The sequence below is a fragment of the Actinophytocola sp. genome, from assembly GCF_036378875.1.
Lineage (GTDB): Bacteria > Actinomycetota > Actinomycetes > Mycobacteriales > Pseudonocardiaceae > Actinophytocola.
Genome location: NZ_DASUVO010000075.1, coordinates 115,343 through 162,705 on the forward strand (window position 1 = coordinate 115,343; position 47,363 = coordinate 162,705).

Genomic DNA, 47,363 nt, shown 5'->3' on the forward strand with positions numbered 1-47,363 from the left:
GCCGATCGGGCGCCGGTCCGGTGCTGCGGTGGCGAAGGCGCGGTCGGCGTGGGCCTGCCAGGACGCGGCGGTGGCCAGACCCGTCTTCTGGTCGATGGAGGCCTCGTCCTCGAGCTGCTGGGTGACCGCGGCGCCGTACAGCGTGACGACGACGGGCACGGCGGCGAACACGACGAGCGGTCCGCCGGTGGCGAGCGCGCCGGTGATGCCACCGACGGTCAGCAGCGCAGCCTCGAGGCCGATGTCCGTGGCACGGCCCAACAACGAGCCGGGCTCGCCGTTCAGTAGGCCCGCGATCGCCGCGGCCGCGTGGGTGGCCACCAGGTGCGCGGCTCCGGCCGCGGCGATCGCGAGTACCCCCGCAGTGTTGGCTTGTGGGCTCGGCGTCGCCCATGCTCCGGCCGAGGCGACGAAATGGGCGGCGGTGACCGAACACGCGATCGCGCCGGCCTCACCGAGCAGGTCCTGCTGCCCACGCAGGTGGCGGTACGCGTACAGGGCCAGTACGAGTGCGATGGCCAGCATCAGGTGCACGGTGACCGCGGCCGCCAGCGACCAGACCGACGCCATGGCCGCCCCGATGTGGGGCGCGGACTCGCGGCCGCCGGGGCGCATTCGGCGGGTGATCTCGTCCTGGACGAGCGCCGCCGCGAGGATCACGCCGGCCAGTGCCCAGTCCTTCGCCGCGGTCGGCGCGGCCGCGGCGGCGTTGGCCGCGAACAGCACCGCACCAGCCAGGAGTCCGATGCGAAGCGGGTGATGCATCGGATTTCCTTTCCCTCGTCAGGTGTTTCAGGCAGCGGCGGCGAGCAGCGGGCCGCAGACGCGGTTGCGGCCACGTTCCTTGGCCTGGTACAGCCAGCGGTCGGCGTTCACCAGCAGGTCGTCCACGCTGGTGTCGGCACGATGTGTCGCGGCGACGCCGATGGAGGCGGTGATGCCGTTGATCACCGTCGGGTGGCCGTGCAGGTTGGTGGTGGTCACGGTCAGCGCGGCGATCTGGTCACGGATGCGTTCGGCCGCCTGGCATGCCTCCTGCTCGGTGACGCCGGGGAGCAGGATGCTGAACTCCTCTCCGCCGATGCGGGCCACGATGTCGTTGCGGCGCGTGGTGTTCTGCAGCACGTGCGCGACGCTGCCGAGGACGTCGTCTCCGGCGCGGTGACCGTAGGTGTCGTTGAGCCGCTTGAAGTGGTCCAGATCGACCATGAGCACGGCCGAACGAGCGCGGGTGCGGTGACTCGCGAGCGCGGCGCTGCTGAGCGTCTGCCACGCCGCGTGGTTCCACAGCTGTGTCTTCGGGTCGTGGGCCGCGGCGTGCCGCAGCGCACGACCGTGCGCCGACCGACGCAGGTACGAGACGGGAAGCAGGACGAAAAGGATGGCGAGTGGGGAGAAGTGCATGGACAGCCCCAACATCACGCCGAGAGCCACGAGGGTCACGCCGTCGCCGGCCGCGCCGCGCCTACCCACCACGGGATGCGCGCCGGCGACGAGCCGCCACGCCCCGCGCAGGAGCGCCGGACCGTCGGTCGCGGCAAGGTAGAGCAGGCCGGCGAGTACCCCCGTGCGCGCGTCACCCGATGACACCAGCGACGCGAGTGTCGCGGCGAAAGTGCTGACCAGGGCGCTACCAAGTTGCCGAGGCGGCCCGCGAAACAGCTCGTGCGCGTGCAGAACGGCCGCCACGGCGAGAACCGCGGCCGGCGGCAGGGTCAGCGCGGCCCCCATGATCCACACGGCCACGGTGGACACCCAGGGCGTGTCCACCGGCCGTACCGCGCGCCGTGCCTGGTAACGGGCGAACTCCGCCTGCGCGAGTCCGCACAACAGAAGTGCCAGTGCTGTCTGGCCTGCCCCCCATGCGACAGGTGTGAAAATTCCCCCCGTGTCCATGTGTCCAGGATCTTGAAGAGCACGGACAGTTCACGGACACACGACGGACAGCAACCTGTCGTGTGTCACAGATGGGGTCACGACGCCGAATCGCCGGGCGTGGTTCGAGGCGTCACGGTAATCGCCCCGGGCCGATTTGCCCATACCCACGCCACGGAGAGAGAAATCACCATGACGGTGCCGACCGCGCCGGAGGCCGCGATCACGGTGGCCGACGTCGCGCGCTCGGCGACGAGCCCGAAGATCAGGATGGCGACGCCCTGGGTGACCTTCATCATCGTGGTGAGCAGTCCGACGGCCTGCCCGCGCATGGCGTCGGGAACCGTCTGCGTGAACTCGGCGGCGAGCGGGATCCAGTAGTACAGCGCGATTCCGGAGACCACGATCAGCGCGACCGAGAGCGCCACGCCCGGCACGGGCATGAACAGCATCAGCGGCGCGCAGCTGACGATCGACAGGACCACCACGTGCCCTGCGCGTTGGTCCGGGACGAGCATCGGCAGGAGCCACAGGCCGACGACGATGCCGGCGGGACCGGCGCCCATCAGCAGTCCCGCGACGACCGCACTGTGACCGAGCTGCGCCGCGTATGGCGCGGCGAGTGTCTGGCACGAGAGTGTGGTGGCGATGGCGAACGGGAACAGCATGATCACCCGCAGCCGTGGGTGGCCCGCGATGTGGCGGATCGCGGCGCGGGTGGCCCCCAGCAAGGACCGTGAGGCGTCGGCGGTCGCCTGGCGGGCGAGCACCCCCGCCAGGATTATGAAGCCGGACAACGCGAAGGTGGCGGCGTTGAACACCAGGACCATGGACAGTCCGGTGAGCGCGACGATGACGCCGCCGAACGCGTAGCCGACCGTGTAGGAGACGTGGTTGACCAGCTGTGTGACCGCGGACCCCTTCACGAGCCGCTTTCCCGGCAGCACCACGGACATGGTGGAGATGTAGGCGCTGTTGAAAGGGGAGTCCACCAGCCGGATCACGAAGAACAACGCCCAGAGCGCCAACAACGGTATTCCGGGAATTGCCATGACCAGAATTAGGAGAGCACGGGAGAAATCCGCGGCGACCATGACGGCGCGTCGAGGGAACCGGTCCGCAAGACCCGCGAGCAGCGGGCCGCCGATGAGGTCCGGCAACGTGCCCAGGGCGAAGGTGATGCCCATGAGAGCCTCGGACTCCGTCTCGGTGAACACGGCGATGACCAGCGCCGCACGCGCGACGTAGTCGCCAACCGTGGACAGCGCACGGCTGATGAAGAGCGCGCGGAACTCGCGTACGGCGAAGATGTCCGCGTAGGTGACGCGGTCGTGACTCCTGCCCTCCCCCAGCAACGCTACGCCTTTCCGTGGCTACTCTCCGTGTCCAATTGCGGACGTGTCGGTAGGCATGCCAATCACTGAACAGCCCATCACCAATTCGTGGGCAGAGTCAATCCCCAGGAATTCCTCCAGTTTCTCGTCCCGGATCGCCGCGGTGAAGGTCATCCCGAGCCCGAGTGCGGCGGCCAGCAGGTAAAAAGTCTGACTGAGGTGGCCGACGTCGAGGTGGAGCATGCGATACGTGCGCGGAGTGGAGTACTTCCACATGCTGCGCGCGAGCACGGAGGTGAAGAACACCAGGCAACCGCTTTCCGCTACCCAGCCCTGGTCCCCCAGCAACCTCACGAGGGTGTCCGGGTCCCGCGGCGGCCCGATGAGCTCGAGCTCGTGGTGCCTCGTGTTCAGGTGGTACATCCCGGATTCGAGCCCGGTGACCCGGTGCGCGTGGACGTAGATCTCGGTGGGGTGCCGGCCTCCCCCGGAAGCGGAGGTCTTGAACGCGGTCTGGGTGGGCTCGTCAAGCTCGGTGATCCCACCACCCCACCGCAGCAGTGCGCTGATCTTCTCGAAGGACACGGGATCACCCGAGAACTTGCGGGTACTGCGACGGTGGGACAGCACGTCGAGGAAACCGGCGCGGGACAACGGAGGCGCGTCGGTGGCCGCCAGGGGGACCCGCCGCGTCGTCGGGAACTCCCGGCTCGCGGGCGGCGGTGGTCGGAGGTCCAGACGTTCCCGCAGCCGCTCCTGATCGCCCTCGGCCGTGATGAAGGTCTGGTCACGAAGGTTCCGGGTCTCGCCGTGGAACAGCGCGACGAGCCGACCCCAGGGATGCCACGCGGCCTCGTTGACGTCCTCGACACGATGCCGTTCCGACTCCCAGGTGATGAGGATGTTGGCCGCCCGCATCCGTTCGGCGATCGCCACCAGGGACTGGAAATGGTCGTCGTCACGAGCGTGCTCGCGCAACAGGCTCAGTGGTTGCCAGGCGATAAAACAGCGCAGCACGATATCGGCGCCTTCGCCGATCGCGAAGCGCCGGTGAGTAAGGGTGTCGTGCCAGACGAGCTGACCGGCGTGCCACAACAACGCACCACAGGACGAGATGCGCAGTCTTGGATCGTCCACGTGCTGGTCAGCCGGGCCCGAAATGCTGGTCAGTCACCGTCCGATGATCGCTCGACCCACGCCCACAGTACGTCCGCGGGCTTCTGCTCCTCGGCTAACTCGACAATGACGTTGTCCACGGTCGACGTGTTCATCGCGTGCTCCTCATCCGGGCCAAGCTCGCGTTAAAGGTTACCTCACAGGGGTTGCCAAGCCATTTCGAGCGAATAGCGGATCGTATTGCCGACACGGACTACGCCGACCGGGCGAGGGTCGCGTCAGGAGAGTTTGCCGGACCCTTACCGCGACACCGACGGCGAGCATTATCCTCCGGGGAACCGGCAGCATCGGCTCATGTGCGCTGGGTAGCCACGGACGTCGACGGACACTGGGGGAAGGCGGTGAGGTGTCTGTGATGAAGTTCCGCGTCCTGGGGCCGATCGCCGTGCTGCGCGCCGGTGAACCCGTGCACGTGCCGGCAGGTAGCCAGCAGGTGGTCCTGGCCAGTCTGCTGTTGCGCGCGAACCAGGTCGTGCCGATCAGCGAGCTGGTCGAGTGGCTGTGGGAGGACGAGCCGCCAAGCGACGCCTGGGAGAGCGCGAAGGCCTACGTCCGCCGGTTGCGCCGAACGCTGGAGGCGCCGGACCTGATCGAGGCCTTGCCGGACGGGTTCCGCCTCACCGCCTCCGACGTCGCGGTTGACCTGCTGCGGTTCCGGTGTCTGCTGCGTGAAGCCGAGACCCTGCGCGGCGGGGAGCAACTCGCCAGGCTCGATCGCGCACTCATGCTGTGGGACGACGAACCGCTGGCCGGATTGTCGCCAAGCAGGGCGAAGTCGCGTGCGGTGCACGCCTTGGTCGAGGAGTACTGCCAGACAGTCGAGAAGCGCGCCGACGCGTACCTCGGCCTTGGCCGGCACGCCGAGCTCGTCACCGATCTGATCATGACGACCGCACGCTATCCCCACCGGGAACGGGTCTGGTCGCAGCTGATGGTGGCGCTCTACCGCTCCGGCAAGCGTGTGGAGGCGCTCGCGGCCTACCGACGGGCACGCGCCTACCTGGCCGACGAGTTCGGTATCACGCCAGGGGCCGAGCTCGAGCGAACCCACCACGGCGTGCTCACCGACACCCTCGACGCCGCCCAGAGCGTTGCCAACGCCGACGCGGCAGGCCCGACGCTCGTGCGCCTCACACCCGCTCAGCTACCCGCCGACATCGGCGACTTCGTCGGGCGCGCCAGTGAGCTGGCCACGGCACGCACGGCGTTGACCACACCGTCCGGCGTGAGCGCACCCGTGCTCGTCATCAGCGGGATGCCGGGTGTCGGCAAGAGCGCGTTCGCCGTCAAGCTCGCACACGAGGTACGCACGCGGTTTCCCGACGGGCAACTGTTCATCGACCTGCACGGCTATTCCGAGCACACGCCGCTGAGTCCAGCGCGGGTGCTCAGCCGCATCCTGCCCGCACTGGGGCTGCCGTCCACCCAGCTCCCGACCGACCTCGAGGACCTCACCAACACCTACCGCAGCCTGGTCGCCGATCGCCGGATCCTGCTCGTCCTCGACAACGCGGCGAACGCCCAACAGGTGCACGACCTCATCCCCGCCGCCCCGGAATCCGCGCTGCTGATCACCAGTCGTTCGCAGATGCCCAGCCTGGCCGCCCTGACCGGAGCACGCCTGCTGCAACTGGCGCCGCTGAAGCCAAGGGAGGCCGAACAACTCATCCGCATCATCCTGGCCACCGTGCCGACGTTGGCCGACAGCGACGTCGGGCAGATCATCGAGCTGTGCGGGCACCTGCCGCTCGCCATGCGCGTGGCGGCGACGGCCTATCTACACAGCTCGCGTCCGCTGCCCGAGTTCATCGCCGAGCTGGAACAACGCGACCGCCTCGCCGCGCTGACGATCGCCGACGACCCGCGCGCCACGGTACGTGCGGTCTTCGACCTGTCGTACCGAACGCTCACCGCCGACGCGGCACGCCTGTTCCGACTGCTGAGTCTGGTTCCGGGTCCTGACTTCTGCCGCGGCTGCGCGCAACACGTCGCCGACATCGCTCCCGAGCAGGCCGAGCAGCTGCTCGGTGAGCTCACCGCGGCGAGCCTCATCCATCCCAGCCGTGCCCGGCACTACCGGTTCCACCACCTCGTGCGGCTCTACGCCCACGACCGGTGCGTCACCGAGGACGACCCCGGCGACCTGCACGCCGCGCTCGCCCGGCTGTACAGCTACTTCGTCACCACCGCCGACCAGGCCGCGGACGCCTTGTACCCCACCTGGATCCGCCTGCCACGCGCACATCCCACGATCGTGACCGCCGAGCACCCCGCGGACGTCCCCAACGCCGCACGATGGATGAGCGACGAGGTCCTCAACCTGATCGCGACCATTCGCTACACCGCCCAGCACGGCCCCGCCGAGATCGCCTGGTACCTGTCCGAGTCGCTGCGGGCGTACGTCGTGACCCATGGCGAGTACCGGATCGAGGCCCTCGGCGCCTTCGAGATCGCGTTGAACGCGGCACGCGACGCCGAGAACCTCCGCGCGATGGCCGTCGTGCACAACGCGTTCTCCTCGGTCTACCTACGCATCCGCGACGTCCAACGAGCGCTCCCCCACATCAGGGCCGAGTTGGACCACTATCTGGAGCTGGGGCTCGCGGAGGGGGAAGCCCGCGCTCGCGGCGCACTCGGCGAGGCTCTGGCAACGCAGGGGTACCTGCCGGACGCGGCCAACCAGCTCGGCGAGACCCTGCGCATCGCCGAGCAACACGACTTCAAAGCACTCCAGCTGGCGGCGTTGCTGAACCTCAGCGTCCTCGAGGAATGGCGCGACCAGCTCGACATCGCCAAGAAGTACGCGCTGTCCGCGTTCGACCTGATCGACGCCACGTCCAGCAGCTCGACCAAAGGCCTGGTGCACTCCACCCTCGGTGTGATCATGATCCGCCGAGGCGAGTTCGACGCCGCCATCGAACAGCATCTGCTGGCACTCGAGTGCTACCGCCAGGGCCGCGACCAGCACTACGAGTCGGAGGCGCTGCGCGGGTTGGCCCACGGCTACTCGAAAACGGGCAACAGCAAGGCATCCATCGCCTACGCGACCGAGGCTCTCGCGGTAGCCGAGGATCTCGGCGACGAGTACGACATCACCGACTCACTGATCTCCCTGGCGAGCATCTACCAGGAGGTCGAGCGAACCGCACAGGCACGCACGCACGCGGAGTCCGCGCTCAGGATGTCCCACGAGCTCGACTACACCAAGGCACACGTCGAGGCCATGCTCCAACTGGCGTCCATCGACAAGACCGAAGGTCGCCTCGACCACGCCCAGGACCACGCTCACCGCGCCATCGAGTTGGCCCGCAAAGGCGAACTACTCCGATTACGCGGCGACGCCGAGATCCTCCTCGCCTGGATCACCCACGAGAACGGCGACCACCCCCAGGCCGTCGCCCACGCGAGCAACGCGTTCGCGATTCACCAGGAGGTGAACTCGCCCTACGGCCAGACCCGCGCGTTACACGTCAAAGGCCTCGCCCTGCTCGCGCAGGGGAAACGCGAACAGGCGAAGCGCGAATGGTCGACGTCACTGGAGATCTTCCACGGCCCCGCCACCCCCGAAATAGAAGCGATCAGAAGAGAACTGACCGAAATCTCCTGAGACGAGACCCTCGGGGCCGGCCATGGGCAATGTCCCGAAAGACGCGCTCGGGTCGTTGAACGTCCCCATCGCGTCTTTCAGGACACCGACCATGTCCCGCTCACTCGTTGCGTAGTGCCTCCGCGATCGTCGTGCGGGCCGCTGACCTGGCCGGGATGAACGCCCCGAGCACCGCGATCGCGACCCCCGCCAGTGCGAGCGGGACGAACATCGGCGCCCGGTAGACGTCCACCACGACGTCGAGCACGTCCGCATGACCGGCACGCATCATCGCGGGAGCCAGCAGCTGATGCGCGGCGACCCCGAGCGGCAGGCCGATCAACCCGCCGACCACGCCCAGCGCGCCCATGGACGTGACCATCATCGTCACGACCTGCCCCGGGGTCATGCCGATCGACTTGAGCATGCCCAGGTCGCGGCGGCGTTCCCGGGCATTGAGGACGACCGTGTTGAACACGCCCAGCGCCGCGACGATGCCCAGCACGAGCGTCAGCACCGCGGCGGCGCTGATCAGCACTGTGGCCTGGTCGGAACCATGCTTGAGCGCTGGCAGGACGTTCAGTCCGGGATCGCCTGCCTGGACGGCGTTCAGGTAGGCCTGCTGGTCGGTGCCGGGTGCTAGATCGACGACGTACTGGTCGGCACGCTGGTCCGGTGCCAGGCGCTCCAGGGTGGCCCAGTCGGCGTACATGATCCCGTCGCTGTTGATCAGGAGCATGCCGACGATGCGTACCGGCACACGCTGGTCGTCGAGCTCGATGGTGAGGGTGTCGCCCATGGCCAGTCCGCGCTGGTTGAGGAACCGTGAGCTGACCGCGATCTCGCCGGCGCGGCTCGGCCAGTGACCGGACAGCACCTGGGGCCCGGTCGCGGCGCCGTCGCCGCGGACGAACTGGGCCTCGACGCGCTGGTTCCCACCCGTCAGGTTGACCGTCCGGTTCGCGATCGCCGCGACGTGGACCGTGCCCGGCAGCGACCGCAGCAGCGCCTCGTCCTCGCTGTCGCTGAGCTTCGGCGGGGTCTGTGCTGGTTCGCTCTCGCCGGGCGGCCCCATTCGCGGGCCCTCGCCGGTCATCGCCCCCAGCTCGACCCGGTCGGGATGGGACGGGTTGACCGCGCTCTGGTAGGTGTTGATCGACATCGTCACGCCGATCGCGAGCGTCACCGTCATGACCCCGAGCACGACCGCGGCCAGGGTCAACCCGCTGCGTGCCGGACGGGCGAACGGCACACCGAGACCGAGGCTGACCGAACGCGGCAGACGAACGCCGGACAGCCACCGCTGGACGCGCAGTGCCCGTCCACCCCTCGGCGCACTGCCCGCGCTGATCGCCCTGGCGGCGGGCAGCCACCGCGCCCGCAGTGCGGAGAGCAACGCGGCCAGCACGACCACGACCGGCATGCCGACCAACGCGAGGGCGTCCACCCACAGGTCGACACCGATGCCGCTCCCGCCGTAGGCCGCGAACACGTCCGACAGCAGCGGCTGCGCGCCGACGTTGCCTCCGATCGTGCCGAGCACGCTCCCGACGACGGACGGGACGGTGACCATCACCAGGTAGACGACCATGACCTGGTTCGGGCTGAACCCCAGCGCCTTCAGCATCCCGATGTCGCGGTATCCGGCCACGACCGCGCCGCTGATCACGTTGGCCACGATCAGGACCGCCACGACCAGCCCGAGCACCCCGAAGAGCATCAGGAACGGCACGTAGACCGCGGTCTCGGAGGCGACCTCCTTCTTCGCACTGAGGTAGGACTGCGCGCCGAGCACCGCGTTCTTCGGGAGCCCGACGGTCACCGCGGCCTCGCCGGCGCGCACGTCCGCGTCGGTCGCGGCGCTGGTGAAGCGGTACAGCATCTGTGTGGCGGTCGGCTTCAGCTCGGTCATCTGGCCGGGGGTGACCCACGCGTCGGCGGAGCCGGTCACGGAGTACGCGAAACCGACGACGGTCATCGCGGAATGCCCCGTGAACGAGAGCCGCGTGCCCAGCGGCAGGTTCTCATCGCCGGGCCGCATCGCCATCACGATCTCGCCGGGCTTGCTGGCCCACCGGCCCTGCCACAGGTTGAGCCGATCCACCGCGCCGTCGGGGTTCGCGCGGCCGACGACCGTGAGGGTGGGGAAGAACAGATGGTCCCCGTTGTCCTCCATCTCCAGCGTCACCTGGCTGTACGGGCCGGCGTACGACTCGACGTCCGCCGCCTTCGCGGCGCTGGTCAGCTGGGCGTTCGACACCGCGGCGGCGTCGAACGCCGCGACCAGGTGCGCGCCGTGCTGCTGCGCGTGCGCCCGGTCGTACGGGGCTGACGCGGTCGACAACAGAGCGAGCGCCACCACGATCGTCGCGGTCGACACCGCCACCACGACACCGATCACGGCGGTCTGCATGCGCCGCCGGCGAATCGCGGCACGCGACACCCGCCAGACCGCGCTCACAACTGTTCCGCCTCTCCGGAATTCAATGTGTTGGTTGCGTTGGGGACGAATGGCTCTGTTTGGTCACGTACTTGTGGCTGGTTTGCGTCACGTTCCCCTGAGGTGCGGTTGCGAGCCGCGAGACGCCGGAACGCTCCGCTCACAGCCGCTCCAATTGGGTCTCGTGGGCCACCCTGCCGTCGACGATCTCGACGCGGCGGCTCGCGCAGCGGGTGGCGAGCCGTTCGTCGTGGGTGACCAGCAGCAGGGTCTGACCGATCTGGTTGAGGTCGAGCAGCAGGTCCATCACCTGCTCGCCGGACCGGCTGTCCAGGGCACCCGTCGGCTCGTCGGCGAGCAGCAGGGCGGGCCGGTTCATCAGCGCCCTCGCGACCGCGACCCGCTGCCGCTCCCCGCCGCTGAGCTGGGCGGGATAGATGTTCTTGCGGTCGGCGATGCCGAGCTCGCCGAACAGGTCCAGTGCACGCTTGCGGGCCTGCGCGGCCTTGGTGCCGGTCAGCTGTGCGGCGAGCGCGACGTTGTCCAGCGCGGGGAGGTCGTCGAGCAGGTTGAAGAACTGGAAGATCATGCCGATCCGGCGACGGCGGTACCGGGCGAGGCCGGTCTCGTTCAGCTTCCCGAGGTCCTCGCCGTTCACCACCACCGAGCCGGACGTCGGCCGGTCGAGGCCCGCGACCATGTTCAGCAGCGTCGACTTGCCACTGCCGGAAGGACCCATCACCGCGACGGCTTCGCCGGCGTGGATCCGCAGGGAGATCCCGTCGAGCGCGACCGAGTCGCTGTACTCCTTGCGCACGGCGGTCAGTTCCACGACCGGCGCGTTGTCTTCGTAGCTCACGGTGAACCATCCTCTGGCAGCGGAGTGGGCGGCTGCATCAGTCCACAGAGGTAACCCCTCAGGCGGGTCATCCCGTGGATGTACACACTGGATCCGGAGGTTGATGCGGCGGCCGCGACGTGCTGGGACAGTGGTGTCCGTGTGGGATCTCGAGGCGGGCTGGCTGGTGGCGGCGGTGGCCGGGGTGGCGGTCGCGGTGCTCGCGACGCGGCTCGCCCGTGCGCGACGGGACTTCGCCCGGGCGCTGGCGGAGCGCGGCTGGCTGCTGGAACGGGAGCGCGAGACGGCGGCGCAGAACGCGGTCGGCGCCGAGCGGGCACGGATCGCCAGGGAGCTGCATGACATCGTCAGCCACAACGTGAGCGTCATGGTGGTCCAGGCCGGCGCGGCCCGCCGGGTGCTCGCCATCCAACAACCCGAGCAGGCCGAGGCCGCGCTCCACGCCGTCGAGGACGCGGGACGTGAGGCGATGACCGAGCTGCGGCACCTACTGGGCCTGCTGGCCCCACCCGCCGACGGCCGCGACGAGATCGACGATCACGACGACCTGTCGCCGCAGCCGGGACTGAACCGTCTCGGCCCGCTGGTCGACCGTGTCGCGTTCGCAGGACTGCCCGTGGATGTCCGCGTCTCCGGAGAACCGCGTCCGCTACCGTCCAGTGTGGACCTGACGGCGTACCGCATCATCCAGGAGGCGCTGACCAACGCGCTCAAGCACGGCGACGGGCAGAAGGCGGAGGTGACGGTCCGCTACGCCGACCACGCCCTGCGGGTCGAGGTACTCAACAGTGGGCCGAGCGTCCTGTCCGGCGGGCACCCGCCGCCGCCCGACGGCCCGGGCCGCGGGCTGCTCGGGTTGCGGGAGCGCGTGGCCGTCCTCGGCGGCGACCTCGACGCGCGCCGGCGATTAGGCGGCGGGTTCCGGGTCCGGGCCAGGATCCCGTTGGAGCGGCCATGACGGCCACCGAACCACGGGTGCTCATCGCCGACGACCAGGCACTCGTGCGCACGGGGTTCCGCATGATCCTCGCGTCGGGCGGCATCACGGTCGTCGGCGAGGCGGCCGACGGCGTCGAGGCGGTCGCGGCGGCACGCGACCTACGCCCCGACGTCGTGTTGATGGACGTGCGCATGCCCACGATGGACGGCCTGGAAGCCACCCGCCGTGTGCTGGCGGACGTGCCGGACTGCCGGGTCGTCATGCTGACCACGTTCGACCTCGACCACTACGTCTACGCCGCGCTGGCCGCCGGCGCGAGCGGCTTCCTGCTCAAGGACGTGACGCCGGAACACCTCGTCGCCGCGGTACGCCTGATCGACACCGGCAACGCCCTGCTCGCCCCGTCGATCACCCGCCGGCTGGTCAAACGCTTCGCGACGGGTGAGCACGGCACGAAAGCCCCGGCCATCCACCGCGACCTCACCGCACTGACACCCCGTGAACGGGAGGTCCTGACGCTCATGGGCCAGGGCCGCTCGAACGCCGAACTGGCCGAAACCCTCACCTTGAGCGAGGCGACGGTCAAGACCCACGTGGCGCGCATCTTCGCGAAGCTGAACCTCCGCGACCGCGCACAGGCAGTCGTCCTGGCCTACGAGACGGGCCTCGTCACACCAGGCGACCCTGGTTAGTGACTGCGAGGGTCGAACGTGTCGGGGTTGGGCACCTCCGGCAGAGCGTTGGTGACATCCTGGGCCGCACCGGTGGCGGTCTCGGTGGCGCCGTCGACATAGCCCTGCGCGCTCTCGCCGACGCCCTGCGCCTCCTCGGCGAGCGCGTCGGTGTTCGGCACCTCTGTCCCGGTCAGCTCACTGACCTTCTCCTCGGCCCCGCCCAACAGCTCGGCGGCCTTTTCACGGATGGCGTCGAACAAACCCATGTTTTCGGACCTCTCGTCAACTAAATGTGCAATAAGGTACAAAACGGACGCTACGCGTAGTGTCGCCTCTCGGCAAACGGACTGGTGAAAGCCGTGGCGCACGGTCAGGGAGACTGCCGGCATGGAGTTTTTCTGCTACCACCGCGACCGGCCCGGTTCCATGGCACTGCGCGGCGAGCTGCGGGAGGACCATTGGTCCTATATGGACCGATACGCGACGGAGCTGATCGCCCGCGGCCCGACCCTCGTCGGCGACACCGCCACCGGCAGCGTGCACATCGTCGACGTGCCAGATCCCGCCGCTGCCCGTGCGTTCGCCTTTGACGAGCCCAACTACCAGGCCGGCGTGTACCGGGACGTGCTGCTGCGCCGGTGGCGCAACTCGCTGGGGCGCACCATGTGGGAGTTCCCCGGCGGTCGGACAGGCGGCAACCGGTACCTGGTGCTTGGCTTCGGCACGGGCCAGCCCGCCGACCTCACCGTGCCAACCGATCGGGACTCGTTGATCGCGTGGGGGCCGCTCCTGTCCGACGACGGCACCAACTGGCTGGGCACAGCGGCGTTGCTCCGCGCACCGGATCCGGACACGGCACGCACGGTCCTCACCGCGGACCGGTACGCCGACATCGAGGTCCACGACTGGCAGTTCGGCGGCCGCCCGTCCTGAGCCGGTTCGGTCAGCCGGCCAGGACCGCGGATTCCGGCACCCTCTCGGCGTCGACGGTGAACGTGGTGAGGAAGTAGGCGGGCGCGTCGCAGTTGGTGTTCTCCGCGCCCACGAGCGCCGCCGTGATGCGGTCCTGGTCGAGCAGGAGCACGGCGCTTGTCTCGGCGCAACCGGTGAGTACGAAGCCGAAAGACCGGTGCGCGGGCTCGGGCTGGCGCGCCAGTGCCGTCGCCGCCTCGCTGGGCGCCCCCGCGTTCGCCAGCATGTCGCGCATCGCCGTCGCCGCCGGTGTGCCCAGCTCGACCGGAGCCGGCGGGTCCAGCCTGGCCGAGCCGAGTTCCACGAAGTCCAGCAACTCCCCCGGACCTTCCGGGGCGACCGGGGCCACGCCGTTCACCGTCTTCACCCCGGCGGCCATATCGCTCGGCACCGCCAGATATGCCGCCGGTTCCACGGCCCGCAGACACGTCTGATGGTCCTCGCCGCCGACGAACTCGACCGTCAGGTCGGCACCGCGCCGCGACACCACCACGTCGGTCGGCTCCCGGCAGCCGGTGCTGGCGGTGGCGGCGAGGTAGGTCGGGTCCGCCGGCAGCGAGGAGGCCTCCGACGGCTCATCGAACAGCTCCTCGCTCCGTCCGTACCAGCTCGCGAACGCCCCCAGGTGAATGGGAACCGGGCTCAGCGCGGCATAAGGCCCGCCCGCCGCGAAGCCGTCGGCGTCCAACCCCAGCAACGACAACGAGATCTCGTCGCCCGGTTCGGGCGAGAACCCCGGACCGGAACCAGAATCAGTGCCGCAGCCCGCCAACACCACACCCAGTCCACATGCGACCGCCGCCAACCTGATCCCCGCCATACCTTTGGGACGACGTTCGACCGGATCCGGTTGCATCCCCGACACGCCCGCCTCATCACCGCCTGTACACAACTCGGCTGCGTCATCGCCTGGCCCCGATGACGCTGCTCAGCCGATCGGTCGCGGTACGTGCCGGATCGCTTCAAACACCGTCTGAGCTGCGACGATAGGCGCAGGGGGAGGAACAGCTTCAGCCAATCGGCTCAAGGAGGAGTCGTGAGACCAACAAGGTCCATCCTCGCCGCCGGGCTTGCCGCCGCCACCGCGTTAGCGACCGCGCTGCCGTCCGCCGCCGCTGTGCCAACCGATTCCAGTCAGCTCCGCGAAGCGGTGTCCGCCGCCGGGATCATGGAGCACCTGGAGGCGTTCCAGGCCATCGCCGACGCCAACGGAGGCACCCGGCTGGCCGGCACCCCCGGATACGACGAGTCCGCGGACTACGTGGCTGGCCTGCTCACCGCGGCCGGCTACCAGGTCACCCGCCAGCAGTTCACCTTCGATTACTTCCAGGAGATCGAGCCCCCGCTTTTCGAGCGCGTCAGCCCCACCCCTCGCACCTACGTCGAGACGACCGACTTCCTCACCATGACCTACTCGGGCAGCGGTGACGTCACCGCGCCGATCTTCGCCGTGGACCTCGTGCTGCCGCCGGGCCCGGTGGCCGGCTCGTCCACCAGCGGCTGTGAGACGTCCGACTTCGTGGGGTTCCCGGCCGGCAGCGTCGCACTGCTCCAACGCGGCACCTGTGACTTCGTCGTCAAGGCGACCAACGCCGAGGCCGCCGGCGCGAGCGCTGTGATCATCTTCAACGAGGGACAGGAAGGCCGCACGGACGTGTTCGGCGGCACGCTGGGCGGTCTTGGCGTCACCATCCCGGTGCTGGGCACCAGCTTCGCCGTGGGCGCCGAGCTCGCCGGGATGCCCGGTGCGGTGGTGCACATCCGCACCGTGACGTTGTCGGAGACCCGGCTGACCGAGAACATCCTGGCCGACACCCCGACCGGGCGGGTGGACCGCACCGTCGTCGTCGGCGCCCACCTGGACTCCGTCGCCGCCGGCCCCGGCATCAACGACAACGGCAGCGGCGCGGGAGCCCTCCTGGAGATCGCACTCCAGATGGCCGAGCTGAACATCGAGCCGCGCAACCGTGTGCGCTTCGCCTTCTGGGGCGCCGAGGAAGAGGGTCTGCTCGGCTCCGAGTACTACGTGAGCCAACTGTCCACACGGGACATCAAGAACACCGCCCTCAACCTGAACTTCGACATGATCGCCTCGCCGAACTACGTCAGGTTCGTCTACGACGGCGACGGCTCGGACACCGAGACCGCCGGCCCGAACGGATCGGGCCAGATCGAGGACGTCTTCACGAAGTACTTCGCCTCACAGGGACTGCCGACCGAGCCAACCGCGTTCGACGGCCGTTCGGACTACGGCCCGTTCATCGCCGTCGGCATCCCGGCCGGTGGCCTGTTCACCGGCGCCGAGGGCATCAAGACGCCCGAGGAGGCCGTGGTCTACGGCGGAGTCGCCGGCGCGCCGTACGACCCGTGCTACCACGAGGTCTGCGACAGCCTGACCCCAACGCACACACCGGAGGACGCGGCGCTGTTCGCCCAACTCGCCCTCGACTACGACCTCGTCGGCAACGTCAACCTCGACGCACTCGAAGAGATGGCCGACGCCACCGCCCACGCGACACTCACCTACGCCATGACCACCTCAGCGGTGCAGGGCACGTCCCAGTCCTCGACGAGCGCCTCCGCCGCACTGGAACACCAAGGCAGCCAACTGAAGCGGTGACCTTCCCCGGGTGACGGGACCCGCTCCCGTCACCCGACCAACCAACCGCGTGGCGCTTCCCCGGCCGGGTTGGCCGGGGTTGCGTTACTGGCGGTCGCGCTGACCGTGGTGACCGGCTGGGTGGACTGGGCGTCGATCGGCCGGTGGGCACGGCCCCGGGCCTTGCTGCTCGGGCTGTGGTTGCTACGCCGTCTAACTGGTGCGGAACGTGCTCATCATCGCCATGTCCTCGTGTTCCAGGTTGTGGCAGTGGAGCAGGAACAAGCCCGTGTAGTCGGTGAAGCGGACCGCGAGGTCGACGTACTCGTTGGGGCGGACGTCGACCGTGTCCTTCCAGCCGGTGTCGGTTGGGGCGGGTGGGCGGCCACCTCGGGTGAGGACCTGGAACGGGTCCAGGTGTATGTGTACCGGGTGGTGCAGGTCGCTCATCACGCGCCAGATCTCCACGTCGCCGAGGGACACGTCCGCGTCGATGCGGGACGGGTCGAACGCGGTGTCGTTGATCAGCCAGCCGTGGTGGTCGCCGATGTCGCCTCGGGTGAAGCGCCACTCTCTGGTGCGTGCCGCGGCGGCCGGATCGAGACGTGGGATCTTGCTCAGCCGGGTGGGCACGTGGCTGTCGTCCCGCACGCGGCGGGTGACGCGGAACCGCATGACCTGGGCGGTGGTTCCGCTGCCCAGCTGGTTGAGCATGGTGAGTTCGGCGCCGGGCCGCTGGTCGGCGAAGTCGACCACCACGTCGAACCGCTCGCCGGGGGCGATGGTGAGGGCGTCGTGGGTCACCGGTTCGGCGAGCAGTCCGCCGTCCGATCCTGTTTGGACGAACTGGATCCCGGGCAGGGCAAGGCGATAGCGGCGCGCGTTGGATCCGTTCAGCAGGCGCAGCCGGTACCGCGCCGCCTCGACCTCGAGTACCGGCCATGGTGCGCCGTTGACGAGGATCACGTCGCCGAGCACGCCTTCCATGAAATCGTCCTCGACGCCCGGCAGCACGCGTGTGCTCGGATCCAAAGCTGGGTAGCGGAAGGCACCGTCCTCTTCGAACGCTCGGTCGGCGATCATCAACGGGATGTCCCGCTCCTCCTTGGGCAGCGGCAGGGCGTCGTCCTCGTCGTCGCGGATCAGGTGGAAGCCCGCGAGGCCGCGGTACACCTGCGGGCCCGTGAAGTCCATGCGGTGGTCGTGGTACCAGAGCGTCGCGGCCCGTTGCCGGCACGGGTAGACGTAGTCGCGTCGTCCAATGGAGACAGTCCCGTGTGCCGCGTGTCCGGAGTGGTCCTGCCAGCCCGGCGGCACGACGAGGTCGGTCGGGTAGCCGTCGCTCTCCGCCGGGGTGTGGCCGCCGTGGAGGTGCACGGCGGTGGGCACCGGCAGCTCGTTGCGGTGGGTCACGACCGTGCGGCGGCCGCTGCGGCTGACAAGGGTCGGACCGGGGAACATCCCGTCGTAGCCGAGGATCCGGGTCCGCAGGCCCGGCAGGATCTCCACCTCCGCCTCCCGCTGGGTGATCACGTAGTGGTCGCCGTCCGGCCCCGTGCGCACCGGGCTGGCGACGGGTGGGATCGGCAGCGGCACCGTGAACGGCTCGGGCAGGCGCGCCCGACTCCGCAGCAACTCCGCGGTCTGACCGGACGCCCCGGGCAGCACGAGGGAGCCGAAGCTGGCGGCGCCGAGCGTCACACCGCCCAGCACACCGAGGAAACCCCGTCGCGACAGGCTCATGACGCTCTCCTGGAACGACGCGCGCTCGCCCGGAACAGCCACACCGTCAGCAGGATCTGCATCGCGATGATCGAGACCCCGAGCGGTATGTGGATCGCCACGATGCGCTCGTAGCCGAGTCCGACCTGCACCTGCTCGGCGAGCACGAGGCCGAGCGACGCGTACAGCGGCCACGCCCTCCCCCGGCCTGCCCAGACGTAGACGATCGCGGCCACGAGCTGGCACACACCCAGCCCGGACACGACGGTCGCGTTGATCTCGTGGACGGCGAGCGCGTCCACGTCGCCGTCGAGATAGATGCCGGCGAGCAGCGGTTGCGCGATGGCGCTGAGCGCATGCAGCACGGCGAGTACCCGTAGCGTCCAGAGCGTGGCCCGCGGACCAGGCGCGGCAGCCGTGATCTCCGGCGCGGGAGCGATCTTCGTGCTCACTGTCCCTCCTTCAAGGCAAGCACCAGCGGCCACACCGGGAAGCCCAGCCAGCCGAACAAGCCGACGACGACCCCGGCCCCACACACCACATAGAGCGCGACCGAGTCCGGCGGCAGCAACAGGGCCCCGGCGGCGAACACCGCGGCACCGGCGAGGAAGCTCACGCCGACCGCGGTGCCGAGCCGGACGACCGCGCGTGGCAGGGCAGTCCGTCCGGCACGGCTCGCCACGAGCACCCAGCCGAACGTGATCGCGAAGCACGCCATCACGGCCCAGACCTGGACGTCGAACGTGAGCACGCCGACCAGCAGGGCCACCTGCAGCACCGCGACCGCGCCCATGGCGCCGACCGCCGTCGCGGTGACGGCGCGGGCGAGCCCGACACGGCCGCGGACCGCGAGCGCCACCGGCACGAGCGCCGCGAACTGCACGACGACGGTCGCGTCGTTCGCCGGCCCGAGCCAGTCGAGGTCACCGCCGGACGTCCACGGCCGCGACACGGCGAAGAACAGGATCAACAGCACGTTGGCCACCAGCCCGGCCACCCCGGACAGCACGGCCCACCGCGGGGAGACGCTCATCGTCCTCACCTCCAGCGGGAACGGTAGGTAGCCGGAAGGAGTGCCGGAACGTGGTCAGCACACAGATCATGGTGGGGTTAACCCCGGGGTGAAGCTGGAGGCCAGCCACGTGGACGCACCGGACGCGGCGGATCACAATGCCGGAGTGGCCCCTTGGCATCGGTTCGCCCGCCTCGCCGGCATCGTGCTCGGCGGCGCCGGGCTGCTGGTCGCCTTCTGGCACGCGTTCGCGATACCGGGCGAGGACGGGGTGCTCGGCGGGCTCAGCTGGCTCGGGATCGGCGTCGCCCCGCTGTACGTGGTCAGCGTGTGGGTGATCAGCCGCCGGCCGGAACACCCACAGGCACGCCGCCTGCTGCTGATGGGCAGCTCCCTGGCCGTGAGCGTCGCCGTGGAAGGGCTGGTCCAGGACGCGGTCCGACGCTCGGGTGCCGGCACGTGGCTGTGGTGGCCCAACCTGATCTACCAGTACTCCGGCGTGCTCAGCCTCATCTCGGGTGTCCTGCTGCTGGGGTGCTATCCGGACGGTGTGGTGGAGCGGGCGTGGCAGCGGCGAGCACTGCGCCTCGTGTGGCTGTACCTTCTGGTCCCGCCACTGCTCCTGCTGTCCCGGCCGACGCTGCTGCTCGACCGGTACCTGTTCGAGCTGCCGCCCCCGGTGGCGAGCCCGTTCACGGTGTCATGGCTGGGGTTTCTCGACGGCCCGCTGACATCCCTGTACGTGTACTACTACGGCGCACTCGTCCTTGCCGCCGTGCTGTTCGTCCGCTTCGTGCAGGCGGACCACGAGCTGCGCGCCAAGATGCGGCTGCTGGTGTACGTCACCGCCCTGCTCATCGCGATGACCGCGCTCACCCTGGCGCTGGAGGCCTCGTACGGCGCGGACCGGCCGCTGTGGGTGCGGCTGCTCAACGGGCTGTACATCATGATGCTGCTGATGGTGCCGGTGACCATCGTGATCGGCATCGTGCGGCACCGCCTGTTCGAGATGGAGCCGGTGGTGCGCCGCTCGACGGTGTTCACCGTGCTGTCCCTGCTCATCGCCGGGGCGTACCTCGGTGTGGCCGCCGCGCCAGGACTGACCCTGGGTCGGGAGATCCCGGTCGAGCTCGCGGTCGCGATCACGATCGTGGCGGCGGTCGCGTTCCAGCCATTGCGGCGCAGACTCGAACGGCTGGCCGACCGGCTGGTGTTCGGCGAGCGGGTGAACCGCTACCACCTGCTGACCACGTTCGGTGCCCGGCTTGAGCAGACCGTCGAGCTCGGCGACCTGCTCCCCCAGCTCGCCGCCACCATCCACGAAGGACTCGGTGCCCGGTGGGTGCGGGTGACGCTGCCGGAGGCGAGCGCGGTGGTCGGCGAGCCGGCAGGTGAACCCGCGCTGCGGGTGCCGCTGGAGCGTGGCCACATCGAGTGCGGCCCCAGGGACGGCGGCTACGCGCCGGAGGACCGGGAGCTGCTGCGCACACTCGCCACCCAGGCCGCCACCGCGATCGCCAACGTCCAGCTGACCGCGCGGCTCGCCGAGCAGGTCGACGAGCTGGCCCGCTCCCGCGCCCGCATCGTCGCCGCGCAGGACAGCGAGCGCCGGCGGATCGAACGCGACATCCACGACGGCGCGCAGCAGCACCTCGTCGCCCTGATCATGAAACTGCGGCTGGCCCGCAACCAGATCGGCCGAGGTGAGCGGTCCGCCGACGACGTGCTCGACGAGCTGCAGGGCGAGGCCCGCGACCTGCTCGCCGACCTGCGCGAGCTCGCACACGGCATCCACCCGCCCGTGCTGTCCGACCAGGGCCTTGTCGTGGCCGTGCAGGCCCGCGCCGACCGGCTGCCGCTCGACATCCGAGTGCACGCGGACGCCGCCCTGCGTGCCGAACGACTGCACGCCGACGTCGAGGGTGCCGCCTACTTCGTGATCTGCGAGGCACTCACCAACGTCGTCAAGCACTCGGCCGCACGCAGCGCCGGCATCGAGCTGTCCATGAACGAGGGCCTGGTCACGGTGCGGGTGCACGACGACGGCGTTGGGTTGGCGGACGGCCAGCGCGGCGGGGTCGGGCTGACGAACCTGCGAGACCGCGTCGAGGCGCTCGGAGGCCGACTGACCGTCCACAGTGAACCAGGCGCCGGTACGAGCGTGCGGGCCGAGCTGCCGGTGGGGGCGAGCCATGGCTGACCGACTTCGCGTGGTGATCGCCGAGGACAACTTCCTCGTCCGTGAGGGCACCCGCCGCCTGCTGGAGGACTCGGGCGACGTCGAGGTGCTCGCCGCGGTCGGCGACGGTGAGGAGCTGCGGAAAGCGGTGCGCCAGCTGTCTCCCGACGCGGTGCTCACCGACATCCGCATGCCGCCGGGTCACCACATGGAGGGCATCGAGGCCGCGCACGCGATCCGCGCCGAGCACCCCGGGATCGGGGTCGCCGTGCTGTCCCAGCACACCGACGAGAGCTACGCGTTCGCCTTGCTGCGCAACGGCACCGCGGGTCTCGCCTATCTGATCAAGGACCGCCTCGGTGATCTCGAGGACCTCATCAGGGCACTGCGCGAGGTGGCCCGCGGCGGCTCGGTGATCGACCCGCTGGTCGTCGACGCGCTGGTCGCCAGGCGAACCAGGTTCGCCAGCTCTCCGCTGGCCGTCCTCACCACGCGCGAGATGGACGTGCTGCGCGAGATGGCACAGGGCAAGACCAACGCCGGTGTCGAACAGGCGCTGAACCTGTCATCGTCCACTGTGGAGAAACACGTCAACTCCATCTTCGGCAAGCTCGGGCTCGTCGACGGACCGGTGCACCGCCGGGTCGCCGCCGTGCTCGCCTTCCTACGGGAGCGCCCGGGCGACGACTGAGTGATCCCCGGCACAAGACGCCCCTGGCTGTCACGAAAAGCGGCGCTGTCCTGTCTGACTGTTGTCGAGAGAAACAGAGGGCGCCATGAAGAAGATCCTCATCGTCGGTGGCGGATACGCCGGTTTCTACGCGGCCTGGAGGCTGGAGCGCAAGCTCCGGCGGGGCGAGGCCGAGGTCACCATCGTGGACCCCCGCCCGTACATGACCTACCAGCCGTTCCTGCCGGAGGTGTTGGCCGGCTCGGTCGAGGCGCGGCACGCGGCGGTGTCGCTGCGGCGGCACCTGCGTCGCACGCACGTCGTCGCCGGCACGGTGACCGCCATCGACCACACGCACCACGTGGTCACGGTCCAGCCAGCCGACGGGGGCATGGTCGAGCTCGACTACGACATGATCGTCGTGACCGCGGGGGCGGTCACCAGGAAGTCCCCGGTGCCGGGCGTCGCCGACCAGGCGATCGGGCTCAAGCACGTCGAGGAGGCCGTCGCGGTCCGGGACCGGCTGCTGACCGCGTTCGACCGGGCCGCCGCGCTCCCGCCCGGCCCGCTGCGCACCAAGCTGCTCACGGTCACGTTCGTCGGCGGCGGGTTCTCCGGGGTCGAGGGCTTCGGCGAGTTGCTGTCGCTGGCGACCGCGTTGCTGAAGCGCTACCCGGAGCTGACCCGCGACGAGCTGCGGTTCCACCTCGTCGAGGCGACCGGCCGCATCCTGCCCGAGGTCACCGACCGGCCGGGCCGCTGGGTGGTGCGCTCGCTGACGAAACGCGGCGCACGGGTCCACCTGAACACCACGGTCACCTCGGCGGTCGACGGGCACGTGGTGCTCTCGACGGGCGAGGAGTTCGACTCGGAGCTGATCGTCTGGACCGCCGGGAACGGCGCCAACCCGGTCATCGGCAAGCACACCGACCTGCCCCTCGACGAGCGCGGCCACCTCGTCGTGCGACCCGACCTGCGGGTCGGCACCGACGCCGAGCCCGTACCCGACGCATGGGCCGCCGGTGACGACGCCGCGGTGCCCGACCTCACGTCGGCCGTGCCGGGCACCCGCACCGTCCCGAACGCCCAGCACGCCTACCGCCAGGGCAAGCTGCTGGCCCGCAACATCGCCGCCACCCTGCACGGCAGGAAGCCGAAGAAGTACGTCCACCACAGCCTGGGCACCATCGCCACCCTCGGCATGGGCCGCGGCATCTTCCAGTACAAGGGCATCGTCATCACCGGCCTGCCGGCCTGGCTGATGCACCGCGGCTACCACGTGCTGGCCGTGCCCAGCTGGGAACGCAAGGTCCGGGTCCTCGCGGTGTGGCTGACCGCGGCCCTGTTCGGCCGCGACATCCTCTCACTCGCCGAGGTGCAGCACCCCCGCGAAGCCTTCGTCACCGGCGGCGAACCGGTTGTCCGGCAAGGAAAAACCGAGCGGACCCTCCCGAAGTGACCTCACACCCCCAGGAACCTCCTGCGACGTTCGGCCCACTGGGAGCTTCGCCACTCGGCGGGCAACTCCTCCAGCGACTGAGCCATCAGCTCGCGCGCACGCTCCCGCTCACCGAGCTTGTCCAACACGAACGCGTGGGTGCCCCGGAAGAAGGCCGGTACGTACCAGTAGGTGTGTTCAGTCAGCGCTGCCGGGTCGATCCTGTCCACCATGGCCTCGGCCTCGGCCAGCAGCCGGTACGCGGCCGGTTTGTCGTCGCCCGCCAGGATCTCGGCTGCCTGGTACGTGACGTAGGTCCGCCACCCGGGATGCAGGTTCGTGTCGCGGCGAGCGGCTTCGGACAGCGCAGCCGCTCGACGGATGTTGCCCTGCCGCATAGCCGTGTAGGCGGCGAAGGACAGCGCCGTGGTGGTGCGTTGCGGGTCGCCCGCTTCCATGCCGAGAACAGTGGCGCGGTCCAGTAGGCGTTCGGCGGCTGACCAGCGCCGCATCGGTACGTGAAGCCATCCGGCGTACTGGGTCAGCTCACTGGTCAACCCCACGGCGGTCGGCCGAACAGCCGCACGGGCTTCTTCGGCGAACCGGCCGACCATCGCCAGGTACTCGCGAACGGTGGGGAGCACGGTGGCCGCGCTGGTCACGTCCTCCAGCCGCCTGGTACTCGCCAACAGGCTCGCCACGCTGTCCAGCGCCGCCGTGTCCACGCGCCGCGGGGTGCGATCGGCCTGCGCCAACCTGGCGTCCACCAGGGCCACCAGGGCACCGTCAGCCGACAACTCGTCATCCAGCCTGCGTGCCAGTTCGAGGCTGGCCGGTTTCGTGCCGTTCAGCACGCGAGACAGGTGACCGGGATCGACCGGCACACGGGCGGCAAGCGCACGCAGGCCGGACACGCCCTGCGCCGCCATCAGCTCGCGCACCTTGTCACCGAAGGTCACCCGCGTTGCCTCTCGCCAGGGGCAGGTCACCAGTGTTCCATGCGAAAGACCTGGACGTCGTAGGGCGCGAGGGTGATCGCGGTGACCGGGTTGCCGTCGAGGGTGTGCAGTGTTGCTCCGGGCAGTGTCGGGGTGACCGTGACCTCGTTGGGGTGTTGGCTGACGAGCCACGCGAAGCGGCGGCCGTCGGTGTGTGTCATGGTGTCGGCGAGGACGCGTGGGTCCTCGACGCGCACGGGTCGTTGCACGCCCGCCACGGTCGCGAGCGCGTCGTAGAGACGGTACGTCGGCTCGGGGTTGACGTGGCCGTTCGTGGCGGCCATGTGTTCCAGCGGGTACGTGCAGAGCACCCTGTTTCCCTTACGCAGCAACGCCGGGCGGTCTCGGCCGTCGACGGCGAGGATCTCGGCTTCTCTGGGCCGGACCGGTAGGTAGGCCCGGCTGTGTTCGTTGCCGCCGGCCCGGAAGCGCAGTACCTCGCCTTCCGGGATGCTGCCGAACGCCGTCACGAAGGTGAGCTCCACGACCTCGTCCTCGATCGGGTTGTTGAGACCGTACGCGAGCTGGTGCTCGACCCCGAACATCTCGTTCAGCATGGGAAACCAGGGACCCCGATGCCGGTCGTGCGTGCCGGAGCAGTAGGACAGGTAGACAGTGGCGAACTCGCCGAGGCGGCGCAACGTCGGCGCGAGCACCTGACGGCAGGACGGCAACAGATACAGCGACGCGTCGTCGGCGAGGCCGTCCTCCTCGCGGGCGAACGCGACCGGAAGGTCGGCTTCCCTGGCCGCCACATACGCCTGCCGTAGCGCACCGAAGATCAGTTCGCGATCGTCCTGGGCGCCGTACGGGTAGCCGCGTTCCAAATAGGACGGTACGACGAGTGCGGTCTGGCTGTCCTCGCGGCGCAGACCCGGAAAGTCGAGTTTGGACAGTAGCGAACCGAACCGCCACATCTCCAGCAGCTGCGGTTTGGGCTTGCCGGCATGGGTGGTGACACCGAAGTGCAGCTCGAACGGATGATGCCGGTACGGGTCCTGGTCTTCCAGGTCGTAGTCGGTGTTGTTCCAGGCCAACCAACCGGACGCACCGGCCAGCAACGTGTTGTGCAGTGTCTGCCGGTAGTAGTGCGCGGCGTTGTCGTCGGACGCCCAGTCGCTGGACGTGCCGAACTCCTCCAGCACCACGGGCTTTCCCGTCACCGCCGACAGCTCGCAGATGAACGCCGCGTTCAGGTGCTGCCGGATCGGGTCGGAGTCCATCCGGTACACGTGTGGGCCGACGAAGTCGACGAGCGGACCGGTCTCGCGCAACGAGAACCCATTGTCCACACCGGTCACCTCGATCCCCCAAGCGCCGTCGCCGAGTGACACCGGCTGGGTCGCGCCACCCGCCCGGACTGCCTGCGTCACGATCGTCGCCCAGCTGGTCACGTCCTCGATCGGGGCGGGCTCCTCGCCGCGTCGCCGCCCGTAGATCGGCATCTCGTTGCTGATCAGCCAACCCGCCACCGCCGGGTGCCGGTGCAACCGCCGGACCATCTGCTCGATGAACCAGGCCTGGCGGCTCACCAGCCACACGTCCGCGTAGAGGTCGCGTCCGTCGCGCCAGGACGGATCCCAGTTCTCCCCGGACATGTGGCCGACGATGAATGTCGGGATCGAGGACATGCCCTTTCCCGAGTGCGCGTCGAGAAAATCCAGGAAGTGCGCCACCTTGCCGTCGTCGATGACGTCCGGCGCGGGATGGAAGTCCGGCCAGTAGAAGAACGACCGGGTCACCGTGACATGGTGTTGGCGCAACACTTCCAGCTCGTCACGCACGACGGCGGGGTCGTAGTTCCGCCACATGAGCGGCCCGCCCGTCCTGGACCAGAAGTTCGCGCCGAGCCATCCCGGCAGCTTCGGGCCGTCACGTCGCATTTCGGCTCCTGAGGTGGTGCAGCAACGCGTCGAGCACGACGACGTCCTCGCCTGGTTCGAGAGTCTGCGGGTTGAGGGCGAGCGAGTCCGTGCCGACGACGCCCACCGCGATCCGCGGCTCGTCTGCCCACAACGCCGCGACCAGCTCGTCGCGCGTCCAGCCGCTCGCCGGGCTCAGGGTGACGATCGCCCGGCCGTGGGGTTGCCCCGCCTCACTGGGATAGCCCCGCTCGACGTGCACGCCCGGCAGGTCGACAAGTCCCCTGAGCCAGTTGGCTACCCTCGCCTCGTACGCCTTGAGCAGCGCCGGCTCGTCCCGGGCCAGTGACCACTCCACCGCCGCCAGCAGACCCGCCAGCTCCTCCTTGCCGACCTTCATGCCCCGCCCGATCGCGTGGTTGGGTGAGCCGTGGGCGCGGCAGCCGTCGATGATCGCCCGCCGGCCGAGCACCAGTCCGCTGGACTGCGGCCCGCGTAACCCCTTGCCACCGCTGAAGATCGCGGCGTCGGCGCCGACCTCCCGGGTGAAGTGCCACAGCGACGAGATCGGTGGGATCTGTGCCGCGGCGTCCACCAGCACCGGCACACCAGCCGCCCGCGCGACCGGCACGACCTCCTCGATCGGCGGGGCACCCTCCGCGTAGTGCGTTCCGGCGAACCACAGCACGCAGGCAGTGCGCGGGCTCAGTGAGTCCAATGTGGCCCCCGCTTCGACGACACGAGCGCCGGTCTGCCGGACCGCGTAGTCGTAGCCGTTGCGCTGGCTGCGAAAAAGCACGACCTCGTTTCGAGCTATACCGTCCAACGCGGGAAAGGCCTCGATCCGCTCGGGGCCCGCCAGGCACGCCGCGACAGCGAGGGTGATCCCGGCCGCCGCGCCGGAGGAGACGTACGCCGCCTCATTGCCGGTAAGGGTGGCGATCCGCTCGCCGACCCGCGTCTGCAGCTCGGGCAGGTCGACGAAGTGGCCGGCTGCCTCGGCCATTGCCACGACAGCGGGTGGGGCGAGCAGTGAGCCACCGAGCGTGGTCAGCGTCGCCGACGCGTTGACCACGGGCCGAACGCCCAGCGGAGGGCTCATGACGCCACCTCGTCCTGAATATCGATGAATCGCTCCGCAGGCTCCGCTCATCGGAACCGTGTCATGGGTTCGACGCCCAGCTGACCGGCGAGCCAGGCGTCCAACGTGTTGTTGTCCGCGGCGTCCTCGTGGGTCAGCGGGTAGATCGCGGCGTCGGGCAGCGCACCGGCCAGCGGCTCGTACCAGGAGGCGTCATCGGCCGCGAGCAGCGTGGTGGCGGCGACGTCGGGCGCGTGCCGGACCGGATCGAAATAGGACAGTGTGTCCGCCACCGCGCCCGCCGCGTCCGGATGCACACGCAGGTGGTCGGCAAGCTCCTCCGGCTGGCTTTCGAGGATTCGGTAGAACAGCGGGCCATCGACCCGCAGTGCCGTGAAGCCCGGCCGCCTGGCCGCCGTGAACAGGGCCAGCTCGTCGTCGCCGGAGACCGCCACCCGGTCCCGGTCCACGTCGTCGCGGGAGAGCAGGAACTCCGCCCCACGCAGGCAGTCCGCGACGATCCCCCGGTACACATAGGACACGGGGGCCTCGATGCCGCGGGTGAACAACCCCGGGTAGGCGGCCGCGAACGGCGTGTCGGCACGGCGCTGCCCCCGGTGCGCCACGGTGAACACCAGGTACCGCAGCCGGTCGTTGTGGTGCGGTACCTGGTTGACGCTGCCGTACCGCGGCGTCTCCAGCACGGCAGGGAAGGGGCCCGGCCCGGTGGGGACGCTCAGGTAGCCGAAGATCCGGTACGGGCCAGCGCTGGTCAGCCACACGTCGTAGAAGGTGTAGTCGTCCGTGGTCCGTGCCGGCACCTTCTCCAGCACGGGCCGTGCCGGCAACCGCCGCAGCTCGTCGTCCACGGTCTCCCAGTAGCGGTCGAAGTCCGTCATCGCCCCTCCGGCTTGAGGTGCCCGGCAAGGAACTCCTCGATCACCGGCATGACCCAGGGCAGCCCGGCGTGATGTCCGCAGCTTGGGTAGGTGTGCAGCGGGTGCTCCCCCGGCAGCGCCCGGTGAAGGGCGAAGCCGGTTTCCGGCGGGCACACGTCGTCCTCCATCCCGAGATAGATCAGGACCGGTGCGCGCACCCGAGGCGCGAAGTTCAGTCCGTCGTAGTAGGACACGGTCTCGGTGACCAGCGGCTCGTGGTCCGGGTGGACCCGCAGGTACTCGGTGATCTCCTCGTAGGGATAGGAACGGGTGAGCCGGGTCGCCGCCATGATGCCGCACAGATAGGGCGCGCCCGCACTCACGCAAACGATTGCGTCGGGACGCAACGCCGCCGTGCTGATGCCCAACCCGCCGCCCTGGCTCGACCCCTGCAGGCCGATCCGGTCGGCATCCACTTCGGACCTTTCGAGCAGCAGGTCGACCGCGCGCACGACGTCGAGATAGAAGCCCCGGTAGCCGTAGGTGTGGTGGTCGGCGATGTTGTCGGTGAGCAGGCCGGGATAGCCGGGGTTGAACTCGGCGTTCGACCGCAGCTTCCCGCGTGGCGCCACCGCGAGTGCGGCATACCCCAGCTCCGACCAGCGCCGGGGCACGTCCGGTTCGGAGATGTACCCGGGAATCGTCACCAACGCCGGGTAGGGTGGCGCACCATGGCGTGGCGTGGTGTACCAGGCCGCGACCCGCAGGCCCTGATAGCTGGTGTACCGGACGTCGTAGACCGCGACCGTGTCCGTCGACAGTGCGGGCGCGTACTCGAACGAGGGCTCCAGCGCCGGGCACGCGGCCAGGCTCTCGGCCCAGAACTCGTCGAAGTCGACCGGCCGCGACACCTCGATCGTGGCCGCCTCGGGAACCCTCAATTCGCGTCCCCCTCGATGGCCCGTCCGTCGTCGACCGAGAAGTAGTGCATCTTGGCCCGGTCGAATCCGATGTGGATGGTGTTGTCAGGCCCGATCCGGAACGGCGCGGCGACCCTGGCCTTGATCAGGTCGCCGTCGAGGTCCACGGTCACCAGCACGTCCGCACCCAGCGGTTCGGTGATGAAGACCTTGCCGGCCCGGTATCCCTCCCTCGGCTCCGGGGACAGTGACACGTCCTCCGGGCGGATACCGAGCACGGCTCGGTCCTTCTCCATGAAGTTCATCGGCGGACTGCCCATGAACGAGGCCACGAACCTGTTGGCGGGGTGGTCGTAGATCTCCTGCGGGGTCGCGCACTGCTGCACGACCCCGTCCTTCATCACCACGATCCGGTCGGACATGGTCATCGCCTCGACCTGGTCGTGGGTCACGTAGATGAAGGTGCGTGCCAGGTCGACGTGCAGGCGTTTGATCTCGGCGCGCATCAGCACCCGAAGCTGCGCGTCCAGGTTGGACAGTGGCTCGTCGAGCAGGTAGGCACCCGCCTCCCGGACGATGGCCCGGCCAAGCGCCACCCGCTGCCGCTGCCCGCCGGACAGCTCCCTCGGCCTGCGGTCGAGCAGGTCGGCGATGCCGAGCGTGTCGGCGGCCTCGCGGACCTGCCGCGCGATCTCGTCCTTGGGAACCCGCATCATCTTCAGCGCGAACCCGATGTTCTGCTCGACGGTCTTGTGTGGATAGAGCGCGTAGCTCTGGAACACCATGGCCACGTCCCGCTTGTTCGCCGGCAGGTACTCGACGGGCTGTTCGTCGAAGTAGATCTGGCCTGCGCTCACGCGTTCCAGTCCGCAGATCATGCGCAGTGTGGTCGACTTCCCGCAGCCGGACGGGCCGACCAGGGTCAGGAACTCCTTGTCGCGAACGGTCAGGGAAAGGTCGTCGACGACGGTGTTGCCGCCGAACGACTTGGTGACGCCTTCGAGCCGTACCTCAGCCATGCCTAGCCTTTCACCGAACCGGCCGCCATGCCAGCCACCAGCTTTCGTTGGAAGATCAGCGCCAGCACCAGTGGCGGGATCACCGCGAGCACCCCGGCCGCGGCCATCACGGTGTACTGGGTGTTGAAGTCGGTGGCGAAGTTCGCCGCCACCACCGGGATGGTCTTCGCCGCCTTGGTACTGGTCAGGAACAGCGCGAACATGAACTCGTTCCACGCCGTCATGAACGAGAAGACCGCCGCCGCGACCAGGCCGGGCGCGGCGACCGGTAGGAAGACCGACCACATCGTCCTGAACCAGCCGCATCGGTCCACCCGCGCGGCGTCCTCCAGTTCCCGTGGCACCGAACGGAAGAAGTCCTTGAGGATCCAGATCGTGATCGGCAGCGCGAAGGTCGTGTAGGACAGGATCAGCGCCAGGTAGGTGTCCAGCAGGCGGAACTCACGCATCAGCAGGTAGTACGGGATGATGATGGCGATGCCGGGCACCATCCTCGTGATCAGGTAGAGGATCAGCAGCAGCTGGCTGCCGCGGAACTTGATCCGCGAGAACGAGTACGCCGCGAAGATCGCCAGCACCAGGTTCAGCAACGCGGTCGAACCGGCCACCACGAAGCTGTTGAGGAGTGAGTACGGCGTCTCCTCGACGGCCCGTGAGCCGACGAGCGCCTGGGCATCGCTCGGGTTGACGAAGCCCAGGTAGTTGTCCAGCGTCGGGTGTTCGGGGATCCACTGTGGTGGGACGGCGGTGGCGTCGGCTTCCGGCATGAAGCTCATCGCCACGATCCAGTAGAACGGCAGCACCAGGTACAGCGCGAACAGCACCGCGAGCGTGTAGACGACGATCTTCTTCCACGGGATCCGGTACCGCAGGGGAACGGTTGTCATACCTCGAAGTTCCCCCTTCGGTAGAGCAGTCCGATGTAGCCGATCGAGATCAGCAGGGTGATCGCGGTGATCACCCACGCGTAGGCGCTGCCCAGCCCGAAGTCGGTGTAGGTCAGCACCGTCTGCACGTCCAGCAACGCGATGGTGGTCGTCGCCGTGCCGGGACCGCCGCCGGTCAGCACGTAGATCGTGTCGAAGGCCCGGAACGCGTTCATCGTCTCGAGGATCAGCACGATCAGCAGCGGATGTGTCAGCCACGGCAGGGTGACCTGCCGAAACCGTTGCAGCACACCGGCACGGTCGACCTTCGCCGCGTCGTAGAGCTCCGAAGGAATGGTCGCGAGCCCGGCCAGCAGGATGATCACCGAGAACGGCAACGTGTTCCACACCTGCGCCATGGCGGTGAAGAAGAACGCGCCGGAACCGGTGGTCAGCCAGGCGTGGTAGCTGTCGATGAGGCCCAACTCGGTGAGCAACCCGTTCAGCGCACCCGTCTTGGCATCGAAGATCGTCCGCCACATGAGACCGTTGACCACGCCCGGCATCGCCCACGGCAGCAGCGCGAGGGACAGCAGCAGGCCCCGGCCGCGGAAGGTCTCGTTGAGCACCAGCGCGAGGATCATCGCCAGCACTACGGTGAACCCGAGGACGACCAGCACGAACAGCGCGGAGACCCGGAGCGCGGTGAGGAAGGCGTCGTCGTGGAACAGGGAGAAGTAGTTGTCCAGGCCGATGAACCTCTTCGCCAGCGGCTGCTTGAGGTTGTCCCGGTGCAGGCTCACCCAGAACGAGTAGCCGATGGGATAGGCGACGAGCAGCGCGATGACGGTGATCGCGGGAGCGTTGAGGACATAGGCCCGAACGTTGTCGCTGAACGGCTTCCGTGCCATGCCTCAGGAGTACTTCTTCTTGAGGTCGCCGACGGTCTTGTCCAGGCTCGCGACGGCCGCGTCCGGGGTCACCTGGTTGCTCATCACCTGTTGGACGACCTTGTGCATTTCCGTCTCGAACTCGGTGTACCACGGCACGCCCAGCACGTTGCGGGAATGCGCGCTCTCGGCGAGCTGCTGGTAGATGGCGGGGTCGGCGAACTTCGCCAGCTCCTGCTTGACCTCCGAGTCGTCGGCCAGTTCCTCGAACGTGAAGCCGAGACCACGCTGCATGAACCAGAACTTGGCGGTGTAGGGGACCTTGTCGGTGTAGCCGCCGAGGTAGGTCAGCAGCGTGAACGCCTTGTCCTTGACCTCGGTGTTGGCCGACAGGCTGTACATTCGGGTGTTGCTGACCGTGCCCTTCGACTCGGCCTCGAGGCCGGGCATGAGCGCCATCTTCATCTTGCCGGCGGCCTTCGACTGCGCTGGGTCGTTGTAGTTCCGCAGTGCGTAGCGCGGGACGATGCTGAACGCGTACTGGCTGGACATCATCGCGTTGTCCAACGGGATCGGCAGCAGCTGCAGCGAGGCGGGGTCGAGGATCTTCGTGGTATTGGTGGCGCTTTGCAGCCAGGCGAAGACGTTCTTGGTCGTGGGGTCCTTCGACTTCATCACGGGCGTGGCGTCCTTGTCGAACATGTCGCCGCCACTGGAGAAGATCAGCGCCCACACCCACGACCACCAGGTGTCCGACAGCTGGGCACAGACTCCCATCGGGTACTGCAACAGCCCGTCACTCTTGATCTTCAGCGCCTGCTGTTCGAGCTCGTCGAGGCTGGCCGGCGGTGCGGTGAAGCCCGCTTTGCCCAGGATCTCGGCGTTGTAGACCAGGCACTGCGAGTCCGTGTAGTACGGCAGGCCGTACCGCTTTCCCTTGTAGGTCATGGCTTCCGCGTTCGACGGGAAGATCGCGTCGTACACCTCGTCGACCCCGTCGAGCCCGTCGAGCGGCTGCAGGTAACCGGCCTCGACCCAGCCCACCAGCGAGTCGTCGTAGACGTACAGCGCGTCCGGCCCCGCGTTGCCGGTGAACTCCGCCACGACCTTCTGTACGTACTGTGCGCTGGTGATCGGCGTGTAGGCGACCTTGATGTCGGCGTTCAGCTTGGTGAACCGGTCGATGTTCTGCTGAACCAGCTTGGCCTCGTAGTCCCAGCCCTCGAACCGGACCGTGCCGTCACCACTGCTGCCACTGTCGTTGCCGCAAGCGGCGAGTAAGGAGGTCGAGATGCCGAGCCCGGCCAGCTTGAGGGCCTCGCGGCGAGTGAAGTTCATGTCGTTCCCTTCAGTGTTGGATTGTCTCGCTCCGCTCGACGGTTCGCGGGCCTGTACCCGGCGTCTTCCCTCCCGCGCGCGGAGGCCCCGGGCTCGTTCCTCGCGGGGGCCTCCGTGCTCGTCAGTCCAGACGTCGGCGGCCCGCTCAGGGATTCGTCGATGTGCAGGCGGTAGAGCCGCGACGGGCGGCCCCTGGCGTGGTTCTGCGCGCTGCCTTCCGCGGTGACCAGGCCGCACGCACTGAGCTTCCGGATGAGCCGGCGTCCACTTGGGTCGGTGATGCCCAGCGACTCCGCGAGGTCGCCGGGAGAGATGGCCCTGCCGTCGAGGCTGACCTCCAGGGCCGCGAGCCGGGACAGCGTGGTCGCGCTCAGCCCGACGTTGGCCGCGAGCGCCTCCACGCCCTCGCGGTGGCCCCGGTAGGAGAACGCCAGCGTGGGGCGTGCCGGGGTCATCGGGCCGATGATCAGCCCGTTGTCCTCGATCAGGTAGCCGGCCGGCGTGCCTTCCCGCTCGGCACGCGCGGCGGCCCGTTCGGCCAGCAGGACGCAGTTACGTGCGGACGCCCCGACCCCGAACCCGGCGGCGACCCTGATCCCGAGGGCGTTCTCGGCCTCGTCGAGCGTCGGCACGCTGACCCAGTTGTTGGTGACACGTTCGAACAACGCCTTGTGGGCGAACACGAAAACGCCGCGCCTGTCCCGGTTCTCGACCCAGGCCTCGGCGAACTCGGGCGTGTTGACCAGGAGGTTCATCAACCCGACCCGCGCCCGCTCCAGGTTGGTCGCACCCTCCTGTTCGGACACCGAGAAGATCCCGGCGGCGAACCGCATCGCGCTGGCCCGGGTGGACTCGATACGCAGAGCCAACTCGTGCAACTCGGCACGGATCGTCGACGGCACGGGCATCCCGTTGAGCAGCGGCACCGTCCCTTGTAGCCGCCGCACCACCGCGCTCCGCGCGCTGATGACATAGCTGTTGCCCGCCGACTTCCGATGGTACCTGCGATGGAACCCGGCGATCTCCTCGCTGCGCTGTTCCCGGCAGTAGGGCAGGCAGTCGATCCGGTCGCGGTCCAGGCCGAGCGCCCTGGCGACCTCGTCGACGGTGTCGTTGTCGAAAGTGTCGATGCTGACCGGGTTCTGGCCCCAGCCCTTGGCCATCGCCCGGTAGAGCGTCATGGCCAGGTCGAGCGCCGAGGACCTGGTCACCGCCACCCGCAGGTCCACCGGAAGCAGGTCGCGGCAGGCGGCATACGGGACGGGACCGAGGAGGAGCCCGTCGATGTGGGTGTCGGACAGGAGATCGGCCGCCTGGCGGCGGATGTCGTCCTCGTGCTCGTAACTGACCCACCTCAGGCTCACGCCCGAGAGCGTGCGCGCCGCCTCCTCGAACAGCGCACGGCGACTGCTGTGCACCACGACCGCGATCACAAGGGACATGAAGCCCACCATTACGATCCAGGTTCGAAAATAGTTCGCTTCTACATTGTCCTCACCGTACTGCGAATGGCCGATTGGTCAAGACTTTCTTCCGCGATCACGGCGCAGTTGGTTGCGGGATGTCTCAAAGTTGCTCTTCCAGACGGTGAGCCCAGATCCACCGATGGTCTTGATGGCTCGAGGTGCGGCCCGGTGGACTCGCCTGACGTCACGCCGCGGGCGATGTCTCGAAAGACGCGCTCGGGTCGTTGAACGTCCCGAGCGCGTCTTTCAGGACACCGGCCACGTCCCGAAGGGCACCTTCAGGACACCGGCCTGATCTGCGGGGTCTACCAGGACACTCCGAACTCGGTGAAGAACCACAGGGCGGAGGTCAGCCACAGGCCGGTCAAGCCGGTGAACACGGCGGCGCCCACGACGGGGAGCAGCCAGCCGGGGCGGTGGTCCCGGGACAGGGCCAGCATCTTGAACACGAAGACGCCGTAGAAGAAGCAGCCGAGCAGCGAGTGGATCAGGACCCGGACGTCGAAGCCCTGGAAGCCGAGGGCATACAGGCAGTGCGCGGCGACCGGTAGCGACACCACCACCGCGGCGCGGCCCGACCAGCGATGCACGGCCGACACGCCTCGTCCGCCCGCACGGACGCCGGGCAGCCGGCCCCACATCGCCGACGCCGTCAGCACCTGGACGATCGCCAGCAAGAACGCCGTGGAGCTCAGCCAGGCCTTGGCGTGCAGCCCACTGGAGAATCCGGCGATGTTCAGCGCTTCGCCGGTCGGCTCGTGCACTCGGCCGTAAACGCCGAGAGCGACCGCGACCAGCGCGCCGAGCGCTAACCAGATCAGCACCCGGCGGGTGTTGCCGTCGGATGTCGCCGCCGTTTCGGCCCATACCGCCGAACTCACCGACGCGGGCTCGGCACGCCATGGCTCGGACGGCAGACCGATGGACACCGGTTGGGTCGTGTCCGGCTGCCGGTAAGGCACGTGCGGCTCGCCCCGCGGAGTCACCCGCTGGGTGTCGCCCGGTAGCGCGAGCTGCTGGGTGTTGTCGTCGGGCACCTCACCAGTCGGCCCGAACTCGTACGGTGGACCCGGTGGTGTGGTCATGTCGCCCTCTGCGGTTCGACTGTGCCGTCCCACAAGATTGTCGCCAACGAGCGCGGCGGTCAACACCCTTGGCGACAGCGAAGATCAGGAGCGGGCCGCGAGGCTGTGCCAGTAACCCGCGCCGATGGCGGTGACCCCGGTCAGCGGCCTGGAGCCGTCAGGGCTGACCACCTGCGCGGGGCTCTGCCGTTCGGTGGCGGTGTGGTCGCCGAGCATGCCGTCGAAGTTGGCGCCCCACGCGAACATGGTGCCCGCCGCGGTCCGGGACAGGGTGAACTGGCTGCCGGCCGCGAGGGCCGTGATGCCGGTGAGTGGTTGGGTGTCCTTCAGGGACTTGCCTTCGGCGTCCACGGCGAGGAACCGGGCGACCAGACCGCGGCGATCATCACCGCCGCGCCGAGCAGGTAGCCGAGGACCGCGTGCTCGCGGTCGCCGATGTGCGAACCGTAGATAACCGGCCCCAGCGCGCCGAAAGCACTGCGCGATGGCGAAGAAGAAGATGACGCACCACGCGATCGTCCGCGTGATCGCGTTGAGTACCCCCACGCTCCACAAGTGAAACTCCGGCACGGTGCGCGTATCCGATATGTCCGGATATGCGGCAGCCCACGCAGCGTTGACATCCGAACCGACAGCCACTCGGACGAATGAATTCAGCCAGCAGTTCGTGGGCGAGGAATCGCCATGCCAGGTCAGGTCCGCTAGCTTCAGGAGAATCCCTTGACGGAAAAGGGGTTCACCATGTTCCGAAGAATCCTCGTCGTGGCCGCCACGGCCCTGGCCGCGACCGTTCTCACCACCCCGCCGGTAGTCGCACTGCCCTCCCCCGGCTCCGGCGTCCTCCCGGACAGTTGCGCGGAGATTCACGCCAAACGACCGTCATGGGGCGACGGCGAGTATCTCCTCGGCGTGAACTTCCGGCTCGTTCCGGTCTACTGCCACGACATGACCGGCACGCCGCGTGAATACGTCTCGCTGGGCTCGCTCAACTTCTCGCAGTACACCGCAGGCGGCGCTTCTCCTGGCGTGAGCGTGGTCACCACGTTCACGAAGGTGCGGATCCATCCGTACTCGCTCACCGTCGACATCAACGATCTCACCTTCGCCACGTCCGAAGGACGGGTCATCCACGGTTTCGTCGCCGTTACCACCATGCCCTACGCCGTGGCCATGTCCTGTGACGCCACCCCGAGCGGGCTGGGCCGGGTCGACCTCACCGGCACCCCGTTCGTGCTCGCCGACATGTTCATGCTCGGCGGGTTCTTCCCGCAGGGCGAGGCGAGCGTCAGCACCGACAACCGAACCGCCGACCTGATCGGCGGTGGCTACTGCGGCTGGATCGCCCCGGCCCCGTTCATCTACAACCCGATCAACCCGTACCTACGCGACTTCCGCCTCGAGCTCGCGTGCGCTCCCTTCACCACCCTTGACGTGCTGTTGCACCGAGCGTGCGTCAACCTCACCTGACCGCCGAGACATTCACTCGGCTGACCGCTGCGCCGGCAGTCCCACGGCGGCGTCACCGTCGCGGCCCAGCCGACGTGCCATGGCGACACGCGACCGAACCGCGAGCTTCGGGAAGATCCTGGACAGGTGCGACTCGACGGTTCGGCGGGAAAGGAACAGCCGGTCGGCGATCTGCTGGTTGGTGAGCCCGCCCGCGACCAGGTCGGCGATCTGGCGTTCCCGAACGGTCAACATGGTCGTGGCGTCCACCGCGCTGCGGCGCCGGATGTTCCTCGCGGCGATCCGCCGCTGGTCGCGCGTGGCCTCCGACAGCGGCCAGTCCGCGCCGCACGCCGCGTACCCGGCCTTGGCCAGCCCGAGCTCGGCATGGGCGCGAGCCGGGTGACCGGTCTCGGCGCACAACGCGGCGAGGTGACGGGCACGGGCCTCCTCGAGCGCGGCCCCGCACGCCGCGAACCTCGACGCGGACTGGGCGGCCAACTCACCGGCGTGTCCCGACCGGCCGGCTCGCGCGGCGACCTGGGCCTGCGCGTACCAGGCCAGGCCGATCTCGTAGTCGAGATCCGAGGCGAGCGCGACGAGTTCGGCGTCGTCCGCGGCACGGGCCGCCGCGTCGAGATCGCCGGCCAGCGCCCGCGCCTGTGCCAGCCCACCGAGGCGAAGCACACGCGTCAGCGGATCGGCTGGCCACGTCTCGTCCGGGCCGGCCAACAGTGCCAGTGCCGGGTCTGGGTCCTCAGCGGCGACGTAGGCGATCGCGAGGTCGAGCCGGGCGATCCAGTGCGACGCCAGTGTCTGTGGGCGTCCCGACTCGTCCAGTCCACGGGCGAGGTCGACGGCGGCCGCCGGGCCCCTCGCCCACAGGAGCGGTCGCACCCGAACGGCCTCGGCCAGCGCGCTCAGTTCGGGACTGCCCATGCGCTCGGCTGCCGACGCCGCCTGCTCGGTCAGGTCGAGCGCACCGGGTAGGCGGCCCAGCCGTGTCTGCAGGGCGGCGTCCACGACCAGGATGTGCGGCAGGGCGCTGCGCTGTCCGGTCTGGTCGATCACCTCGTAGGCGCGAGCCAGGTGCTTGGCGGCCGTCGCGGTGCTGCCGAGCCGCGTCTCCACCTCGGCGAGTAGGCCGATCAGCTCGACGTGCGACACGAGCGTGATGGTGCTGAGCCCGTCGACCAGGTGGGCCGCGGCGACGGCGTGAGCGCGGGCGTCGGCCACCTGGCCGGCACGGAGCGCGGCCCACGCGCGCAGTGCCTCGGCACCGGCGACGAGCACGGGTCGCTGCCCGTCACGCTGGCGCAGCGCCTGTCGCGCGTGCTCCGCCGTGGCGACGACGTCATCCCGCAGCGCGGCCAGCGCGGCACGCTGGAGAAGTGCCGCTGGCTGTGACGGTGCACCGAGCAGCGCCGTCGCCGTGTCCAGATCTCCCTTCAGGCGGGCGATCTCCACGCCAACGGCCGCCGCCTCGGCACGCAGCGGATGACCGTCCCGCAGCAACTCCTGGAGCACGTCCCAACCGCGGTCGAGCTCACCGGCCAACACGAGGGACCGCGCGTACCGCAGTGCGCCTGCCGGCTCCAGGTTGTGCGGCAGGATGCGCGATGCCTTGCCCAGCAAGCGAACCGCTGTCGCGGGTGCCCGGCACACCAGCGATTCGCCTGCGTGGAGCAGGATCTCCGCCGCGCTCTCGTCGCCGTACTGCGCGGAACGTTCGAGGTGATGAGCCAGGAGCCGCGGCGGACCGTCGTGCGCGGTGAGGTACTCCGCGGCACGCGCGTGGGCACGTGTCCGCCATGCCGGACCGGCCGTCGCGCGCGCGGCCGCGCACAGCAGCGGATGCTGGAAGGTGAACCACGCACCGTCCATTGTGCCCAGACCGGTACCGCACAGCTCGTCCATCGCCGCCACCACCTGTGCCACCGGCAGCTGCGCGACCCGCGCGACGAGGTCGAGCGCGGCGTGGTCACCGCTGATCGCGATCGCCTGCGCGACACGCCGTACCGTGGCGGGCAGCATCGCGAGTTCCGCGGTCAGCTGGTGGACGACGGCATGGGCCTGTTCGTCGTGACGGTCCGGGTCGAAATCGCCGCCATGGCGGACCATTTCGCCGAGTGTGGCGTCCGGTAGTTCGGCGAGCATGCGCAGATATCGCGGGTTGCCTTTGCTGGCACGCATGAGAAGGCCGCGCCGCCGGTCCGCGCAGTTCGGCGCCAGCGACGGCAGGTCCTGCTCGCGCAACGGGCCGAGCCGGATCCGCCACGCGGCCTCCCCGGCACGACTGATCGCGTCCACGACTCCGGCGGGCGGACGGGCATCCCGGAACCCGACGACCATCAGTACGGCGCCCTCCGGCGGATGGCGGATCAGGTACTCGATGAGCTCGAGCGAGAAGCGGTCCGCCCAGTGCACGTCGTCGAGCAGCAGCGCGAGAGGGGTGCCGGAGTCGGTGAGGTGCCGCCGCACGGTCGAACAGCGGTCCACGCGTTCCGCCAGGTCTCCGAGCGGGCCGGTCGCGTCGCCGAGCACATCGCCGAACAGTGCCAGCGGAACCCCTTGTTCGAGCCGGCTCCCCTGTCCGGAACGAACCCCGAGTCCGGCGTCGCGCGCGATCCTGCCGGCCTCGGCCAGCACCTGGCTCTTTCCCATCCCCGGCTCGCCACTCACCTCGACCACGGCGAACCGTCCCGCCTTCGCCCGCGCCGTCGCCCTCGTGAGCGCATCGACGTCCGCATCTCGGCAGGTCAGCAGTGGTTTCTTTGGTGGCGCACCCATGGTTCCTGGCACGCTACCGACACTGTTTGGACAAATTCTGGACGGAGTTTGACAGCTCGGGCAGGGCCCTCGCCAAAGACTGGCGACCTCAGCACACTCCCCAAACGTTCTCTAGCCCGTGGGGTCTGCACACCATTCGTCGGGGAAGGTGTCCAGGTACTCCTGGAGCGGTCCCAATCCGACCGACGCGCGTCGTTCGTCGACGTGTTCTGGATCGACGAGCGGGGCCGGTGCGAAGGCGCCGTCCACGCAGCGGACCTGGGTGCCGTAGATCTGCAGGCGTCCGGTGTTCACGGCCACCCGGTCGGTGAGGTATGCCAGCTCGATCGGGTCGGCCTGGCCGGCCCTGGCCGCGGCGCGCATCAGCTTCAGTGCCTTCTGTTGGAAGGCGGGATCGTGGTCGGAGTGCTGCGCGATCACCCAGGCCGCGGTGGCGCCGTCGGTGCCCACCAGGCGGAAGGTGGGCCAGCCGTACTCCGCGATGATCTCGCGCAGCCGATCGGTGCGTTCCGGGCCGTGCCACGGGCCGGTGTACTCCGGGGACTGCTCGTACTGGTCCTGCGCCATCATGTCCAGCAGTTCAGCGCGCAGTGCCGGCTCGCACACCTGGTCGGCGGGCGACGCCGTGGCGACGGAGAAGCCCGAGCACATCAGGACTACGGACACCATCAGGGCGAGCACCGTCCGGACCATCGTCACAGTATCGGCGCGGGCTTCTTCGGCCGGTGCGCTCGTCACCCGCCCGGAGCAGTGCCACATGGCACCGGGGAAGTTGTCGGCGCGGAACCCGCTCGGGCACCGTGAAACCACTGGGGCTCGATCACGCTCCCTCACGGCCGAGGAGTGTCATGTCTTTACGCAGGAAGATCTCCGTGGGTGCGATCGTCGCGACCGCTGTCGCCGGCCTCACCGCGACCAGCGCCGCACCAGCCGCCGCGGACACCGTCAGGGGCGTCTACAACTGCGTGCCGCTGGGTGTCGTGATGTACCAGGACACGTTCGACATCACGATCACGGCTCCCGCCACGGCCACTCCGGGGCAGACCGTGACCGTCCAGGTCACCGTGGCCCAAACAGAGCCGACGACCGTGGCCATCGCCGCCGGCCGCTACCAGGCCGTCGCGGGGGTCGAGATCAGCGGTGCCGGCGCGGCGTCGACAAGCGTGACCCTGACCCACACGGACATCCCGATCGGGACACCGCCATGGACGTCCGGCAGCACACAGGTCACGTTGCCGACCGAGGGCACCGCGACGTACAAGTTGGGCCGGTACAACACGACCAGCCCGCACCGCATCTACTGCGTGCCGGCCAACCAGTCCTCGGTGCCGGTCGCGGCCACCACACGGGTTTCCTGACCTCGGACGGCACTCGCCACCGCACTGTCCGAGTACCCCTGAGGCGGAGAGAGTGGGCTCCCGACTACCCCTCGCCACCGCTGTTGCCTGCCCTGATCCGACCGGCCTAGCGTCGGCGGACGGGGCGGGCACCAGGGACGGGAAAGTCAGATGCGTACACCCAGGGTTGCCGCGGCAGTCACCGGAGCAGTGCTGCTCATGCTGACCACGGCCGCACCGGCGACGGCCATCATCGACGGGACCACCGACACCACCAACAGGTTCCCCAACGTGGGCGGGCTGCAGGTGCTGGTCGGCGGCGAATGGTTCGACTTCTGCACCGGCACGTTGGTCGCGCCGGACGTCGTGCTCACCGCCGCGCACTGCACGGACTTCTTCACCGGCGCGGTCGGCGACCCGAACGCACTCGGCCCGGACGACTGGCGAATCTCGTTCGACGCCGATCCCGACGAGAACTCGACGTACTACGGGGCCGACCACTTCGTCATCCACCCGGACTGGCTGGCCAACGAGGTCGGCCCGGGCGGCGGCAACTCGAAGAAGTCGTTCCTCAAGGAAGGTCTGGAGGACATCGCACTCGTCTTCCTGACCGAGACCGTCGCCAACCTGACCCCGGCGACCGTGGCCGACGCCGGCTACCTGGACGGTCTGGACCTGACCGCCGAGACCTTCACGGTGGTCGGGTACGGCACCGACGCGTTCATCACCGGCAGCGCCGCGTCCCCCACTGCCATCACCGTGTACGACGGGGCACGCAGTTACAAGGACGTCACGGTGATCACCGAGCACGACCTGTTCCCCGACCGGTTCGTGAAGATCACGAAGAGCGTCTGCTTCGGCGACTCGGGCGGCCCGATGTTCCACGAGGGCACACTCGTCGCGCTCAACTCGTGGGGCTACAGCCTCCGCTGCGCGGGCCCGAACCTGGAGTACCGCGTCGACTCCGCACCGGCACAGTCCTTCCTGGACGCCAATCTGTAGGCGTCTCACGGGGGCGTCCAGGGGCAGGTGTTGATTATCTTGGCGGATCTTCACTACCGTGTATAGCGATCAGTGAATTTCTGACCAAGGGGTCATGATGCCACTACGTCGCCGGATCACTGTTGCCAACCTCGCCGCCGGCGCACTGGTCGCCGGGCTGCTGCTTGTCCCCACGCCCGCCTCGGCGGCTGCCGGGCCGACGACACTGCCCGCCGGCCAGTACACGCTCAGCGCGAACTACAACCAGTTCGACGCCGTCAACAGCGCACTGGTCTCGACGCTGGGGACAGCGCCGGTCCACACGGTGATGGACAACGCGAACCACGACCGGACCGCGCTGCCGTCGTCGTTCTCGGTCAACGGTCTGGTCAGCGGGTTCCGTTTCGACGACGGGGACAACTCCGACTGTCGAAGCTACCCGCAGGGCATCACGACCAGCCGTGACGCGGTCGGCACGGCCAACAGCGGCAACTACGACGGCCACCAGCTGGTCCTGGTCAGCTGGTACACCAACGACGCCTGCGGCGGCAGCGGGGAACGCAGCCGGATCACGCTCGTCGACTGGGACGCCACGTACCCCAACAAGTACCGCAAGATCCTCCTCGTCGAACCGACCGGCACGGCGGCCGTCCCGAACTTCAAGGACATCCCCGTCCACGCGGGCGGGGTTTCCTGGTACGGCGACTACCTCTACGTCGCCGACACCGGCCGCGGCATGCGGGTGTTCGACATGCGCAAGATCCTCAAGACGAACACCGGCGGCACCGCGGACCAGATCGGCCGTCAGTCGAGCGGTGTCTACTACGCCCACAACTACGCGTACGTCCTGCCGCAGGTCGGCACGGTCACCGCGAGCACGACCTCGGGCACCGCGCTGCGCTGGTCGACGATCTCCCTCGACCGGGTGAGCCGCTCGATCGTGATGACCGAGTACACCTGCCAGTCCGGCTGCACCGCCTACCCCAACCGCGCGCCACGGGCGATCCGCTACCCGTTCGCCGCGGGCGTGCCGACGTTCGCCGCCTCGACGACGGCCAGCCAGGCCCTGCAGTTGCCGTGGTACAAGCTCAACGGCGTGGCCTCCCACAACGGGCGGTGGTGGTTCTACTCCTCAGGGGCACACCAGCTCTACTACTGGACCCCGACCGCGGGCCCGACGACCTACTCGTTCGTCAGCTCCGGCGAGAGCATCTCCTACTGGGAGGACGAGACGAACCCGGATCTACTGTGGACACTGCAGGAAGGCGTCGGCAACCGCAACGTGTTCGCCGTCGAGCAGGCGGCCTACGACGGCTGAGGCAGGCCGTCAACCGTGCGCCGGGTGGCGGCCGGGGCTCTCGGCTTCGGCGGCGTCGGCCACCGCTTCGGCCGCCGCGTCCGTTGCCCGGGCCACCTCGGCCGCCGCCTCCGCGGTCAGGTCGTCGGTGGGCTGGCGGGTGGCCGGCGACTTCGGCAGTGCCTCGGCGAACGCCCTCGACACCCCGCTGAGCGCGGCGGTCACCTCGCTGGGGATCACGAAGAACGTGTTGTTGGGCCCCTGCGCGAGCTGCGGCAGGGTCTGGAGGTACTGGTAGGCCAGCAGTTTGGGGTCCGGGTCGTTGCGGTGCACGGCCTGGAACACCGCCTCGATGGCCTTCGCCTCGCCTTCCGCCTTGAGGATCCGCGCGGTGCGGTTACCCTCGGCACGCAGCACGGCGGCCTGCTTGTCGCCCTCGGCGGTGAGGATCTGGGACTGGCGCTGGCCTTCTGCGCCGAGGATCACGGCGCGCTTGTCCCGTTCCGCGCGCATCTGCTTCTCCATGGCGTCCTTGATGGTCCTCGGCGGGTCGATCGCCTTGATCTCCACCCGGTTGACCCGGATCCCCCACTTGCCGGTGGCCTCGTCCAGCACGCCACGCAGCTGGCTGTTGATGGTGTCGCGGGAGGTCAGCGTCTGCTCAAGGTCCATCGACCCGACCACGTTCCGCAGTGTCGTGACCGTGAGCTGCTCGACGCCCTGGATGTAGCTGGCGATCTCGTAGGCGGCGGCGCGGGGATCGGTGACCTGGAAGTACAGCACCGTGTCGATCTCCACCACCAGGTTGTCCTCGGTGATCACCGGCTGCGGCTGGAACGACACCACCTGCTCACGCAGGTCGATCGCCGGGTACACCCGGTCGATGAACGGGATGACGAAGTTCAGGCCCGGTTGCAGCGTCCTGCTGTACCGGCCGAGCCGCTCCACGTTGCGGGCACGGGCCTGCGGCACGATCCGGACCGTCCGGAACACGACGAACACGACCAGCAGCGCGATGAGCAGGGTGGCGACGAGCAGCGCGGAGATCTCCATGTCTCACTCCTCAGGGTAGACGTAGGCCGTCGTGCCGCTGATACGCATGACGTTGACCGCGGCGCCCTCCGGGATGACCGCGTCCTCGTCGAAGGAGCGCGCGGTCCAGTCCTCGCCGTCGATGCGCACCAGGCCGTCCCGATCGCTCACCTCCCGGACCACGAACGCGCGTTTCCCGACGAGGCGGTCGACGCCGAACCGCTCCAGCTGCGGGTGGCGCATGTGCTCGAGCGCGACCGGGCGTACCAGCGCAACACCGGCCACGGCCGCGACCGCGAAGGCGACGAGTTGGAAAGGCAACGGCAGCCCGAGGGCAGCGAGCCCGGCAGGCACGAGAGCGGCCACGCCGAGCACTCCGAGCGCAGCGGTCAGTGTGAAGACCTCCGCCACACCGAGCACAACGGCGGCCACCAACCAGAGCAACCACATCGCCATGCGGTCTCCTGCGGCGCTGTCGACGGCAATTTCCTTGCCGACCAGACTTCCCGGCACGCCCTGTCACCACGTTACCCCGAAAACGCGCTCATCGACGGTTCACGAACGCAGCAGTTGCCGCACCCGCGCCGCCTCCCGCGTGAGGTGGTCCCGCTCAGGCACACTCATCGCGGCACGCGAGGCCTCGGCATACAGCTCGGCGGCCTGCTCGAGGTGACCCGCGCGTTCGTGCAGGTATGCCGCCGCCGCGGCGTAACGGGGCAGATCGGGCTTCAGCTCGGCCAGCGCGGCCAGACCGGCCCTCGGTCCGTCGGCCTCGCCGACCGCCACCGCGCGGTTGAGCCGGACCACCGGGCTGTCGGTGAGGAGCAGCAGTTCGTCGTACCACTCCACGATCTGTACCCAGTCCGTCTCGGCGGTGCTCCGGGCGTCGGCGTGCAGGGCGGCGATCGCGGCCTGCGCCTGGTACTCGCCCAGCCGGTCGCGGGCCAGTGCGGCCTGCAGGATCGTCACCCCCTCGGCGATCAGGCCGGTGTCCCAGCGCGATCGGTCCTGCTCGGCGAGCGGCACGAGGCGACCTCCCGGGCCGGTGCGCGACGCGCGACGCGCGTGGTGCAGCAGCATGAGCGCGAGCAGACCCGCGACCTCGGGCTCGTCGGTCAGTGCGACGAGGTGGCGGGTGAGGCGGATCGCCTCGGCCGCCAGGTCGACGTCCCCGCCGTAGCCCTCGTTGAACACGAGGTAGAGCACCCGCAGCACCGTCCCCAGGTCGCCGGGCTGGTCGAGCGGCAGCCCCGCGATCCGCCGCTTGGCCCGGCTGATCCGCTGCGCCATGGTGGCCTCGGGGACGAGGTAGGCCGCCGCGATCTGCCGGGTGGTCAAGCCGCCGACCGCGCGCAACGTCAGTGCGACGGCCGACCCCGGGGGAAGGGTGGGGTGCGCACACAGGAAGTAGAGGCGCAGCGTGTCGTCCGTGGCGGGCACCGGACCGGCCGGAGGCTCCACCTCCACGGCGAGCTCCCGGCCCCGCCGCGACGCCTCGGCACGGGTGGCGTCGAGGAACCTGCGCCACGCGACCGTGACCAGCCACCCCTTCGGATCACGTGGCGGCTCGTCCGACCAGGTCTCCAGCGCCCGGATCATGGCCTCCTGCACGGCGTCCTCGGCCGACGCGAAGTCCGCTCCACGCCGGACGAGGACACCGATCACCGCGGGCACCAGCTCCCGCAGCAACGACTCGTTCATGCCACCTCCTCGTCCGGCCGGCGCTCCACAAGCTCCGCTCAGTCGGTCACCGTGGGCAGCTCGGTGAGGAACGGTCGCACCTCCAGCCACTCGTGTATCGGCGCGCCGCCGGCCCCCGGAGCGGCGGACAGCTCGCCGGCCAGCTCGACCGCCCGGTCCCACGACTCCACGTCGATGATCATCCAGCCGGCGATGAGGTCCTTGGTCTCGGCGAACGGACCATCGGTCACCGGTGGGCGCCCCTCGCCGTCATACCGCACGAACGCACCCTCGGGCGCCAGCGCCTGACCGTCGACGAACTCCCCCGACTCTTCCAACCGGGCGGCGAAGTCCCGCATGTACCGCATGTGCGCGTCGACCTCCGCCGGCGTCCACCGGTCCATCGGCACCCAGTCGCCAACGGGTGCCGGGCCACCTCGGTAGTGCTTCAGCAGCAGGTACTTCATGGTGGTCCTCCTTCGTCACGCGACCCGTCGTGGCCGCTCATGTCCCTGGGACGGAGCCGGCGGCACGTTCTCGACACCCCTGGCGTCATACCCGGCGTGAGCTTTGCGCCTGCCCCTGAGTGTCGAGGACGGTGACGAGCGCCGGCCGTGTGCCGAGCACGCCGATGACGACCAGTCCGGGTGGGTGGTGCACGGGGTGTTCGTACTCGTCGCCCTCCGGTGTTCGGATCCGCAGGCGGTGCACGTCCCCGGCCGCCTCCCCCAACAACATTCGCATCGTGGTGGTCTCGTCGGAGTCGTCCTCGGCGTAGAACTCGGTCGAACTCTCGTTGATCCACTCGATCGTGCCAGCACGCACCGGCGGCGGAGGCGGATCGTCAGGAGGCCCGGACAGCAGGCTCCCTCCGTAGACGGAGGACTCCCACTCACCGCTGGCGTCGCGCCAGGACGGCAC

At 69.2% G+C, this 47,363-nt stretch carries 42 protein-coding genes (1 of these 42 cut by a window edge); 12 read left to right on the plus strand and 30 right to left on the minus strand.

Translation table 11 applies throughout. From position 1 onward, the window contains the following. The 4 genes from VF106_RS21805 to VF106_RS21820 all read right to left on the minus strand — a co-directional run. On the minus strand, window positions 1-765 hold the 5' portion of the coding sequence (locus VF106_RS21805; RefSeq protein ID WP_330841628.1) for a sensor domain-containing diguanylate cyclase. Its footprint begins 408 nt before the window's first position; the window shows 765 of its 1,173 coding nt (coding positions 1-765); its start codon is at window positions 763-765; the stop codon falls past the left edge of the window. A gap of 27 nt (window positions 766-792) precedes the next feature. Further along, window positions 793-1,896, minus strand: a complete 1,104-nt coding sequence (locus tag VF106_RS21810; RefSeq protein WP_330841629.1) for a GGDEF domain-containing protein — start codon at window positions 1,894-1,896, stop codon at window positions 793-795. Between the two features lie 77 nt (window positions 1,897-1,973). Further along, complete coding sequence (locus VF106_RS21815) at window positions 1,974-3,230, minus strand: MFS transporter (protein ID WP_330841630.1); 1,257 nt, start codon at window positions 3,228-3,230, stop codon at window positions 1,974-1,976. An 18-nt stretch (window positions 3,231-3,248) separates the two neighbouring features. Beyond that, entirely contained in the window at window positions 3,249-4,346 is a 1,098-nt protein-coding gene (locus tag VF106_RS21820; RefSeq protein WP_330841631.1) for a SagB family peptide dehydrogenase, read from the minus strand. A gap of 394 nt (window positions 4,347-4,740) precedes the next feature. Between VF106_RS21820 and VF106_RS21825 the strand changes: the two genes are divergently transcribed. Further along, window positions 4,741-7,992: an AfsR/SARP family transcriptional regulator gene (locus VF106_RS21825; protein WP_330841632.1), complete on the plus strand. Its 3,252-nt coding sequence runs from the start codon at window positions 4,741-4,743 to the stop codon at window positions 7,990-7,992. 100 nt (window positions 7,993-8,092) lie between these two features. Here the strand turns inward: VF106_RS21825 and VF106_RS21830 are convergent, their stop codons facing one another. Both VF106_RS21830 and VF106_RS21835 read right to left on the minus strand, forming a co-directional pair. Then, complete coding sequence (locus VF106_RS21830) at window positions 8,093-10,432, minus strand: ABC transporter permease (RefSeq protein ID WP_330841633.1); 2,340 nt, start codon at window positions 10,430-10,432, stop codon at window positions 8,093-8,095. 139 nt (window positions 10,433-10,571) lie between these two features. After that, window positions 10,572-11,270 (minus strand): ABC transporter ATP-binding protein, encoded by a 699-nt coding sequence (locus VF106_RS21835; RefSeq protein ID WP_330841634.1) that lies wholly within the window; start codon window positions 11,268-11,270, stop codon window positions 10,572-10,574. Window positions 11,271-11,409: 139 nt separating this feature from the next. Here VF106_RS21835 and VF106_RS21840 point away from each other — a divergent pair, with 139 nt between their 5' ends. Together VF106_RS21840 and VF106_RS21845 are read left to right on the plus strand one after the other, a co-directional pair. Beyond that, window positions 11,410-12,228, plus strand: a complete 819-nt coding sequence (locus VF106_RS21840; RefSeq protein WP_330841635.1) for a sensor histidine kinase — start codon at window positions 11,410-11,412, stop codon at window positions 12,226-12,228. Further along, entirely contained in the window at window positions 12,225-12,902 is a 678-nt protein-coding gene (locus VF106_RS21845) for a response regulator (protein WP_330841636.1), read from the plus strand. The genes VF106_RS21840 and VF106_RS21845 overlap by 4 nt, the downstream gene beginning before the upstream one ends. Here VF106_RS21845 and VF106_RS21850 read toward each other — a convergent pair. Beyond that, a complete protein-coding gene (locus tag VF106_RS21850; RefSeq protein ID WP_330841637.1) occupies window positions 12,899-13,150 on the minus strand; it encodes a hypothetical protein in 252 nt (83 codons plus the stop codon). The genes VF106_RS21845 and VF106_RS21850 overlap by 4 nt on opposite strands. A gap of 121 nt (window positions 13,151-13,271) precedes the next feature. Here VF106_RS21850 and VF106_RS21855 point away from each other — a divergent pair, with 121 nt between their 5' ends. Beyond that, window positions 13,272-13,817 (plus strand): YciI family protein, encoded by a 546-nt coding sequence (locus VF106_RS21855; RefSeq protein WP_330841638.1) that lies wholly within the window; start codon window positions 13,272-13,274, stop codon window positions 13,815-13,817. A gap of 10 nt (window positions 13,818-13,827) precedes the next feature. Here VF106_RS21855 and VF106_RS21860 read toward each other — a convergent pair whose 3' ends face one another. Then, a complete protein-coding gene (locus VF106_RS21860) occupies window positions 13,828-14,676 on the minus strand; it encodes a hypothetical protein (protein ID WP_330841639.1) in 849 nt (282 codons plus the stop codon). Window positions 14,677-14,892: 216 nt separating this feature from the next. Between VF106_RS21860 and VF106_RS21865 the strand changes: the two genes are divergently transcribed. Further along, complete coding sequence (locus VF106_RS21865) at window positions 14,893-16,476, plus strand: M20/M25/M40 family metallo-hydrolase (RefSeq protein WP_330841640.1); 1,584 nt, start codon at window positions 14,893-14,895, stop codon at window positions 16,474-16,476. Between the two features lie 192 nt (window positions 16,477-16,668). Here VF106_RS21865 and VF106_RS21870 read toward each other — a convergent pair whose 3' ends face one another. The 3 genes from VF106_RS21870 to VF106_RS21880 are packed head-to-tail and all read right to left on the minus strand — an operon-like array spanning window position 16,669 to window position 19,210. Beyond that, a complete protein-coding gene (locus tag VF106_RS21870) occupies window positions 16,669-18,198 on the minus strand; it encodes a multicopper oxidase family protein (RefSeq protein WP_330841641.1) in 1,530 nt (509 codons plus the stop codon). Next, complete coding sequence (locus tag VF106_RS21875) at window positions 18,195-18,629, minus strand: hypothetical protein (RefSeq protein ID WP_330841642.1); 435 nt, start codon at window positions 18,627-18,629, stop codon at window positions 18,195-18,197. Before VF106_RS21875 ends, VF106_RS21870 begins: the two co-directional genes overlap by 4 nt. After that, entirely contained in the window at window positions 18,626-19,210 is a 585-nt protein-coding gene (locus tag VF106_RS21880; protein WP_330841643.1) for a hypothetical protein, read from the minus strand. The genes VF106_RS21875 and VF106_RS21880 overlap by 4 nt, the downstream gene beginning before the upstream one ends. A 145-nt stretch (window positions 19,211-19,355) precedes the next feature. On the opposite strand from VF106_RS21880, the gene VF106_RS21885 reads away from it, so the two are divergent. The 3 genes from VF106_RS21885 to VF106_RS21895 all read left to right on the plus strand — a co-directional run bounded on the left by VF106_RS21885 (window position 19,356) and on the right by VF106_RS21895 (window position 23,497). Further along, window positions 19,356-21,389 (plus strand): sensor histidine kinase, encoded by a 2,034-nt coding sequence (locus VF106_RS21885; protein WP_330841644.1) that lies wholly within the window; start codon window positions 19,356-19,358, stop codon window positions 21,387-21,389. After that, complete coding sequence (locus tag VF106_RS21890; protein WP_330841645.1) at window positions 21,382-22,059, plus strand: response regulator transcription factor; 678 nt, start codon at window positions 21,382-21,384, stop codon at window positions 22,057-22,059. The genes VF106_RS21885 and VF106_RS21890 overlap by 8 nt, the downstream gene beginning before the upstream one ends. A gap of 85 nt (window positions 22,060-22,144) precedes the next feature. Beyond that, complete coding sequence (locus VF106_RS21895) at window positions 22,145-23,497, plus strand: NAD(P)/FAD-dependent oxidoreductase (RefSeq protein ID WP_330841646.1); 1,353 nt, start codon at window positions 22,145-22,147, stop codon at window positions 23,495-23,497. A gap of 2 nt (window positions 23,498-23,499) precedes the next feature. On the opposite strand, the gene VF106_RS21900 is transcribed toward VF106_RS21895, so the two are convergent. From VF106_RS21900 to VF106_RS21955, 12 genes are all read right to left on the minus strand, one after another. Continuing rightward, on the minus strand, window positions 23,500-24,435 hold the full coding sequence (locus VF106_RS21900; protein ID WP_330841647.1) for a helix-turn-helix domain-containing protein: 936 nt from the start codon (window positions 24,433-24,435) through the stop codon (window positions 23,500-23,502). A gap of 26 nt (window positions 24,436-24,461) precedes the next feature. Then, complete coding sequence (locus tag VF106_RS21905; protein WP_330841648.1) at window positions 24,462-26,357, minus strand: glycoside hydrolase 5 family protein; 1,896 nt, start codon at window positions 26,355-26,357, stop codon at window positions 24,462-24,464. Further along, window positions 26,347-27,438 carry an aminotransferase class V-fold PLP-dependent enzyme gene (locus tag VF106_RS21910; RefSeq protein WP_330841649.1) on the minus strand — a complete coding sequence of 364 codons (1,092 nt, stop codon included), beginning with the start codon at window positions 27,436-27,438 and terminating at the stop codon, window positions 26,347-26,349. The genes VF106_RS21905 and VF106_RS21910 overlap by 11 nt, the downstream gene beginning before the upstream one ends. 47 nt (window positions 27,439-27,485) lie before the next feature. Next, on the minus strand, window positions 27,486-28,316 hold the full coding sequence (locus VF106_RS21915; RefSeq protein WP_330841650.1) for an acetylxylan esterase: 831 nt from the start codon (window positions 28,314-28,316) through the stop codon (window positions 27,486-27,488). After that, window positions 28,313-29,236, minus strand: a complete 924-nt coding sequence (locus VF106_RS21920; protein WP_330841651.1) for an acetylxylan esterase — start codon at window positions 29,234-29,236, stop codon at window positions 28,313-28,315. The genes VF106_RS21915 and VF106_RS21920 overlap by 4 nt, the downstream gene beginning before the upstream one ends. Next, window positions 29,233-30,234, minus strand: a complete 1,002-nt coding sequence (locus tag VF106_RS21925) for an ABC transporter ATP-binding protein (protein WP_330841652.1) — start codon at window positions 30,232-30,234, stop codon at window positions 29,233-29,235. Before VF106_RS21925 ends, VF106_RS21920 begins: the two co-directional genes overlap by 4 nt. A gap of 2 nt (window positions 30,235-30,236) precedes the next feature. Then, entirely contained in the window at window positions 30,237-31,121 is an 885-nt protein-coding gene (locus VF106_RS21930; protein ID WP_330841653.1) for a carbohydrate ABC transporter permease, read from the minus strand. Then, window positions 31,118-32,011 (minus strand): carbohydrate ABC transporter permease, encoded by an 894-nt coding sequence (locus VF106_RS21935; protein ID WP_330841654.1) that lies wholly within the window; start codon window positions 32,009-32,011, stop codon window positions 31,118-31,120. The genes VF106_RS21930 and VF106_RS21935 overlap by 4 nt, the downstream gene beginning before the upstream one ends. A gap of 3 nt (window positions 32,012-32,014) precedes the next feature. Then, entirely contained in the window at window positions 32,015-33,328 is a 1,314-nt protein-coding gene (locus VF106_RS21940; RefSeq protein WP_330841655.1) for an ABC transporter substrate-binding protein, read from the minus strand. Continuing rightward, window positions 33,325-34,770: a helix-turn-helix domain-containing protein gene (locus VF106_RS21945; protein WP_330841656.1), complete on the minus strand. Its 1,446-nt coding sequence runs from the start codon at window positions 34,768-34,770 to the stop codon at window positions 33,325-33,327. Before VF106_RS21945 ends, VF106_RS21940 begins: the two co-directional genes overlap by 4 nt. 329 nt (window positions 34,771-35,099) lie before the next feature. Continuing rightward, complete coding sequence (locus VF106_RS21950; RefSeq protein WP_330841657.1) at window positions 35,100-35,879, minus strand: DUF6529 family protein; 780 nt, start codon at window positions 35,877-35,879, stop codon at window positions 35,100-35,102. 84 nt (window positions 35,880-35,963) lie between these two features. Continuing rightward, window positions 35,964-36,425: an RCC1 domain-containing protein gene (locus VF106_RS21955; protein WP_330841658.1), complete on the minus strand. Its 462-nt coding sequence runs from the start codon at window positions 36,423-36,425 to the stop codon at window positions 35,964-35,966. A gap of 195 nt (window positions 36,426-36,620) precedes the next feature. On the opposite strand from VF106_RS21955, the gene VF106_RS21960 reads away from it, so the two are divergent. Continuing rightward, window positions 36,621-37,346, plus strand: coding sequence for a GON domain-containing protein (locus VF106_RS21960; protein ID WP_330841659.1), 726 nt, complete (start codon window positions 36,621-36,623; stop codon window positions 37,344-37,346). A 12-nt stretch (window positions 37,347-37,358) separates the two neighbouring features. On the opposite strand, the gene VF106_RS21965 is transcribed toward VF106_RS21960, so the two are convergent. Beyond that, window positions 37,359-40,115 (minus strand): LuxR C-terminal-related transcriptional regulator, encoded by a 2,757-nt coding sequence (locus tag VF106_RS21965; RefSeq protein ID WP_330841660.1) that lies wholly within the window; start codon window positions 40,113-40,115, stop codon window positions 37,359-37,361. A 111-nt stretch (window positions 40,116-40,226) separates the two neighbouring features. Continuing rightward, window positions 40,227-40,808: a DUF6624 domain-containing protein gene (locus tag VF106_RS21970; protein WP_330841661.1), complete on the minus strand. Its 582-nt coding sequence runs from the start codon at window positions 40,806-40,808 to the stop codon at window positions 40,227-40,229. Window positions 40,809-40,963: 155 nt separating this feature from the next. On the opposite strand from VF106_RS21970, the gene VF106_RS21975 reads away from it, so the two are divergent. The 3 genes from VF106_RS21975 (at window position 40,964) to VF106_RS21985 (ending at window position 43,751) form a co-directional block, all read left to right on the plus strand. After that, window positions 40,964-41,473: a hypothetical protein gene (locus tag VF106_RS21975; protein WP_330841662.1), complete on the plus strand. Its 510-nt coding sequence runs from the start codon at window positions 40,964-40,966 to the stop codon at window positions 41,471-41,473. 150 nt (window positions 41,474-41,623) lie between these two features. Beyond that, window positions 41,624-42,454 (plus strand): S1 family peptidase, encoded by an 831-nt coding sequence (locus VF106_RS21980; protein WP_330841663.1) that lies wholly within the window; start codon window positions 41,624-41,626, stop codon window positions 42,452-42,454. Window positions 42,455-42,548: 94 nt separating this feature from the next. Beyond that, window positions 42,549-43,751 carry a hypothetical protein gene (locus tag VF106_RS21985; protein WP_330841664.1) on the plus strand — a complete coding sequence of 401 codons (1,203 nt, stop codon included), beginning with the start codon at window positions 42,549-42,551 and terminating at the stop codon, window positions 43,749-43,751. 9 nt (window positions 43,752-43,760) lie between these two features. Here VF106_RS21985 and VF106_RS21990 read toward each other — a convergent pair whose 3' ends face one another. The 5 genes from VF106_RS21990 to VF106_RS22010 form a co-directional block, all read right to left on the minus strand. Continuing rightward, window positions 43,761-44,783, minus strand: coding sequence for an SPFH domain-containing protein (locus tag VF106_RS21990; RefSeq protein WP_330841665.1), 1,023 nt, complete (start codon window positions 44,781-44,783; stop codon window positions 43,761-43,763). Between the two features lie 3 nt (window positions 44,784-44,786). Then, window positions 44,787-45,275: an NfeD family protein gene (locus tag VF106_RS21995; RefSeq protein ID WP_330841666.1), complete on the minus strand. Its 489-nt coding sequence runs from the start codon at window positions 45,273-45,275 to the stop codon at window positions 44,787-44,789. A gap of 42 nt (window positions 45,276-45,317) precedes the next feature. Further along, a complete protein-coding gene (locus tag VF106_RS22000; RefSeq protein ID WP_330841667.1) occupies window positions 45,318-46,463 on the minus strand; it encodes an RNA polymerase sigma factor in 1,146 nt (381 codons plus the stop codon). Between the two features lie 38 nt (window positions 46,464-46,501). Continuing rightward, on the minus strand, window positions 46,502-46,909 hold the full coding sequence (locus tag VF106_RS22005; protein WP_330841668.1) for a YciI family protein: 408 nt from the start codon (window positions 46,907-46,909) through the stop codon (window positions 46,502-46,504). Between the two features lie 85 nt (window positions 46,910-46,994). Beyond that, on the minus strand, window positions 46,995-47,363 hold a 369-nt coding region (locus tag VF106_RS22010; RefSeq protein WP_330841669.1), incomplete at its 5' end, for a hypothetical protein.

What these genes read in the sequence shown, in the direction of transcription:
- VF106_RS21965 (WP_330841660.1), bottom strand. Translation starts at nt 40,115, where the DNA reads ATGGGTGCGCCACCAAAGAAACCACTGCTGACCTGCCGAGATGCGGAC.
- VF106_RS21910 (WP_330841649.1), bottom strand. Translation starts at nt 27,438, where the DNA reads ATGAGCCCTCCGCTGGGCGTTCGGCCCGTGGTCAACGCGTCGGCGACG.
- VF106_RS21890 (WP_330841645.1), top strand. Translation starts at nt 21,382, where the DNA reads ATGGCTGACCGACTTCGCGTGGTGATCGCCGAGGACAACTTCCTCGTC.
- VF106_RS21905 (WP_330841648.1), bottom strand. Translation starts at nt 26,357, where the DNA reads ATGCGACGTGACGGCCCGAAGCTGCCGGGATGGCTCGGCGCGAACTTC.
- VF106_RS21975 (WP_330841662.1), top strand. Translation starts at nt 40,964, where the DNA reads ATGTCTTTACGCAGGAAGATCTCCGTGGGTGCGATCGTCGCGACCGCT.
- VF106_RS21930 (WP_330841653.1), bottom strand. Translation starts at nt 31,121, where the DNA reads ATGACAACCGTTCCCCTGCGGTACCGGATCCCGTGGAAGAAGATCGTC.
- VF106_RS21810 (WP_330841629.1), bottom strand. Translation starts at nt 1,896, where the DNA reads ATGGACACGGGGGGAATTTTCACACCTGTCGCATGGGGGGCAGGCCAG.
- VF106_RS21935 (WP_330841654.1), bottom strand. Translation starts at nt 32,011, where the DNA reads ATGGCACGGAAGCCGTTCAGCGACAACGTTCGGGCCTATGTCCTCAAC.
- VF106_RS21860 (WP_330841639.1), bottom strand. Translation starts at nt 14,676, where the DNA reads ATGGCGGGGATCAGGTTGGCGGCGGTCGCATGTGGACTGGGTGTGGTG.
- VF106_RS22000 (WP_330841667.1), bottom strand. Translation starts at nt 46,463, where the DNA reads ATGAACGAGTCGTTGCTGCGGGAGCTGGTGCCCGCGGTGATCGGTGTC.
- VF106_RS21845 (WP_330841636.1), top strand. Translation starts at nt 12,225, where the DNA reads ATGACGGCCACCGAACCACGGGTGCTCATCGCCGACGACCAGGCACTC.
- VF106_RS21825 (WP_330841632.1), top strand. Translation starts at nt 4,741, where the DNA reads ATGAAGTTCCGCGTCCTGGGGCCGATCGCCGTGCTGCGCGCCGGTGAA.
- VF106_RS21925 (WP_330841652.1), bottom strand. Translation starts at nt 30,234, where the DNA reads ATGGCTGAGGTACGGCTCGAAGGCGTCACCAAGTCGTTCGGCGGCAAC.
- VF106_RS21940 (WP_330841655.1), bottom strand. Translation starts at nt 33,328, where the DNA reads ATGAACTTCACTCGCCGCGAGGCCCTCAAGCTGGCCGGGCTCGGCATC.
- VF106_RS21850 (WP_330841637.1), bottom strand. Translation starts at nt 13,150, where the DNA reads ATGGGTTTGTTCGACGCCATCCGTGAAAAGGCCGCCGAGCTGTTGGGC.
- VF106_RS21870 (WP_330841641.1), bottom strand. Translation starts at nt 18,198, where the DNA reads ATGAGCCTGTCGCGACGGGGTTTCCTCGGTGTGCTGGGCGGTGTGACG.
- VF106_RS21880 (WP_330841643.1), bottom strand. Translation starts at nt 19,210, where the DNA reads ATGAGCGTCTCCCCGCGGTGGGCCGTGCTGTCCGGGGTGGCCGGGCTG.
- VF106_RS21895 (WP_330841646.1), top strand. Translation starts at nt 22,145, where the DNA reads ATGAAGAAGATCCTCATCGTCGGTGGCGGATACGCCGGTTTCTACGCG.
- VF106_RS21990 (WP_330841665.1), bottom strand. Translation starts at nt 44,783, where the DNA reads ATGGAGATCTCCGCGCTGCTCGTCGCCACCCTGCTCATCGCGCTGCTG.
- VF106_RS21950 (WP_330841657.1), bottom strand. Translation starts at nt 35,879, where the DNA reads ATGACCACACCACCGGGTCCACCGTACGAGTTCGGGCCGACTGGTGAG.
- VF106_RS21980 (WP_330841663.1), top strand. Translation starts at nt 41,624, where the DNA reads ATGCGTACACCCAGGGTTGCCGCGGCAGTCACCGGAGCAGTGCTGCTC.
- VF106_RS21915 (WP_330841650.1), bottom strand. Translation starts at nt 28,316, where the DNA reads ATGACGGACTTCGACCGCTACTGGGAGACCGTGGACGACGAGCTGCGG.
- VF106_RS21985 (WP_330841664.1), top strand. Translation starts at nt 42,549, where the DNA reads ATGATGCCACTACGTCGCCGGATCACTGTTGCCAACCTCGCCGCCGGC.
- VF106_RS21945 (WP_330841656.1), bottom strand. Translation starts at nt 34,770, where the DNA reads ATGTCCCTTGTGATCGCGGTCGTGGTGCACAGCAGTCGCCGTGCGCTG.
- VF106_RS21855 (WP_330841638.1), top strand. Translation starts at nt 13,272, where the DNA reads ATGGAGTTTTTCTGCTACCACCGCGACCGGCCCGGTTCCATGGCACTG.
- VF106_RS21960 (WP_330841659.1), top strand. Translation starts at nt 36,621, where the DNA reads ATGTTCCGAAGAATCCTCGTCGTGGCCGCCACGGCCCTGGCCGCGACC.
- VF106_RS21970 (WP_330841661.1), bottom strand. Translation starts at nt 40,808, where the DNA reads ATGGTCCGGACGGTGCTCGCCCTGATGGTGTCCGTAGTCCTGATGTGC.
- VF106_RS22005 (WP_330841668.1), bottom strand. Translation starts at nt 46,909, where the DNA reads ATGAAGTACCTGCTGCTGAAGCACTACCGAGGTGGCCCGGCACCCGTT.